The sequence below is a fragment of the Mesosutterella faecium genome (genome assembly GCF_022809315.2).
Lineage (GTDB): Bacteria > Pseudomonadota > Gammaproteobacteria > Burkholderiales > Burkholderiaceae_F > Mesosutterella > Mesosutterella faecium.
Genome location: NZ_JAKZJU020000001.1, coordinates 1,413,075 through 1,470,005 on the forward strand (window position 1 = coordinate 1,413,075; position 56,931 = coordinate 1,470,005).

At 60.0% G+C, this 56,931-nt stretch carries 51 protein-coding genes and 3 rRNA genes (2 of these 54 running past the window's edge); 38 read left to right on the plus strand and 16 right to left on the minus strand.

The features are described 5' to 3' along the window. Nucleotides 1-63: the 3' portion of a Rossmann-fold NAD(P)-binding domain-containing protein gene (locus tag MUN46_RS06585; protein WP_243377112.1), read on the plus strand. The gene continues 594 nt to the left of window position 1, outside the view; only the last 63 of its 657 coding nucleotides appear in the window; the start codon falls outside the window, past its left edge; the stop codon is at nt 61-63. Between the two features lie 73 nt (nt 64-136). After that, nucleotides 137-769 (plus strand): fructose-6-phosphate aldolase, encoded by a 633-nt coding sequence (fsa, locus tag MUN46_RS06590; RefSeq protein ID WP_243377113.1) that lies wholly within the window; start codon nt 137-139, stop codon nt 767-769. Between the two features lie 154 nt (nt 770-923). Here the strand turns inward: fsa and MUN46_RS06595 are convergent, their stop codons facing one another. Next, a complete protein-coding gene (locus MUN46_RS06595; RefSeq protein ID WP_243377114.1) occupies nt 924-1,682 on the minus strand; it encodes a mechanosensitive ion channel family protein in 759 nt (252 codons plus the stop codon). 250 nt (nt 1,683-1,932) lie between these two features. On the opposite strand from MUN46_RS06595, the gene MUN46_RS06600 reads away from it, so the two are divergent. The 5 genes from MUN46_RS06600 to rrf all read left to right on the plus strand — a co-directional run bounded on the left by MUN46_RS06600 (nt 1,933) and on the right by rrf (nt 8,747). Next, nucleotides 1,933-2,244 (plus strand): UxaA family hydrolase, encoded by a 312-nt coding sequence (locus MUN46_RS06600; RefSeq protein WP_237979207.1) that lies wholly within the window; start codon nt 1,933-1,935, stop codon nt 2,242-2,244. 2 nt (nt 2,245-2,246) lie between these two features. After that, entirely contained in the window at nt 2,247-3,407 is a 1,161-nt protein-coding gene (locus tag MUN46_RS06605) for a UxaA family hydrolase (RefSeq protein WP_243377115.1), read from the plus strand. Between the two features lie 377 nt (nt 3,408-3,784). Next, nucleotides 3,785-5,317: ribosomal RNA gene (locus MUN46_RS06610) — 16S ribosomal RNA — on the plus strand. A gap of 267 nt (nt 5,318-5,584) precedes the next feature. Beyond that, nucleotides 5,585-8,469: ribosomal RNA gene (locus MUN46_RS06615) — 23S ribosomal RNA — on the plus strand. Nucleotides 8,470-8,632: 163 nt separating this feature from the next. After that, nucleotides 8,633-8,747 (plus strand): 5S ribosomal RNA (rrf, locus tag MUN46_RS06620). The 16S, 23S and 5S rRNA genes sit together here, the layout of an rRNA operon. Before the next feature lie 218 nt (nt 8,748-8,965). Here rrf and MUN46_RS06625 read toward each other — a convergent pair. After that, complete coding sequence (locus tag MUN46_RS06625) at nt 8,966-10,123, minus strand: DUF4143 domain-containing protein (protein ID WP_243377749.1); 1,158 nt, start codon at nt 10,121-10,123, stop codon at nt 8,966-8,968. A 130-nt stretch (nt 10,124-10,253) separates the two neighbouring features. On the opposite strand from MUN46_RS06625, the gene MUN46_RS06630 reads away from it, so the two are divergent. Continuing rightward, nucleotides 10,254-11,513, plus strand: coding sequence for an MFS transporter (locus MUN46_RS06630; RefSeq protein WP_243377750.1), 1,260 nt, complete (start codon nt 10,254-10,256; stop codon nt 11,511-11,513). Between the two features lie 18 nt (nt 11,514-11,531). On the opposite strand, the gene MUN46_RS06635 is transcribed toward MUN46_RS06630, so the two are convergent. The 3 genes from MUN46_RS06635 to MUN46_RS06645 all read right to left on the minus strand — a co-directional run bounded on the left by MUN46_RS06635 (nt 11,532) and on the right by MUN46_RS06645 (nt 13,982). Beyond that, complete coding sequence (locus tag MUN46_RS06635; protein ID WP_237980655.1) at nt 11,532-12,125, minus strand: Rrf2 family transcriptional regulator; 594 nt, start codon at nt 12,123-12,125, stop codon at nt 11,532-11,534. Nucleotides 12,126-12,241: 116 nt separating this feature from the next. Then, nucleotides 12,242-12,952, minus strand: coding sequence for an orotate phosphoribosyltransferase (locus MUN46_RS06640; RefSeq protein WP_237980657.1), 711 nt, complete (start codon nt 12,950-12,952; stop codon nt 12,242-12,244). Between the two features lie 19 nt (nt 12,953-12,971). Further along, nucleotides 12,972-13,982 (minus strand): amidohydrolase family protein, encoded by a 1,011-nt coding sequence (locus MUN46_RS06645; protein WP_237980660.1) that lies wholly within the window; start codon nt 13,980-13,982, stop codon nt 12,972-12,974. Nucleotides 13,983-14,445: 463 nt separating this feature from the next. On the opposite strand from MUN46_RS06645, the gene MUN46_RS06650 reads away from it, so the two are divergent. The 5 genes from MUN46_RS06650 to MUN46_RS06670 all read left to right on the plus strand — a co-directional run bounded on the left by MUN46_RS06650 (nt 14,446) and on the right by MUN46_RS06670 (nt 21,647). Further along, a complete protein-coding gene (locus MUN46_RS06650) occupies nt 14,446-15,846 on the plus strand; it encodes an ISNCY family transposase (RefSeq protein ID WP_285230533.1) in 1,401 nt (466 codons plus the stop codon). Nucleotides 15,847-16,206: 360 nt separating this feature from the next. Continuing rightward, complete coding sequence (locus MUN46_RS06655) at nt 16,207-17,370, plus strand: iron-containing alcohol dehydrogenase (protein WP_237980662.1); 1,164 nt, start codon at nt 16,207-16,209, stop codon at nt 17,368-17,370. Nucleotides 17,371-17,387: 17 nt separating this feature from the next. Further along, the gene (locus MUN46_RS06660) at nt 17,388-18,506 is read left to right on the plus strand and encodes an amidohydrolase family protein (protein WP_285230575.1); all 1,119 of its coding nucleotides are present in this window, start codon (nt 17,388-17,390) and stop codon (nt 18,504-18,506) included. A gap of 212 nt (nt 18,507-18,718) precedes the next feature. Then, on the plus strand, nt 18,719-20,530 hold the full coding sequence (locus MUN46_RS06665; RefSeq protein WP_285230546.1) for an IS1634 family transposase: 1,812 nt from the start codon (nt 18,719-18,721) through the stop codon (nt 20,528-20,530). A 274-nt stretch (nt 20,531-20,804) separates the two neighbouring features. Then, nucleotides 20,805-21,647, plus strand: a complete 843-nt coding sequence (locus MUN46_RS06670; protein WP_237980666.1) for a formate/nitrite transporter family protein — start codon at nt 20,805-20,807, stop codon at nt 21,645-21,647. A gap of 81 nt (nt 21,648-21,728) precedes the next feature. Here MUN46_RS06670 and MUN46_RS11775 read toward each other — a convergent pair whose 3' ends face one another. The 4 genes from MUN46_RS11775 to MUN46_RS06685 form a co-directional block, all read right to left on the minus strand. Beyond that, a complete protein-coding gene (locus tag MUN46_RS11775; protein ID WP_370659321.1) occupies nt 21,729-21,923 on the minus strand; it encodes an IS3 family transposase in 195 nt (64 codons plus the stop codon). A gap of 108 nt (nt 21,924-22,031) precedes the next feature. After that, nucleotides 22,032-22,661 (minus strand): IS3 family transposase, encoded by a 630-nt coding sequence (locus tag MUN46_RS06675; protein ID WP_285230576.1) that lies wholly within the window; start codon nt 22,659-22,661, stop codon nt 22,032-22,034. A gap of 12 nt (nt 22,662-22,673) precedes the next feature. Further along, nucleotides 22,674-24,098, minus strand: a complete 1,425-nt coding sequence (locus MUN46_RS06680; RefSeq protein ID WP_285230577.1) for a transposase — start codon at nt 24,096-24,098, stop codon at nt 22,674-22,676. Between the two features lie 235 nt (nt 24,099-24,333). Continuing rightward, complete coding sequence (locus tag MUN46_RS06685) at nt 24,334-24,594, minus strand: hypothetical protein (protein WP_285230578.1); 261 nt, start codon at nt 24,592-24,594, stop codon at nt 24,334-24,336. 115 nt (nt 24,595-24,709) lie between these two features. Here MUN46_RS06685 and istA point away from each other — a divergent pair, with 115 nt between their 5' ends. From istA to MUN46_RS06705, 4 genes are all read left to right on the plus strand, one after another. Further along, a complete protein-coding gene (istA, locus tag MUN46_RS06690; RefSeq protein ID WP_243377768.1) occupies nt 24,710-26,044 on the plus strand; it encodes an IS21 family transposase in 1,335 nt (444 codons plus the stop codon). Beyond that, entirely contained in the window at nt 26,041-26,607 is a 567-nt protein-coding gene (locus MUN46_RS06695; RefSeq protein WP_243377767.1) for an ATP-binding protein, read from the plus strand. The genes istA and MUN46_RS06695 overlap by 4 nt, the downstream gene beginning before the upstream one ends. A 139-nt stretch (nt 26,608-26,746) precedes the next feature. Continuing rightward, nucleotides 26,747-28,549, plus strand: a complete 1,803-nt coding sequence (locus MUN46_RS06700) for an IS1634 family transposase (protein ID WP_285230561.1) — start codon at nt 26,747-26,749, stop codon at nt 28,547-28,549. An 82-nt stretch (nt 28,550-28,631) separates the two neighbouring features. Beyond that, a complete protein-coding gene (locus MUN46_RS06705; RefSeq protein WP_285230628.1) occupies nt 28,632-29,150 on the plus strand; it encodes an ATP-binding protein in 519 nt (172 codons plus the stop codon). A gap of 398 nt (nt 29,151-29,548) precedes the next feature. On the opposite strand, the gene map is transcribed toward MUN46_RS06705, so the two are convergent. After that, complete coding sequence (map, locus tag MUN46_RS06710; RefSeq protein ID WP_243376511.1) at nt 29,549-30,394, minus strand: type I methionyl aminopeptidase; 846 nt, start codon at nt 30,392-30,394, stop codon at nt 29,549-29,551. Between the two features lie 320 nt (nt 30,395-30,714). Here map and rpsB point away from each other — a divergent pair, with 320 nt between their 5' ends. From rpsB to MUN46_RS06745, 7 genes are all read left to right on the plus strand, one after another. Then, nucleotides 30,715-31,482: a 30S ribosomal protein S2 gene (gene rpsB, locus MUN46_RS06715; RefSeq protein WP_243376512.1), complete on the plus strand. Its 768-nt coding sequence runs from the start codon at nt 30,715-30,717 to the stop codon at nt 31,480-31,482. 103 nt (nt 31,483-31,585) lie between these two features. Beyond that, nucleotides 31,586-32,476: a translation elongation factor Ts gene (gene tsf / locus MUN46_RS06720; protein ID WP_243376513.1), complete on the plus strand. Its 891-nt coding sequence runs from the start codon at nt 31,586-31,588 to the stop codon at nt 32,474-32,476. A gap of 236 nt (nt 32,477-32,712) precedes the next feature. Then, the gene (gene pyrH, locus MUN46_RS06725) at nt 32,713-33,447 is read left to right on the plus strand and encodes a UMP kinase (RefSeq protein ID WP_237978557.1); all 735 of its coding nucleotides are present in this window, start codon (nt 32,713-32,715) and stop codon (nt 33,445-33,447) included. A gap of 42 nt (nt 33,448-33,489) precedes the next feature. Beyond that, a complete protein-coding gene (frr, locus tag MUN46_RS06730) occupies nt 33,490-34,053 on the plus strand; it encodes a ribosome recycling factor (protein WP_243376514.1) in 564 nt (187 codons plus the stop codon). 26 nt (nt 34,054-34,079) lie between these two features. Further along, nucleotides 34,080-34,847, plus strand: a complete 768-nt coding sequence (gene uppS / locus MUN46_RS06735) for a polyprenyl diphosphate synthase (protein ID WP_243376515.1) — start codon at nt 34,080-34,082, stop codon at nt 34,845-34,847. A gap of 53 nt (nt 34,848-34,900) precedes the next feature. Beyond that, complete coding sequence (locus MUN46_RS06740; protein WP_243376516.1) at nt 34,901-35,731, plus strand: phosphatidate cytidylyltransferase; 831 nt, start codon at nt 34,901-34,903, stop codon at nt 35,729-35,731. A gap of 306 nt (nt 35,732-36,037) precedes the next feature. Continuing rightward, nucleotides 36,038-37,063, plus strand: coding sequence for a branched-chain amino acid aminotransferase (locus tag MUN46_RS06745; protein ID WP_243376517.1), 1,026 nt, complete (start codon nt 36,038-36,040; stop codon nt 37,061-37,063). A 203-nt stretch (nt 37,064-37,266) separates the two neighbouring features. On the opposite strand, the gene MUN46_RS06750 is transcribed toward MUN46_RS06745, so the two are convergent. After that, on the minus strand, nt 37,267-37,686 hold the full coding sequence (locus tag MUN46_RS06750) for a DUF805 domain-containing protein (RefSeq protein WP_243376518.1): 420 nt from the start codon (nt 37,684-37,686) through the stop codon (nt 37,267-37,269). Nucleotides 37,687-37,749: 63 nt separating this feature from the next. Further along, a complete protein-coding gene (locus MUN46_RS06755) occupies nt 37,750-38,691 on the minus strand; it encodes an SDR family NAD(P)-dependent oxidoreductase (RefSeq protein WP_243376519.1) in 942 nt (313 codons plus the stop codon). A gap of 187 nt (nt 38,692-38,878) precedes the next feature. Between MUN46_RS06755 and MUN46_RS06760 the strand changes: the two genes are divergently transcribed. From MUN46_RS06760 to MUN46_RS06815, 12 genes are all read left to right on the plus strand, one after another. Beyond that, nucleotides 38,879-39,835, plus strand: coding sequence for a hypothetical protein (locus MUN46_RS06760; RefSeq protein ID WP_243376520.1), 957 nt, complete (start codon nt 38,879-38,881; stop codon nt 39,833-39,835). Nucleotides 39,836-39,900: 65 nt separating this feature from the next. Continuing rightward, the gene (dxr, locus tag MUN46_RS06765; protein ID WP_243376521.1) at nt 39,901-41,070 is read left to right on the plus strand and encodes a 1-deoxy-D-xylulose-5-phosphate reductoisomerase; all 1,170 of its coding nucleotides are present in this window, start codon (nt 39,901-39,903) and stop codon (nt 41,068-41,070) included. 33 nt (nt 41,071-41,103) lie between these two features. Then, nucleotides 41,104-42,474, plus strand: a complete 1,371-nt coding sequence (gene rseP / locus MUN46_RS06770) for an RIP metalloprotease RseP (protein WP_243376522.1) — start codon at nt 41,104-41,106, stop codon at nt 42,472-42,474. A gap of 101 nt (nt 42,475-42,575) precedes the next feature. Continuing rightward, the gene (bamA, locus tag MUN46_RS06775; RefSeq protein WP_243376523.1) at nt 42,576-44,924 is read left to right on the plus strand and encodes an outer membrane protein assembly factor BamA; all 2,349 of its coding nucleotides are present in this window, start codon (nt 42,576-42,578) and stop codon (nt 44,922-44,924) included. 84 nt (nt 44,925-45,008) lie between these two features. Next, the gene (locus tag MUN46_RS06780; protein WP_243376524.1) at nt 45,009-45,530 is read left to right on the plus strand and encodes an OmpH/Skp family outer membrane protein; all 522 of its coding nucleotides are present in this window, start codon (nt 45,009-45,011) and stop codon (nt 45,528-45,530) included. Between the two features lie 114 nt (nt 45,531-45,644). After that, on the plus strand, nt 45,645-46,745 hold the full coding sequence (gene lpxD / locus MUN46_RS06785) for a UDP-3-O-(3-hydroxymyristoyl)glucosamine N-acyltransferase (protein WP_243376525.1): 1,101 nt from the start codon (nt 45,645-45,647) through the stop codon (nt 46,743-46,745). Between the two features lie 84 nt (nt 46,746-46,829). After that, nucleotides 46,830-47,282, plus strand: coding sequence for a 3-hydroxyacyl-ACP dehydratase FabZ (gene fabZ / locus MUN46_RS06790; protein WP_243376526.1), 453 nt, complete (start codon nt 46,830-46,832; stop codon nt 47,280-47,282). 111 nt (nt 47,283-47,393) lie between these two features. Then, nucleotides 47,394-48,182 (plus strand): acyl-ACP--UDP-N-acetylglucosamine O-acyltransferase, encoded by a 789-nt coding sequence (gene lpxA, locus MUN46_RS06795; RefSeq protein WP_281069860.1) that lies wholly within the window; start codon nt 47,394-47,396, stop codon nt 48,180-48,182. Between the two features lie 57 nt (nt 48,183-48,239). Next, complete coding sequence (gene lpxB / locus MUN46_RS06800) at nt 48,240-49,442, plus strand: lipid-A-disaccharide synthase (protein WP_243376527.1); 1,203 nt, start codon at nt 48,240-48,242, stop codon at nt 49,440-49,442. Further along, nucleotides 49,439-50,101 carry a ribonuclease HII gene (gene rnhB, locus MUN46_RS06805; protein WP_243376528.1) on the plus strand — a complete coding sequence of 221 codons (663 nt, stop codon included), beginning with the start codon at nt 49,439-49,441 and terminating at the stop codon, nt 50,099-50,101. The genes lpxB and rnhB overlap by 4 nt, the downstream gene beginning before the upstream one ends. Beyond that, entirely contained in the window at nt 50,098-50,949 is an 852-nt protein-coding gene (locus MUN46_RS06810) for a TrmH family RNA methyltransferase (RefSeq protein WP_243376529.1), read from the plus strand. Before rnhB ends, MUN46_RS06810 begins: the two co-directional genes overlap by 4 nt. 43 nt (nt 50,950-50,992) lie before the next feature. After that, nucleotides 50,993-51,244: a hypothetical protein gene (locus MUN46_RS06815; protein ID WP_237978575.1), complete on the plus strand. Its 252-nt coding sequence runs from the start codon at nt 50,993-50,995 to the stop codon at nt 51,242-51,244. A gap of 103 nt (nt 51,245-51,347) precedes the next feature. Here MUN46_RS06815 and MUN46_RS06820 read toward each other — a convergent pair whose 3' ends face one another. The 4 genes from MUN46_RS06820 to MUN46_RS06835 all read right to left on the minus strand — a co-directional run bounded on the left by MUN46_RS06820 (nt 51,348) and on the right by MUN46_RS06835 (nt 54,604). Continuing rightward, entirely contained in the window at nt 51,348-52,076 is a 729-nt protein-coding gene (locus tag MUN46_RS06820) for an amino acid ABC transporter ATP-binding protein (RefSeq protein ID WP_243376572.1), read from the minus strand. A 57-nt stretch (nt 52,077-52,133) separates the two neighbouring features. Then, the gene (locus MUN46_RS06825) at nt 52,134-52,811 is read right to left on the minus strand and encodes an amino acid ABC transporter permease (RefSeq protein ID WP_237978576.1); all 678 of its coding nucleotides are present in this window, start codon (nt 52,809-52,811) and stop codon (nt 52,134-52,136) included. Between the two features lie 17 nt (nt 52,812-52,828). After that, complete coding sequence (locus tag MUN46_RS06830; RefSeq protein ID WP_243376530.1) at nt 52,829-53,560, minus strand: amino acid ABC transporter permease; 732 nt, start codon at nt 53,558-53,560, stop codon at nt 52,829-52,831. 159 nt (nt 53,561-53,719) lie between these two features. After that, the gene (locus tag MUN46_RS06835) at nt 53,720-54,604 is read right to left on the minus strand and encodes a transporter substrate-binding domain-containing protein (RefSeq protein WP_243376531.1); all 885 of its coding nucleotides are present in this window, start codon (nt 54,602-54,604) and stop codon (nt 53,720-53,722) included. 367 nt (nt 54,605-54,971) lie between these two features. Here MUN46_RS06835 and MUN46_RS06840 point away from each other — a divergent pair, with 367 nt between their 5' ends. Both MUN46_RS06840 and MUN46_RS06845 read left to right on the plus strand, forming a co-directional pair. Further along, complete coding sequence (locus MUN46_RS06840; RefSeq protein ID WP_243376532.1) at nt 54,972-56,249, plus strand: exonuclease SbcCD subunit D C-terminal domain-containing protein; 1,278 nt, start codon at nt 54,972-54,974, stop codon at nt 56,247-56,249. Beyond that, nucleotides 56,246-56,931: the 5' end (the start) of an SbcC/MukB-like Walker B domain-containing protein gene (locus tag MUN46_RS06845; protein WP_243376533.1), read on the plus strand. It continues 2,803 nt past the right edge of the window; the window shows 686 of its 3,489 coding nt (coding positions 1-686); the start codon lies at nt 56,246-56,248; its stop codon lies beyond the right edge, outside the window. Before MUN46_RS06840 ends, MUN46_RS06845 begins: the two co-directional genes overlap by 4 nt.

The window sequence follows — 56,931 nt, forward strand, 5'->3', positions numbered from 1 at the left end:
CGGATTGCTCTGAGGCCCTGGCCCGGCGTGGGGGTCGTGGGTTCTGAAGACATGTCTGTGTGAGCTCTCAGGCGCCTCCTTGCTGTAAACTTCCGCAGAGTTTCTTGCTCGGAGAATGCAGGTTATGAAGATTTTTATGGATACCGCGAATGTAGATGAAATCAGAGAATTCGCGGACATGGGCATTGTTTACGGCGTCACGACCAACCCGACGCTGGTCGCGAAGTCAGGACGCACGCAGGCCGAGGTTATACCGGACATCTGCAGACTGATCCCTGGGCCGGTTTCCGCAGAAGTGATCAGCACCGACTGCGAAGGCATGGTTCGCGAAGCGCGGGAACTTGCAAAGATCGCCGATAACGTCGTCGTCAAGATTCCGTGCATCGCCGAAGGCCTGAAAGCGGTCAAGATCCTTTCCTCTGAGCACATCAAGACCAATGTGACTCTTGTTTTCAGCCTTGGACAGGCCATGCTTGCCGCCCGGGCCGGCGCGACTTATGTTTCGCCGTTCATCGGACGTCTGGACGATATCGGCGAGGACGGCGTGGGACTAGTGGCCGACATGGTTCAGGTCTTCAGGACCTACGGGCTTAAGACGCAGATCATCGCAGCAAGCATCCGCTCCGTGGGACATGTGAACGCCGTGATGAAGGCAGGCGCGGATATAGCGACGATTCCGACGAAGGTGCTGCGGGCGCTGCTGGTTCACCAGCTCACTGATAAGGGACTGGCCAAGTTCCTTGAGGACTACCGCGCGAGCCTGAAGTAACGGACGCTTCGCCGCCTTTCGGCTTCGCCCGCAGCAGGCGGCGTTTTTTTGAGGGATAAAGTAAAGGAGACAGGCCTCAGCGCCAGGCAATGGCGCAGCGGCTGTCTCCTTTTTTCATCGGGGCCCGCAGCGGCCGGGACCCCGGCTGACTTTCCTAGTCCTGAATCATGCGGACCGCAGGAGCCTTGACGCCTTTGCTGCCCAGGGCTTCCGTGATGTTCTGGTTCAGATCAAAGTAAACGTCCCAGTAGTCGGCGCTGTTGCACCAGGCGCGGGCCGTGAAGGTCATCTGCTTGTCGTTGCCGCCGCTCAGGCGCGCAAACGGGGCAGGGTCGGAAAGAACCTTCTTGGTGTCCCGAATGGCATCGAGGATGATCGCCTGTATCTCGGCGGGCTTTTCAGACTTGGCGACTCCGAAGTCGAGATCAACGCGGCGCAGTTTCTCGGAGGAGAAATTGGTGATCGTCGCGTTCATGATCTGAGAGTTGGGGACGACAAGACGCTTGTTGTCCACAGTGACGAGCGTGGTGTAGAAAAGGGAGATGCCCTGAACGGTGCCCTCGGATCCCGCCACGGCCACATAATCGCCGGCATTGAAAGGACGGAAGACCATCAGCATGACGCCGCCGGCAATGTTGGACAGCGCGCCCTGAAGTGCGAGGTCGATGGCCAGGCCGCAGGATGCGAGGACGGTGATGACCGAGGCCATAGGCACGCCCAGAATCTGGATGACTGCGATCAGCAGCACGACCCAGAGCAATATCTGCACGAATGACATCAGGTATTGTCTGGCCGTTGAATCCAGGCTGCGGCTGATCCTCAGGCGGCCGATGCCATTAAGGATGGCGCTGATGATAAACTTTCCCACGATGAGGACGACAATCGCGAGAATGATTTTTTCGCTGTAGCCCACGATGAGGTCGACGGCTCGCGGTGAAAAAAGTGAGGCTTAAAGATTCATGGCTTATTCCTTCGCTTCACGGTTGCGGAACCAGCCGCAAGGGCCTCGGGATGCTGAAACAATAGAAACGAGGGGATTTTAACCTTCGGGGGCGAAATTTTCGTCTCTCGATCCCCGGAAGAGTCGGCGCGGCAGGGCGCCGGCGACCCGGCGGCCTCAGCGGGCTTTCCCCTTTGCCATTCGGCGATCAACAGGAGAGATCATGCCAAAGGCTTTGCATATTCATGCTTCGGACAATGTAGCCGTCTGCACTTCGGCGGTTAAGAAAGGCGATGAGGTTGAGATCCTTGAACCGGGCGGAGGGCGACGGAAGGTGCGGGCCGCATCGGACATCGCATTCTGCAACAAGATCGCCTTGGAAGATATTCCTGCGGGTTCCGGAGTGGTGAAATACGGTGAGGTCATCGGCCGCGCCACTGCTCTGATCAGACGAGGCGAACTCGCGAATGACTCGAACATCGCGAGTCAGCCAAGGAAGTATGAAGACGAATACCTTCTGAAGCAGAGGAGATGAGCATGGAATTTATAGGTTACAGGCGCTCCGATGGCCAGGTCGGAGTCCGCAACTACGTACTGATCCTTCCGGGCTGCGCTTGCGCCTCCGAGACCTGCCGGCTTGCAGCAGCCCAGGTCCAGGGGGCTAGAAACGTCGTCCTCAATGTCGGCTGTTCGGACGTCAAGGCCAACACAGAAATGAACCTGCGAGTTCTGACGGGCTTTGCCCTGAACCCAAACGTTTTCGGCGTGGTTGTCGTCGGGCTGGGCTGTGAGACTGTGGGGCACAGGGAGCTTGCCGCGATGATTCGCCGGCAGACCCATAAAAAGGTAGTCTCCTTCGGCATTCAGGAAGAAGGCGGTACGGTGGCGACGACGGCTCTGGTCGTGAAGGCAGCCCGGGAAATGGCCGCTGAGGCGAGTCTCGCGCAGCGCACGCCCTGTCCCTTGTCGGATCTTTTTGTCGCGATTGAGTGCGGAGGCTCCGATGCAACAAGCGGCATCGCTGCCAATCCTGCCGTTGGCAACATGTCGGATCGGCTGGTCGATGCGGGAGCGAGCACTGTCATGTCCGAGACGGTCGAGTTCATCGGGGCAGAGCACATCCTTGCGCGCCGCGGAGCAACGCCGGAAATCCATGACCAGATCATCCGCATCTGCGAGGAGTATGAAAAGCACCTGGCCGGCGTGGGTCAGGACTGCCGGACGGGGCAGCCTACGACCGGCAACAAGGCCGGCGGCTTGTCCACCATTGAGGAAAAGTCTCTGGGCTGCATCTACAAGGGAGGAACCAGGCCGGTCGTAGAAGTTTTGCGTGAGGCTCAGAGGCCGACAAAAAAGGGTGCGCTCATAATGGATACTCCGGGCTATGACATAGCCTCCGTCACCAGCATGGTGGCGGGAGGTGCAACCCTGGTCGTCTTTACCACCGGGCGAGGAACGCCGACCGGACATGCTCTGGCTCCGGTGATTAAAGTGACAGGCAATCGCGAGACAGCGCACCGGATGGCGGACAATATGGACATAGATGTCTCGGGCATTCTCGAGGGCGATCTCACCATTGAACAGGCGGGAAGCAGGATTCTTGAAGAAGTGGTGAAGGTTGCCGGCGGAAAAACAACGAAGGCTGAGTCTTTCGGTTTTTCGGATATCGCAGTGGATCACATCTGCCGGTTCATTTGAAGACGTGCTTAACGCATTGAATATGAGTGACAAAAAATTTATTTCTCGCAGTTTTTAATGCTGGTTAAGTTTTTTGGTTCAAAAAATATTTGCTTTTTTAAAATTGAACGTGTAAGATGACAATCCTGTCGCGATTGATGCGGATCTGTTCCAAATCAAAAGCGCAGTGATCTTTAAAAACTGAACAACGAACCGATAAGCGTGGGCATCTGGTTTTTGAGAGCCTCAGGGATTCCTTCGGGAGTTCCGCTCAAAAGAAATCAGGTGCTCGAAAAAACGAATGGAAGATAGAAGGCTTCGCAAGAAGCTTTCGCATCACCAGTCGATGATTTTGAGCGCGACGCCCTGGAAACAGGGTAGCAGTAACAGCAGTGATTGAACTCAAGAGTTTGATCCTGGCTCAGATTGAACGCTGGCGGCATGCCTTACACATGCAAGTCGAACGGCAGCGGGGGAGCTTGCTCCTGCCGGCGAGTGGCGAACGGGTGAGTAATGTATCGGAACGTGTCCTGTTGTGGGGGATAACTGGTCGAAAGATCAGCTAATACCGCATAAGACCCGAGGGTGAAAGTGGGGGACCGCAAGGCCTCACGCGACAGGAGCGGCTGATATCTGATTAGCTGGTTGGTGGGGTAAAAGCTTACCAAGGCGACGATCAGTAGCTGGTCTGAGAGGACGACCAGCCACATTGGGACTGAGACACGGCCCAGACTCCTACGGGAGGCAGCAGTGGGGAATTTTGGACAATGGGGGCAACCCTGATCCAGCAATGCCGCGTGCGGGATGAAGGTCTTCGGATTGTAAACCGCTTTTGTCAGGGACGAAAAGGAACCGGCGAACAACCGGTTTTGATGACGGTACCTGAAGAATAAGCACCGGCTAACTACGTGCCAGCAGCCGCGGTAATACGCAGGGTGCGAGCGTTAATCGGAATTACTGGGCGTAAAGGGTGCGCAGGCGGCTGTGCAAGACAGATGTGAAATCCCCGGGCTTAACCTGGGAACTGCATTTGTGACTGCACGGCTGGAGTCTGTCAGAGGAGGGTGGAATTCCGCGTGTAGCAGTGAAATGCGTAGATATGCGGAAGAACACCGATGGCGAAGGCAGCCCTCTGGGACATGACTGACGCTCATGCACGAAAGCGTGGGGAGCAAACAGGATTAGATACCCTGGTAGTCCACGCCCTAAACGATGTCAGCTGATTGTTCGGAAAGCAATTTCTGGGTAACCAAGCCAACGCGTGAAGCTGACCGCCTGGGAAGTACGGTCGCAAGATTAAAACTCAAAGGAATTGACGGGGACCCGCACAAGCGGTGGATGATGTGGATTAATCCGACGCAACGCGTAAAACCTTACCTAGCCTTGACATGTCAGGAACCTGGATGAAAGTCCGGGGTGCCCGCAAGGGAGCCTGAACACAGGTGCTGCATGGCTGTCGTCAGCTCGTGTCGTGAGATGTTGGGTCAAGTCCCGCAACGAGCGCAACCCTTGTCATCAGTTGCTACGCAAGAGCACTCTGATGAGACCGCCGGTGACAAACCGGAGGAGGATGGGGATGACGTCAAGTCGTCATGGCCCTTACGGCTAGGGCCTCACACGTCATACAATGGTCGGAACAGAGGGCAGCTAAGCCAGGAGGCGGAGCAAATCCCAGAAAACCGATCGTAGTCCGGACTGCAGTCTGCAACTCGACTGCACGAAGTCGGAATCGCTAGTAATCGCGGATCAGCATGCCGCGGTGAATACGTTCCCGGGTCTTGTACACACCGCCCGTCACACCATGGGAGTGGGGTTCGCCAGAAGGCGTTTGTCCAACCGCAAGGAGGACGACGACCACGGTGGGTTCCATGACTGGGGTGAAGTCGTAACAAGGTAGCAGTACCGGAAGGTGCGGCTGGATCACCTCCTTTTAAGAGAGCAAGGCTTTCAGAAGTCAGAGCCCACGCTTATCGTTCGTTGCAAGACGAAGGATCAGTTCTTTAACAATTAGGAAGGAATGAGAAAGTTTCAAACAGCTGGAGATTGATGAGGTTTCCAGCGGCAGTTTGGAACATGGGTTGTGATTGCATTCACGAATTGCAAGTTTCTCCAAGTAGAAACCGAAGCAGATTCAAGAGAACAGCGACACGTTACAGGTCACTTGAAGCCCGTGCCGGCAAAAGGCGGCAGGGTTATAGGATCAAGCGACTAAGTGCATGTGGTGGATGCCTTGGCGATCACAGGCGATGAAGGACGCGGCAGTCTGCGAAAAGCTCAGGGGAGCTGACAACGAGCATTGATCCTGAGATGTCCGAATGAGGGAACTCCAGGCTTTAGCCTGATCCGCGGGTGAATACATAGCCTGCGGAGGCGAACGAGGCGAACTGAAACATCTCAGTAGCTTCAGGAAAAGAAATCAACCGAGATTGCGCCAGTAGCGGCGAGCGAAAGCGCAGCAGCCTGAATTCGATATTGAAGACGACACCGGAAGGACCTGGAAAGGTCCGCCGCAGAGGGTGACAGCCCCGTACGGGAACCGTCGACAAGGTACTAAGGATTCGAAAAGTAGGTCGGGGCACGTGAAACCCTGGCTGAAGACGGGGGGACCATCCTCCAAGGCTAAATACTAGTGATCGACCGATAGCGAACAAGTACTGTGAAGGAAAGGCGAAAAGAACCCCGGGAGGGGAGTGAAACAGATTCTGAAACCGCATGCATACAAACAGTAGGAGCTCCGCAAGGAGTGACTGCGTACCTTTTGCATAATGGGTCAGCGACTTATGTTGTGTGGCAAGCTTAACCGGATAGGGAAGGCGCAGCGAAAGCGAGTCCGAACAGGGCGATTGAGTCGCACGGCATAGACCCGAAACCAGATGAGCTAACCATGGCCAGGCTGAAGGTGTGGTAACACACACTGGAGGGCCGAACCTACTGGTGTTGCAAAACCAGAGGATGAGCTGTGGTTAGGGGTGAAAGGCTTAACAAATCTGGAGATAGCTGGTTCTCCCCGAAAACTATTGAGGTAGTGCCTCGTGCACGAGCTCGCGGGGGTAGAGCACTGTTATAGCTAGGGGGACATGGCGTCTTACCAAACTATGGCAAACTCCGAATACCGCGAAGCTTCGCACGGGAGACAGAGCACCGGGTGCTAACGTCCGGACTCAAAAGGGAATCAACCCAGACCGCCAGCTAAGGTCCCTAATACCGGCTAAGTGGAAAACGAAGTGGAAAGGCTAAAACAGTCAGGAAGTTGGCTTAGAAGCAGCCATCCTTCAAAGAAAGCGTAATAGCTCACTGATCGAGTCCTTCCGCGCGGAAGATGTAACGGGGCTAAGCCGATAACCGAAGCTGCGGATTTCGCGCGTCAGGCGCGGAGTGGTAGGGGAGCGTTCTGTAAGCCCGTGAAGGCGGTTCGAGAGGACTGCTGGAGGTATCAGAAGTGCGAATGCTGACATGAGTAACGATAAAGCGGGTGAAAAGCCCGCTCGCCGCAAACCCAAGGTTTCCTGCTCTACGTTCATCGGAGCAGGGTGAGTCGGTCCCTAAGGCCAGGCTGAGAAGCGTAGCTGATGGGAATCAGGTCAATATTCCTGAACCGGCGTTGAATGCGATGGGGTGACGGAGCAGCCAGAGTGGACCGGGTGTTGGATGTCCCGGCTTTCGAGCGATGGATGGCAGCAGGCAAATCCGCTGTCGGATATCCAGGACGAAGAATCGGGCCTTCTTATGAAGGCGAAGCCACTTGAAGCGCTTCCAGGAAAACCCTCTAAGCTTCAGTTCAACGTTGACCGTACCGTAAACCGACACAGGTGGGTGAGCTGAATATGCTCAGGCGCTTGAGAGAACTCGGGAGAAGGAACTCGGCAAATTGACACCGTAACTTCGGAATAAGGTGTGCCCTGGTAGCTTGAAGGGAGAAAAACCCTGAGGGCGAAGGGGCCTCAGAGAATCGGTGGCTGCAACTGTTTACTAAAAACACAGCGCTCTGCAAAGATGAAAGTCGACGTATAGGGCGTGATGCCTGCCCGGTGCTGGAAGATTAATTGATGAGGTGCAAGCCTCTGATCGAAGTCCCAGTAAACGGCGGCCGTAACTATAACGGTCCTAAGGTAGCGAAATTCCTTGTCGGGCAAGTTCCGACCTGCACGAATGGCATAATGATGGCCACACTGTCTCCTCCCGAGACTCAGTGAAATTGAAATGTTTGTGATGATGCAATCTCCCCGCGGCTAGACGGAAAGACCCCATGAACCTTAACTGCAGCTTTGCATTGGACTTTGAACCGATCTGTGTAGGATAGGCGGGAGGCTGTGAAAAGCGGATGCTAGTCCGCTTGGAGCCGACGTTGAAATACCGCCCTGATTTGTTTGAGGTTCTAACCTAAGCCAGTAAACCTGGCCGGGGACCGTGCATGGTGGGCAGTTTGACTGGGGCGGTCTCCTCCTAAAGGGTAACGGAGGAGTGCGAAGGTACGCTAAGCACGGTCGGAAATCGTGCGGATACTGCAATGGGAGAAGCGTGCCTGACTGCGAGACCTACAAGTCGAGCAGATGCGAAAGCAGGTCATAGTGATCCGGTGGCACTGAATGGAAGGGCCATCGCTCAACGGATAAAAGGTACTCTGGGGATAACAGGCTGATACCGCCCAAGAGTTCATATCGACGGCGGTGTTTGGCACCTCGATGTCGGCTCATCTCATCCTGGGGCTGTAGCCGGTCCCAAGGGTATGGCTGTTCGCCATTTAAAGAGGTACGTGAGCTGGGTTTAAAACGTCGTGAGACAGTTTGGTCCCTATCTACCGCGGGCGCTGGAAGATTGACAGGGGCTGCTCCTAGTACGAGAGGACCGGAGTGGACGCACCTCTGGTGTACCGGTTGTGACGCCAGTCGCATTGCCGGGTAGCTACGTGCGGAAGAGATAACCGCTGAAAGCATCTAAGCGGGAAACTTGCCTGAAGATGAGTCTTCCCTGAGGCTGGACCTCACTGAAGGGTCGTTCTAGACCAGGACGTTGATAGGCTGGGTGTGGAAGCGCCGCGAGGCGTGGAGCTAACCAGTACTAATTGCCCGTGCGGCTTGATCCTATAACCGTGCTGCTTGAAGAAAAGAAGCTGCAGAGGTTTTGAAAGGGAAAAGCAAGGCGTGGAAAAAAAGCGATCGCGCCCTTGAAAGTTCTCATTCCTTCCGAAAGCCATTCGGTTCGTGTCGCGGAAGAAGAAGTCCCGCGGACAGGAACCAAAGCCTTTGCCTGACGGCCATAGCAGGGCGGCCCCACTCCTTCCCATTCCGAACAGGACAGTGAAACGCCTTTGCGCCGATGATAGTCAGTTGTATTTCTGGTGAAAGTAGGTCACCGTCAGGCTTCTCCATCAAGCCCCTCCGGACATTCGTCCGGAGGGGCTTTTCCTTTTCCCGTTCGGAAAAGCGAGCCATTTCAATTGAAGTCTCGAACCGCCCTGCGTGCGCCTCAAGGCACGTCGCATGAGATTGGTGGACGCTCCTAGGAGCCTGTTTTACCCTGGGCAGCGAGGCGGCAGAGCTCAGGAAACGGAGGTGTTTCTTTTTTGAGAGACGGCTTTGTCAGTCCGCCCGGAACAAGATTGAACTCACGCCGCACTTTGTACAGATTCTCTGCAGCTCTGGCTCACTCACGAGCATGAGGCCTGCGGAGCGGTTTTCACCTAATTTTTCAAGAACGCCGAAATGCTTTATCTTGAGTCTGAGCTGCTCTTCCGTGCTGGCGGCAGATATTGGGTGAAGGATTCCCTGCCGGCTGTAGATCAGGTCTATGCCGACGTTGTTCGAGTCTCTGTAGTAGCTGATGCGCTCCGTGTCTCCCCAAATCCCACCGGACAGCCCGCAGGCCGCCTCATTGATCATAAGTCCGGGCAGGAACGGGCTCCTGCTGAGAATACCCGGCTCAGCGGCATCGAGGAGATAGGCCGCAAGTCCTGGGTCTGCGAAAAGTGATTTTGAGCGCTTGATCGGGCGGCGGTGCTCTGTTTTGAGCGGCCGCAGCTCATGGATGACGCATGCATCGCTCAGCGCCTGAAGCCAGGAAGCGACCGTCATGGAGGTTTTGCCGCAGCCTCGGGCGATCTCACTCATGTTTATCTCTCGCCCCGAGGCGGCAGCGGTTGACTTCATGAAGCGGTAGAACGATTCCGGATCATTGACCCTCAAAAGGCTTTCGGCCGTTTCCTCCATGAAGGCCGCGGTCCAGTCAGACCAAAAGTCGGACTCATGGCCTGGCGGCGTACCGTTTAGCGAGGGAAGAGCGCCGCAGGCCAGCCCTGCGATCTCTATCTCTGCTTCCTGCGGCTTGCTTCCGGCAATAAGTTCCTCAAACGCCTCATGTTTCTCCGGGACAGGCATTAGTTCTATTTTCATAAAGGGCGAGCGGCTTCCGCTCCTGAGCTTTTGAAGCTCTTTGTGTCCGGGGTTGCCTACCAGAACGAGCTTCCGGCTTTCAGCTCCGGCTGCCTCATGTTCGATCAGGCGGGGGGCTTTTTCACAGTCGTCAATTATGAGCGGGCTCCCGTAGACCGAGTGGAACGCTTCAGGAGCGTTCTGCGCCAGGTTTCTCGTTTTGACCGAACGGCAGGAAACGTATCTGAAATCCGGGAACAGGCGTTTCACGAGTCTTGTTTTCCCCGTGCCCCGGATCCCTCGCACCAGAATGATGAACGACTGTGCGTGCTCTGCGAGCCTCTTCGCCTCCTCAAGCTCTCTGTCCATTCGGTCCGTCATCCTGCTGTCCTTTGCTCCGCGCTCCCGGCCGGCCTGCAGCCGTCCTTCCGATTCGCTCTATTGTGGCGGCAGAGACTTTCTTTTTCAAGGGATTCCCTTTTGGTGGTACAGTGGTTCCATGACTGAAAATACAAATCCTGAAGAGCGCTTTCCGATGAATTGGAAGGTGCTTCTTGGCATTCTGACAATCACCGCGATGATGATGTCGGCGAGCTATACGATGCTCGTGCCGTTCCTCCCACTGTACTTGACGCAGGAGCTCGGCGTTTCTGACCATGTCAATCTGTGGTCAGGGGCTATTTTTTCAGTTACCTTCGTTTTCAGCGCCATCATGGCCCCGATCTGGGGCGCTATGTCCGACCGAGGCAGCCGCAAGATGATGGCGATCCGCTCGGCGGTGCTGCTGGCCCTGACTTACACGCTGGGCGGCCTTGTTCAGACGCCGTTTCAGCTTTTCCTGGTGCGCGTTCTGCAAGGCTTTGCCGCCGGACTCTGGCCCGCATTGCTGTCGCTCATGTCATCGAACTGCCCTCAGCGTAAGATCGGCTTTGCCATGGGCATCATGCAGGGGGCGCTTACGGCTGGACATGTCATCGGGCCGCTGGCGGGCGGCGTCCTTGCCCAGTATCTAGGCATGAGATTTTCCTTTTTCACGGGCGGTGCGGCGCTTTTTACCATCACTCTCGTCATTCTTTTTGCCGTTCGGGAGAAGCCCCGCGACAGGAAGGCTGCCCCCGCGTCAATCCCGCTTTCAGGCCCCAGGCGCTCTTCGCTTTTCAAGATTCCGGTCATCTCCGCGCTTCTTGTGGCGGCGGCGCTCACCCAGACTTCAATCACCGTGTCGATGCCGATTTTTACCTATTACGTGGGCGAGCTGCTGGGGACGACAGATCATCTCGTGGCCATTTCGGGGTACGTGTTTGCAGTGCTGGGCATCGCAGGCGTAATCGCCTCGCCGATCTGGGGCTGGGTCGGACAGTCGATCGGATTCAAGCCCGTTCTTCTTGTCTCGATGCTTGGGGCCGGCATATTTGCCATAGTCTCAGCGCTTCCCGGCGTTCTCGAGCCCTTTGTGTTGCTGCGTTTTATCGGCGGTCTGGCCTTCGCGGGGATTTTTCCGGCGATTAACGCCATGCTGACCCGTTACTCCCCGGTTACAGATCGCGGCCGCGTGTTCGGGGTTTCGTTTTCCGTTCAGCAGGCGGGCTCCATCGTCGGGCCGCTGCTGGGCGGAGCCGTTGCCTCTTTCATGACGCTGCAGTCCGTCATGATCTTTTCAGGGATTGTGCAGCTAGCTGCCTTCACCCATATCTGGCTTGTTCGTTCTCGGTTTTCGAAACCTGAGGCCGAGCAGACCCTGGGGGTGCCGCGCAACTGACTCCCCCGCCTTTCAGGCTCAGGATTTCCCGGTCTTGGAAGGTTCGGCTTTTTCAGTTCTGAAGCGGATATTCTCAGGAAGGATGACAGGCTGGGCGCGGCACCTTTTCGCCTTTGCCGGCGCGCCGCAGGGCGTGAAGCGCATTTCCTTGAGCATCGTGCGCCTGTGCTGCAGCATTTCCAGAGTCGGATGGATGGCGAGGACTGCGTTTTCAGTGTCCGGATCGAGCGCATCAGCCAGCGTATACCGGTTAAGCTCCTCATAGAACTTGCGCATGGTTCTCCAGAGTACGCCGGCGAGGCTGCAGTGGCCGGTGAGCACGCAGTCCACCTTGTGGCAGTCGATCACCGAGCTGCCTTCGAGCTCCTGAAGGATGTCGCCTATCCGGTACTCGGCCGGGTCCCGAGCGAGGCGGATGCCGCCGCCCCTGCCGCGCAACGTCACAATGTAGCCGAGCTGTCCCATGTTGTGCACGATCTTCACCAGATGATTCCGGCTGATCGCAAACTGTGAGGAAAGCTCCTCAACTGTGACCGGCGGATTGCGGTCCCTGTCAACGCTCAGGTAGAGCAGAACCCGCAGGCTGTAGTCTGTGAATCTTGTGAGCTGCATGAAGTTCTTCCTAAAGGATTATTTCTGATACAGCTTTCATTTTAGCTATAGAAGAAGGCGAAGTCCCGGGAAATGGGGGCTTCGCCCATAGCGTTTTCAGGCGGTGCGCTGAAGGCTCAGTTCTCGGCTCCAGTGACTGCCGCTCCCCGGCGCATGACCCAGGTCCAGGGCGTGGTGAGCCAGTCCGTGAGATCCTTGAGCTGGTCGGAGTTTATCATCTTCATTTCCTCGGCCTTTGCGAGGATGAAGGAGAAGGGAAGCATGGAGTAGGTGACGACGTTGGCTTTCTCGAACAGTCTTGCGGTTTCCGGCATGTCGAAGTTCGTGATGGCCAGGCAGTCGGTGACCGTTGCTCCTTCGGCTCGCAGAGCTTCGATCGCGTCGAGGCAGGACAAGCCGGTGGAAATGTGATCCTCGATCAGCAGGATTTTCTTGCCTTTGACCGAGCCGCCCTCAAACCTCGAGCGGTCGCCGTAGGTCTTGGCCGAGCGGCGCACGTAGATGGCGGGCTTGTTCATTCGATAGGCGAGGGCTGCTGCGTGGCAGACTCCCGCGGACTCGACTCCCGCGATGCAGTCGAAGTCCAGCTTGAGCTCCTCCACGAAGGAGGCCATGGTCTCGATGACGTCATGCCACTCCTCGGGATGCGAGATCAGTTGCCGGTTGTCGACGTAAATCGGGGTGACCAGGCCTGACTTCAAGCGGATCGGTTCTTCGTCCAGGAAGTTGATCGCCCCGATGCTCAGGAGGTTTTCAGCGGTGATGTCCCGCGCAAGCGGCGAAGAGGCCATCAGGCGGCGGTTGCTTTTGTTTTCATTTCTCTGCATTTCAGGTGTTCCTCCGGCTTCAGGCGGCAGCTTTCTTGTCATAGGGGATGAGGCCCAGAACCTTGCGGCCGTTGACCGTTGCGATTCTGACCAGGTTGTCGAAGTCATCGAACCGGCAGCCTGTGGCAAGCAGCTGCAGTTCGTGCCACATGTCTCCTGAACACCACGGCACCATGGCGTCGCAGACATTGTCGGTGCCGAGGGCGACCGTGACGCCTGCGGGGATCAGCTCGTCAACCGGAGTCATGGAGTTGTGCGACAGGCCGATCGTGTTGCTGCGCCGGGTGTCGATCCAGGCTGTCGGGCAGGTCACCATCATGACCTTCGCTTCCTTCATGAGCTTGTAGAGGCGGCTGCGGTATTTCTGTGAATGAGCGGCGATCGAGATGCCGTGAATGCCGACGACGCGTCCCTGCATGCCGTGCTCGATCGTTTTGGAGCAAAGCATCTCGGATTCGTACTCATCGGAGGTGTTGAACTGGTCGACGTGCGCGTGCACCATCTTCCCGTACTTCTTGGCCGTTTCCATGATGATGTCGAAGGCCTCTTCGCCGCGCCCGTAATCCCTCTCGTCGCGCTTCGGGAGCGCCCCGATGATGTCGACGACCTGTGCGCCGCGGTCAAACCATGCGCGGGCCTCCGGGTCGATCACACCCTTGAGAGTCTGGTTGGCAAACTTCACCGTAATCTGATCCTGATAGTGCTCTCTCGCGCGCAGGCCCGCCTTGATCGCCCGGTCTTCAGACTGCGGGTCGATGTCCACGAAGGTTCCCATTGCGGTCACGCCCTGGCTGATCATCAGCTCGAAGAACTGGCAGAACCTCCGATAGTAATCTTCCTCGGTAGAGTTGCGCTTGAGCTGGTCGAGGACGTCCCATTTCTGCTGCAGCGAGTAAGTTCTGCGGATTTCAAGCACCTTTTCAGACAGCGTGAAGGCTCTGTCCGCGTGGGCGTGCGTGTTGACCCAGCCGCCGGCCTTCATGATGGCCGGTTCAATGAGGTCGCGTACCGTCAAGGGTTTGTCAGTCATGCTTTTTAGCCTCGAGCAAATATATTGTGTGGGGATTCGGATTGCTGCGGCCACAGGGTCGGCGGCTCCGGTATTGAGATAAAAGCGGGCGGCGGGAGGAATGCGGCCCGCAGGAATGCAAAAAAAATCTTCCCGCAAAGGGAAGATTCTTCAGGAAACAGTTCTGCAGGCTTCGATGAGTACGAAGCCAGTTCAACGAATTCCGGACAACAGGCACAAAAAGATCCCTGCCGGAAAAAAGGACTGTCATCGGCATGGCAGGAAAGATAGACTTTAAGAAAGACAAAGTCAAGCGAAGCCGGGGTAATGTTAGAGCAACGCGATAATGTCACGGAAAACTACGGGACTATGTCATGGTCCGGCAACGCGACTCTGTCATAAGCCGGCAATCTGCATGACAGCCCCCGGCAAAGCGATTTTGTCACACAATCACTTCAGAGAGCCTGTTTTTTAGGAGTCGCACATGAAAAACTCGCTTCCTGAAAGAGCCCCGAAGTCCCAGACCGGCACAGAGGAGATTTTCGAACAGGTCGCCTACGGCCTGCTCTCGGTGCCGGAGGCAGCCAAAGCGATGAAGCTGAGCATTCGCCAGTTCTATCGCAGGCTGGCCGCCTGGAAAAGGGGCGAAGCCGCAGATCCGCCCCATGGCAACAAAGGGCGGCCCCCGAGCAACCGCCTGCCAGACGATATTCGTTTAAAAATCATAGAACTGGCAGTTACAAAATATCAGGATTTCCCTCCGACGCTCCTGACTCAGTACCTTGTGAAAAACGAAGGGATCAAAGTGTCGAAGGAAACTGTTCGAAAGATTCTGAGAGAACTCAGCCCTCAGGCCTCAGAGCAGGGGCTCAGAAGAGCCGGTCATTTTCTGAGGCGCAGAAGGTCAAGGTTCGGCGAGCTGGTTCAGATCGACGGCAGCCCGCACAGATGGTTCGGCCCCGGTCAGAAAGAGTGCTCATTAATCGCGTTCATTGACGATGCGACCGGCAGAATCGCCGCTGCCGGGTTCTTTCCCTCGGAGACCGCGGCGGGCTATATGACCGTGCTGCTCCAATACATCAGGGCGCACGGAATCCCCCTTGCGCTATACAGCGATCGGCACGGCACTTTCCGCGCGTTGGCTCAGGGCCGGTCCAAAAATGTAGAGGGCACACAGTTTCAGAGAGTCTGCGACAAGCTTCAGATCGAGCAGATATTCGCTCAGAGCCCGCAGGCAAAAGGCCGGATAGAACGCCTGTTCAAGACGCTGCAGGGGCGCTGGCCGCATGAGTTCAGGGTCATGGGAATCGAAGACATGGCCACCGCCAATCAGCGCATGGACGAACTGATCAGGGATTTCAATCAGCGGTTTGGAATCGACCCAAGAGAACCCCTGAGCGCAAACTGTGCGGTGGCTGAAGAAAGTATGCCCGAGATTGAACGCATATGCGCCTGGTGGCACGAACGCGTTCTGAGCAAATCTCTGAGCGTCTCCTTCGGGGGGTCGATCCTGCAGCTCAAGAATGCGAGCGCTCGGAAGTTTGAGCTGATGGGCAAGAAAGTCAGCGTCATCGAGTACCCGGATGGCCGTGCGCCGGAAATGGTCTACCGGGATGCACGGGGCAAAGAACATCTGCTCTGCTTTGAAGCCCGGAAAAGAAAAACGCTCGAGCGCACGGAATACCTTGAGTCATCGAAGACCATAGACGCATGCCTGGATCGAATCATTGAGAAGGAAGATTTGCGACCCAACGGCTTCGTCATGAAGCTGGAATGCGAAATGGCTGAAGCGAAGCAACGGCAGGCCCAGAGAAAAGAGCGTGACCAAAAGGCCCGTGAACTCGAAGAAAAGCTGAAGCAGCGGAAAAACAGATCTGGCAAATAATGAAATCAACACAGGCTCTCAGAAGATCTTTTTTCCCAACCTGCCCACAGCCCGCACGGGCTTCAGCCCATTTGAGGCGAGCGCCCGACAGAGCGTGGGCAGGGTGTTCTCCATGAAGACGATAAAGGGCCCCAGGGGGCTCTCAATTTCTGTCTTTGGCGGAGAATTTTTGGTGTCATAATCGCTTTGCTAGGGTGTGACATAGTCCCGTTGTGCTGGCATGTGACATTTTCCCTTTGCTCTAACAAAGCGAAGCCGGGGTAAAAAGCTCGGTTCGCTTTTCCATTAAGGAGCCCGCGGCGAGGCTGCGCCCGATCCCGGACGCCAGGCGCCGGTTGGCTGATCGCAAGGAGCCTAAAGATGCAAAACTTTAATTTTTGTTCCCCCACGCAGCTTGTCTTTGGCAAGGGCTGTGAATGCGAGATCGGGAACAGGCTGGCCGAGCGCTTCCCTGGCGGCCGCGTGATGATGGTCTACGGCGGGGGATCCATCCGCCGCAGCGGACTCTATGACCGCGTCATGGCCTCGCTGCGCCAGGCGGGGCTGCAGGTGAGGGAAAAGGGCGGAGTGCATCCCAACCCTGACATCGGCTTTGTCCGCGACCTGATTGCGGAGTGCAGAAACTGGCAGCCTGATGTGCTTCTTGCCGTGGGCGGAGGTTCCGTGATCGACACCGCTAAGGCCGCCGCTATGGGGGTGCCCTACGAGGGTGACGTCTGGGACTTTTTCTGCGGAAAAGCCGTCTGCACGAAGGCTCTGCCGATCGCTGTCGTTCTAACCATACCTGCGGCCGGCTCCGAGCTGTCCATGCGCGTTGTCATCACCAATGAAGGCAGGAAATGGGGGACGGCCAGCCAGGCGATCCGCTCTTACCTCTCCGTGATTGACCCTGAGCTCTTCTTCACGCTGCCGGCCTGGCAGGCTGCAGCCGGCGTTGTCGACATGATGAGCCACATCATGGAGCGCTACCTCACCAATACGACAGGGACGGGCTTTGTGGACGCGCAGGCCGAGGCCGCCATGAAAACGATCATGAAGTACGGCCGCTTCGTGCACAAGTTCCCCCAGGATTATGACGCCTGGAGCCAGATCGGCCTGGCGGGCACCTTCGCTCACAACGGATTTTTCGGGCTGGGGCAGGAAGAGGACTGGGCCTGCCACGGCATCGAGCATGAGCTCTCGGCCTGGAAGCCGGAGATCACTCACGGAGCCGGGCTTGCCGTGGTGACGCCTGGATATCTGTCTTATGTAGCGCGCCGCAATCCCGCCCGCATCCTGCAGTGGGCGCGCAACGTGATGGAGGTAGACCCCGAGCTGGACGAAAGCAAGGCCGTGGCCGGCGCTGTAGCCAGCCTTCGCGATTTCTACAAGAGCCTTGGCATGCCTCTGACGCTTCGCGAGCTGGGGGCGGGCGACGCGCCGATCGAGCAGCTGGCCGAGCGCGCCGTTGCCAAGGGGCCGCTGGGGCACTACGTTCCGCTCAAGGCCGCAGATGTCGCAGCAATTCTTAGAAGCGTATTGTAAGGAAACATATACATAAAATGTCTAGTTTTCTAATCAAAAACGCTCTTTTATATGACCCTGTAAAGGTTGGCATCAGAGATATTCTTGTCTCAGAAGGAAGAATTGCCGCAATTGCTCCTGATCTCGATCTCTCCTGGCTCGGCCTCGAAACGTTCGACGCCGGCGGGGCAAGTCTTGTCCCTGGCTTCATTGACGAGCATGTCCACGTGACGGGCGGGGGCGGCGAGGGCGGGCAGCAGACGCGGGCCCCCGAGCTGCGGGTCGAAGAGGCGGTGAGCTGCGGCGACACGACCGTGGTGGGCGTTCTCGGCGCCGATACCGTTTCGCGCTCGGTCGTTTCGCTGCTAGCAAAGGTGCGCGCCCTGCAGAACGAGGGCATCTCGGCCTGGATGTGGACTTCCAACTATGCCTATCCGCCCACTTCGCTTACGGGATGCGTGAAGCTGGACCTTTACTCAATTCCGGAGTGCCTGGGCGTCAAGATCGCCATGGCCGAATGCCGCGCCTCCTTCATTTCACTCGAGGAGATGATGAGGCTTGCGGCTGAGGCCTGGGAGGGCGGACGGCTTGCCGGCAAGCGCGGGATCCTGCACGTGCACGTTGGCACTCTGGGGGGAGCTTTCGGGATGTTCGAGCAGGCCGTGAAGCGCGGACTGCCCATCGAGCATTTTCTGCCCACCCACTGCGCGAGGGATTTCGACGCGGCAGTGGCCTTCGCAAAGGCGGGCGGAAGGGTGGACTTTACGACGGACCGCCCGACGGAAGCTGCACAGGCTGTGCTCCGGGCCCTGGACAGGGGAGTGAAGGGTGACCGGATCTCTCTTTCGACGGACGGCCACGGGGCGCTGCCCGTGTATGACGAAAGGGGGGCCCTCAAGGCGCTTGACACTCTCGACATCGGCAACAACCTCAGGGCGTTCAAGCTGCTCGCGCGGGAACTCGGGCTGGAGCGGGCGCTGCCCTTCATCACCTCGAATGTCTCCGATACGCTCATGATCCCCAAGGGCCGCGTGCGCGTCGGCTGGGATGCAGATTTCTGCATCCTAGACGATTCGTATGAGCCGGTGAGCGTGGTGGCGCGCGGCCGCTTCGTCAAAAAAGACGGCGTAGTCACTGTGAAGGGGCTATACTCCTGAGGCCCTAGTCTTGAAGGACAGGGTTCTACCAACCCTGTCCCTTTGCATTTAGGATTTGATCCGGGCTCATACCCGTCTTTTTCAGCTAAAAATTGAGTAAAGCCCCGTCGGCATTGGGTCGGCGGGGCAAAAATTTTACACTCTACGTAGTTACAATGTAGTCCATTGGTGGTATAATGCTGGTATCCAGAGTCAGTTACCGGGAGCTCTCCATGTCCAAACACGTTGCCATCGTCACGACCCAGGGGCGCAAGTACGTCCGCGTTGTCGAGAGCTACCGCAATGCGGACGGCAAGCCCCGGTCGCGGCTCTTGGAGAATCACGGCAACCTCGACGTCCTTGAGCAAGAAGATCCCGACTATCTCAAGAACCTGCGTGCCCGCGTGGCAGCCGAGAACGAGGCGGTCAGGAAGGCCAGGCTGGAGGAGCTAGACAACTCGGTCCAGACAAGAATCCGCAAGCTCGAGCAGTCCCAAAAAGGCGCTGACTATTCGTGCGCCGCAAGGCTGAAGCTCGGCGCTGCCGTCATTCGGCAGGTATGGAAGGACGATCTGAATCTGCCGCAGGTGTTCCGCTATCTGCAGAGCAAGCGCAAAATCGAGTATTCGTACGACAAGGCAGCGTTCCTGCTGTGCTCGCAAAGGATCGTCAGTCCGGGCAGCAAGAAAAAAGCCTTCGAGGAGCGCGGCTCAAGCATCGTGCCGTTCGACGGCATCGCAGACAACAATGTCGTGTACCGGGTGCTCGACCGGCTTGCGGAGGACAAGGAAGCGATTGTCAAACACCTTAACCGCGAGATCAGCAGCAGGCTGAACCGCACGGTCTCAGCCGCCTTTTATGACGTGACGACATATGCCTTTGAGAGCCGGAAAGAAGGCGAGCTGCGCCAGTTCGGGCTGAGCAAGGACCACAAGGTCAACGAGGTCCAGGTAGTTCTCGGACTCGTGATGGATGCGTTCGGCATCCCCATTGATTACGAGCTTTTCCCCGGCAGCACCTCAGAGTTCGGCACGATGCTCCCCATGATCAGGCGGATCAAAACGGCTTATGACCTGCAGACGCTCATTGTCGTTGCCGACAGGGGGCTCAATTCAAACGAGAACCTGCTCGGGCTCAAGGACATCGGCTGCGACTTTGTCCTCGCGCAGAAGGTTAAGAACAGCACGAAGGAGCTGCGCAAACAGATCCTTGACGACGTAAATTGGGATGAGACCGTCATGGACGGCGACGAGATTGTCTGCCGCTACAAGACAATGGATCTGTCAAAGACGGTTTTCGTAACCAAAATCAGCAAAACCACAGGGCGCAAGTATCAGTCGTCGAAGAAAGTGGATTCTCTGGATGTCCGCTGGATCGTCTCGCATTCGCAGTCCCGGGCCAACAAGGACAATAGCGACATCGACCGTGCCGTTGAGAAGGCGAAAAAAGCCCTGCGCAGCAGGGGATCGCTGACCTCCAGCCGCGGATACAGGTCTTTGATCAAGGTGCCGAAAGGCGAAGGCGAGCCGTCACTGGATATGAAGAAAATCGAAGAGGCGAGGCGGTGGGCCGGCTATTACGCCGTCTGCACGAATCTGAAGACGAAGTCCTCTCAGGACATCATGAAGATTTACCGCAATCTCTGGCGCATCGAGGATTGCTTCCGGGTAAGCAAGACCACGCTCGAAGCCCGCCCCTGCTTTGTCTGGACAGACAGTCATGTCAGAGGACATTTTGCGAGTTGCTTCATCAGCCTCGTGATCGAAAAGTACATGCAGCATGTCCTCAAACAGAAGATCAGGGACATCACCTGTGACGAAATCAACGCGGCGCTGCGCGGTGCCGAAGTTGCCCTCGATGACGGCAATCCCCAAATGCCCCTGTACCTGAGGCTTTATCCAAAGGAGGGCCGCTTTGACTCGATCCTCAGGGCATTCAGCCTGGAGCCGCCCTGCCACTATGAGACGGCACAGTCACTATGCAAGAAGCTGCGGCTCAAAGACATTGCCCGACCGAAAAGTTGTACTACCAGAGATGAAAAATAATTAATGAATAAGCCCTTGCAATACAAGGGTTTATTCATTTTTAAGCTGATAAACTCGGGTGCGCGTCGGCTGGGATGCAGATTTCTGCATCCTAGACGATTCGTATGAGCCGGTGAGCGTGGTGGCGCGCGGCCGCTTCGTCAAAAAAGACGGCGTAGTCACTGTGAAGGGGCTATACTCCTGAGGCCCTAGTCTTGAAGGACAGGGTTCTACCAACCCTGTCCCTTTGCATTTAGGATTTGATCCGGGCTCATATATTTTTGGGAGGGTTCTGATGGAGAAGGCGAATTCACCAACCGGAGGCGCTGCGCCTTCCCCTGAGGCTCTCGCTCCGGCGGCCATAGAGGCAAAGGCTGAGGCGGTGGGTGTCTCGAAGGCCGCCATGAGGCTTTCCCAACTCGCGCCCCTTGCGGTCGCGGCAGGTTTTTTCATTGGGTTGGGGGGGCTTTATTTCACGCTGTTCATGGCCGATGACACGCTGTCCTTTGCCGTTCAGCGCTTTGCGGGCGCCGTTGTCTTCAGCCTGGGCCTTGCCCTGGTCATCATCTGCGGAGCAGAGCTCTTCACGGGCAACTCCCTCATGGTGGCGGCGCGGCTCTCAGGCCGGATCGGCACGGCACCGATGCTTGCCAACTGGGCCTGGGTCTGGGTTTTCAATTTCATCGGGGCGCTCGCTCTGGTCGCCCTCGTCTACCTCTCGCAGACCTACGCTCTCGGGAAAATGGGTGCGGCCATGCTGAAAATCGCCTCGGGAAAAGTCTCGATGCCCTGGGCGGTTCTCTTTTTCAAGGGCATTTTGTGCAATGTTCTTGTCTGCCTTGCGGTATGGATCGGCTTTGCGAGCCGTACGGTCATTGACCGTCTGTTCGCCGTGGTGCTTCCGATATCGGCTTTTGTCGCCCTGGGGTTTGAACACTGCGTGGCCAATATGTATTTCCTGCCGCTGGGCCTGCTGCTGCTCGCAAGCGGTTTCCCGGTTCCCCCGGGCGTTGATGCTTCCGCCCTGACGTTCACGGGCGTCGCTTACAACCTGTCGGCGGTCACGCTGGGCAATATCGTGGGCGGGGTGCTGGTCGGAATGGTGTACTGGGCTGCTTATGGAAGAAAGAGGGCTTGAAAAGAGAGCAGGCCCGGCGCTTTTGCCGCCGCTGTAGAAAAAAGCCGGGACCTTGAACTGTCCCTACTTTGTGAGACAGAATTAATTGAGCGTCGGAGTGGTTTTACCTGTTACCGCTTCCCTGAATTGCCTGGGGGAGCGGTAACTTAATTTCGCTTGAATGCGTTTCTCATTGTAATAGGCGCAATAGGCTTCAATTTCCCGCCGGGCCTGGTTAAAAGTCAACAGATTTTTGTCAAAGCGCTTGTCCGGGTGGTACAGCCACTCCGTCTTCAGCGTTCCGTTTCAGCCCTCCATGACGGCGTTGTCCCAACAGTTCCCTTTGCGTGAATAGTTCTGCTTAAAGCCGTAATCCCGAGCTTGTTTCCTGAACATCGGGCTGGTTTACAGCACTCCTTGGTCGCTGTGCAGCACAGCCGGTCCGCTGGCCACCGCCTTAAGCGAGTGGAGCGTCTGCATCGCAAGCGCCATATTTTGGCAGGGGCTCATTTCACAGACGACGATTTCGCGAGTGCAAAGATCCATAACGAGCGAAAGATAGAGCCAGCCAGTTTTAGTTGGAATATAGGTCACATCCGTCACAAATACCTTGCCCGGCTCCTGTTGAGTAAATTTGCGATTCAGCGTGTTCTCGAGAACAGTCCCGTCGGCCAGCCGCCCCTTTGTGAGGCTGACTCTGTATGTGTTCTTCCTTCGAATCACGGCCTGGCATCCAAGTTCCTTCATGGTGCGTGCGACTTGGTTGTGTCCGGGTTTTCGTTTATGGCCATCCATGCGAAGGACTGCCGTCATCCTTCTGACGCCATATCGTCCTTCGTGGCGTTTTTGGAGCACTTTGATGCGATCGCCAAGAGCCTTAGCCGCGAGCACTCTTTTACCAGGATTTCCAATACGGCGGTAAAAGGTGCTCCGGCTGGCACCTGCAATTTCGCAAGCTCGGGCAACGGGTACCCCGCTGCGATGTGCGCTCTTAATTGCCGAATCAAGGATGGCACATTGTTTTTTTTGACACAAGTTCCGCGGTGTTTAGGTAGGATCCTTCGAAAGAGCCGGGGCAAGTTCATTCCCGACAGAGATGCCAATTGCTCCAAAAAGCTCTCTTTCCCGTTTCGAACAGTTCTCAACAGCCCAGGTTAAGTTCCGCTTTATTGCCTTGATCGATGAAGCAATGAGCAACACTTCCGGCATGGAGGTAGGAAACGAGGCCTGCTTCAATTTTTCCTGAATGGAACCTCGGATCAACGTGGCCAGCAGCATCATGAAGGCAAGCCCCTGCAGCTTTGCCCAGTCCTGAACGCCAAGCGCATTGAAGTCCATCTGATGCTTGAGGTAATCGAAATAGGTTTCAACGCCCCAGCGTTTCTTGTACAGGCTGTAGATTTCCTCCGGGGTTGCATTGAAGGTGGTTTCCATAACAACTACTCCAAAGGACTTCTCCGCTTCCGGCAGATTTTCCGCTGTATAGCCAGGAATTTGCTTTTCAATGCACGCGAGATAATTCGCCTGTTCGTCGGCCGCTTCCTGCAGGTTGTGGAAATAGATAACCCGTGTTCCATCCTCGTCCGATGAGACCCGGTATTCGACTGCGCACCTGACGGAACGGATTTCTTCCCGGCGCAAGTAGACAAAGCTCTTCAGGCGGCCGCGTCCCCGGTTCATGGCTTCCCGGTACTTGTTCATGTTGGAGCTGACCGGCATGATGTACGTGTCGTTCCTTGCAGCAAGCGCCTCCTTGAGTTCCGGTGAGTGGAACCCCCGGTCCATCAGGAACAGGCAGCCCTCGGAGGAAATGTCCCGGATCATCTCCTTTGCCGCTGACCTGTCGTTCTTGCTGCCGTCAAACATTTTCATGGAGACTGGGCGGTTTCTTGCGACATCGTAGGCAGTTAGCAGGTTGACCTGCATGCTTTCGAACTTCCGGTACTTGTAGCCGAATTCCGTCATGCCATCCAGCATCGAATATCGGGGAATGGCATGGCCATCAAGAGCTATCTGAGTTGTTTCGGCCTGCAGGAGTCTTTGGAATTCCAAGGATTCCGTATCCCTTCTTCCAAGGAAATCAAGCAGATTGGCAACGGCGGTTTCTCCCATCTTCAGGTCCGGGAAGACCACTGCAAGCGCGCTCTTGCGGTAAAGCGTTGAGATGGAGGAAATGGCACGAAAGCCGTTGACTGCGTAAATCAGGGCCAGGGCCCAGATCTTCCGGGCGGTTTCGCCCTTGCCGAACGCCTGGCTGAACTGCGACCTGATGCCGGCGGCACACTCCTCGGCCAGGTGATATGCGCCGTATTCCAAAACCGTGTATCTGGCGTCTTCATTGGGAACGTAGCCGTCCTCAAGAGTGATTTTCCCAAGGATCCCTGTTGTGACGGTCTTCCACTTGCCCGTCGTGGGATCTTTCGTGTTCTTCATCCCGTAGACGTAGAAATGACCGTTGATCTTCTTGACCATGGTTCCCCGGGGCTTGAGCCTGCGGATTTCCTCGGGGACGGAATATTTGCCTGATGTATTGGCCATGACGGTGCTTTTTGATATACCTGTCGTATACCTAAATTATAGCAGACTCCGACCTGTTCCGCAAGAGAAAATTCCAAAAAAATAGGGCCTGAAGGGCCGGATTTCTGGAGGAAAAGCGAATTTGAGGAGTAAAAATGACCGTCTCAGGTCAGAGAATCGGAGTTCTTACCTAAACTCCGAGGAGGTTGTGTTTTGAGCCCAGATGCTCGTCTATGGACTTCAGCAGGCAGTCCAGGACAATCCGCTGTTCCTCAATGGTCCTCCGGGCTGTCTTAAGTTCTTTGGCCACATTTTCTTTGCCGCGGGATGCAGTTGTTTTATCAGGCATGTTCTTGATCTCCGGGGCTTGGCAACGGACCCCTCTTTTGAGGATGGGAGCGCCGAACTTTTCAACGTTTTGCACATACCGACGTACATCGCTGGCGCTCATCCCCAAAGCACAGCCCGCCGCATTGTGTTGCGAAGCGAAATAAGTGACCCACCCAATTATTCAAAATGAAGTGACCACCCTCCCATAGTTTTTTACAACAAGAGGGGGTTACGCTGTGAATCGTAATTCATTAAAACAGAGCATAAAGTTTCACTATGAAGGGTCCGGCTTTATGCTCACACAATCAATTCAGCAGAGCATTCTGGCTCTGCATCAGCAGGGGCAGAGCATCAGGTACATTCACCGTGCGCTGCACGTATCCCGCAAAGCCATCAGGCGCTACATCAACGGCGTCGTTCCGCAGAAAGCCGGCCGGCATCCAGGCCCCGGCCTTGCCTTCCTGCAGAGCAAAACGGAGAAAGTCAGAGAACTTTTTCTCAAGGCGGAATGCAGCGCTCCGGTGACCATCCGCTTGATCCGGAAGACATACGGAGTGGAGGTGCGTCAGGACACTTTCAACCGTTTCATCAAAAACTTCCGGCATCAGGTCAAGCTTCAGAACATGCCCTCTCCCGGCAGGTTTGAGACCCAGCCGGGCGATCAGATGCAGATTGACTTCGGTGAAAAAGACGTTGAGATAGCGGGTCAGCTGACGCGTGTGCACGTTTTTGTTGCTGTCTTAGGTTACTCGAGGCGCATTTTCGCCATGGCGTTCGAGAAAGAAACCCAGGAGGCCTGGCTGCAGGGGATAGAGCAGGTGTTCATGTATTTTGAAGGTGTTCCGCGGCAGGTGGTCAGCGACAATGCCGCCTCGCTGGTGGCCTGCCACAAACGCCGGGGCGAGGTTCGCTTTACCGACCGGTACCAGTTCCTGGCAGACCAGTACGATTTCACCCCTGTGGCCGCCGCCGTCCGCAAGCCCCGGTCCAAAGGCAAGGTCGAGCGCAGCGTCGGTTACGTCAAGCACAACGCGCTGGCAGGCGTTCGCTTCGAGTCTTTCGAGCAGCTCAACATGAACCTGCGGGCCTGGTGCGGCCTGACGGCCGACCAGCGTGTGCTGGCCAGCTTTCAGAGCAAGCCCCTGGAACGCTGGCCCGAAGAAAAGAAAGCGCTTCGTCCGCTGCCCTGCGGGCCTTTGTTTTCAACGATCTGGGTGACGAGAAAGGCAGATAAAAGCGGTTTTATCCGTTTGGAAAACCGCCTCTATCGACTCCCCGATGCCTGTCGGCTGCAAGAGGTCCGGCTCCGTGTAAGCTCACAAACCCTCGAGGTGTTCTGTGGACAGAAGCCAATCATCCGCTTGAATAAAACCGCAGATGTATATTCGCCTCGCCAGCAGCCGATGTCAACCCCGAGAGATGCCTCAAAGACCTTCGAGGAAGAAAAAAAAATCCTTCAGCAGGACCCCGTTTATCAGGAGTATCAAAAGGCTGGCCCGGGCATTCCGGGAAACTCTGCGCAGTACAACGCGCTGTTTATTGGGGCTGAACCCGAAGGAGTTCGGCCATGAGGGAAACCGACAAAGAGCTTAAGGCCTGCGCGGCCCGTCTGAAACTGACATTCATTCGGGACAATCTGGAAGACCTGCTCAAGACCGCGACTGACAACAAAATGACGGTCCGGGAGGCCCTTGCGTTTCTGTTCGGTGAGGAAATCCGGCGGCGCAATGCCAACCGCTGCTCTATCTGGATGCGCGGCGCCCATTTCCCGGTGATTAAGGAGCTGGGGGACTTTGACCTCACTTTCCAGCCCTCCATTGATCCGGGGCTTTTCCGAGAAATGTGCAGCCTGGAGTGGATCGGCAACGGAGAAAATGTCGTCCTGGTCGGGCCTCCGGGGGTTGGGAAGACGCATCTGGCCATCGGGCTGGGAGTCAGAGCCGTCCGCTCCGGCATGACGGTGCGGTTTTTCAATGCCAAGGATTTAATTGAGTCCCTTTCCAAAGCCTACAGTGAAGGCGCTTTCGAAAACAAACTCAAGGAAATCAACAAGGCCAGGCTTCTGATCATCGACGAGCTCGGCTATACGCCGCTGTCGCCGGTGCAGACGCAGCTGCTCCTGACTTTTACCTAAAAAGCCGTCCTCAACAAGGATAAATATCAATACAAACATAAATTTGTGAGGCGTTGATGTTTATCAAGCTTTGTCGTAATTATGTAGTTAGATTAGTGTTAATCATGATATGATGTAAATGTCTGACAGGAGCTTTCCCATGGCCATCTCCGTTTCAATCAAGAAGTTCAAGGGTGTGGAATACGTTTACATTTGCGAAAGCTTCCGAGACCCGCTTACCCGCAAACCCACCAGCCGTGTGCTGGCCAGCTACGGGAACAAAAAGAAGCTGCTTGAAAAAGACCCGGACGCCATGGAGAAGATCCAGAAACACGCCGAGCAGCTCAGGGCGGATTCTTCGCTGTACAGCCAGACGATCCAGGAAACAGTATTGTCGCGGGTCGCTGCGCCAAGCGCGGCAGACCGGCGGCCCGACTGCAGGACCTGTACGCCGGCACCCTACAGGCTTCTGTGGGAGCAGCTGGGAATTTCAAATTATTTTCAGAACTATCGTCACAACTACCGGATCGGCTGGGACGTGGACAAGACGATTTTCTTTTCTGTCGTTTCACGGCTGATCGCCCCTTCCTCGAAGCGCTCCTCCTGGCTCAACAAGGAAAGATTCGTCTTCGACTTCAGCGACCTGCGCCTCGATCAGATTTACGACAGCCTGGACATTTTGGCCGACCGCAAGGAAGCTATCATCAAAAAGCTCAATGACGGCATTGGGCGGCTCTACAAGCGCGACCTGACAATTGCGCTTTATGACGTGACCACACTGTATTTCGAGAGTTTTATTGAAGACGGCCTGCGCCGCCGGGGGATGAGCAAGGAGCATCGGACCCAGGAGACCCAGGTGGTGCTGGGGCTTCTGGTGGATGCAGACGGCATTCCGTTCAATTACGAAATCTTCCCCGGAAACACAGCCGAAGTTCACACCCTGATGGAGGTCGTGAAGAAATTCAGCCGGGATTACGGAGTCCAGAATGTCACGGTGGTTGCTGACAGCGGGCTGAACCAGTACATCAATCTCGAGGCGCTGCAGGAATCCAATTTCAACTTCATTGTGGGCTTCCCTCCCTACATCAAGCTGTCTGTGTCGGACCAGCAGAAATTACTGGACTGCGACGGCTGGCACTGGAGTTCCAGTCCGGATGACCCTCGGTGGGGAATCAAGGAAATGCCTTTGTCCATTGAGCGCACGGTCGTGGACAAAAGCACCGGCCAGCGAAGACCGGTCAGCCTCAAGGCCACCTGCATAGCCACCTATTCCGCCAAACGCTTTGAACACGACAGCCAGGAGCTTGAACTCAAGTGGCAGCGTGCTTCCGACCTTGTGGCAAGAGGCCCCGCCGCTGTGAAAGCGGCGGGGCGAAGCGGCTACAAAGCTTTTATCAAGCCGGGGACCACTAAAGTTGAGCTGAACTCAGCCCTTTACGACAAACGCCGCAAGTGGTGTGGATACATGGCGCTGCTCACCAATCTTGATTTGCAGAAGCACAAGCCCGCCGAAATCTACGGCCTTCTGCGGCAGCTCTGGCGCATTGAGAACAACTTTCGGATGCTCAAGACCGATCTTAGGGCCAGACCTGTGTTCGTTTGGACAGACCAGCATATCCGTGGGCATTTCGTCCTCAACTACATCGGCCTGGTTCTCCAGCGGCTTTTAATGAAGAAGCTGCGCGAGTCCGGTCTTGATGTTTCAGGCGCGGAACTCATTCGGGCGCTGGAATCAATGAAGATCAGCAGGCTGAAGGGGCTGAAGAAGGCTCAGTCTTTCCTCTACTGCTGCAGCAATGAGAACGCGGAGTCGCTCAGCGTCAGGAATGAAAAAGGAGATCTTCTCTCTTTACAGGAACTTTGCGACAAGATCCTTAACGCCTGCGGGATCGAGCCTCTGAAAGACCTTGAGACGGCTGAAAGCATCCGCAGGAAATTCCATTCTCGCCTGCCTATGGCTTAAAAATTTACCTACATCGCTGGATAGTTTTAAAAACAGCCGAAAGCCTTGAGTACCAGGCTTCCGCACAAGGTTTGATAAAGAAATCACGGAAAAGTCAGGAGAAAATGTCGTCCTGGTCGGGCCTCCGGGGGTTGGGAAGACGCATCTGGCCATCGGGCTGGGAGTCAGAGCCGTCCGCTCCGGCATGACGGTGCGGTTTTTCAATGCCAAGGATTTAATTGAGTCCCTTTCCAAAGCCTACAGTGAAGGCGCTTTCGAAAACAAACTCAAGGAAATCAACAAGGCCAGGCTTCTGATCATCGACGAGCTCGGCTATACGCCGCTGTCGCCGGTGCAGACGCAGCTGCTGTACCACCTGGTTGCGCTGAGGTATGAGAAGAAAAGCCTCATTGTGACGAGCAACCGTCCGGCAGGACAGTGGGAGCTGTTTATGGGCGATAAAGCGGCTTCCAATGCGATTTTGGACCGGCTGCTCCATCACTGCACTGCCCTTGCGATTAAAGGCGAGAGCTACCGAATCCATGAGAGCAGGATGAGAAAGTTAAAGAGAAAGGCCAAAGAGAAGAAGGAGGAGGCTGCAGAGAGCACCCAGGCCAATTGATTTTCGGTATCGTTACGTACGATGGGGTGGTTACCTAATTGTGAATTTTTGGCGGGTAACTCATTTTGCACAATGACAGCATTGTACGATTGACAAACAGCGTACACCCTGACAGCCTGCCACGCCATGGCTTCAGTTCTTTTCCGCCAGCTGTTATCCAGGCTCCATGAAACATCACCACGATCAAATGCCGCTTGCCAGTTTTCTACGCTAATGCGGGCCAATCCCAGCTGTTTTGGGATCGTAAAGGATCGAGCTCCCAGCCTCAGTAACGTCAATACTTTTTGACGAATTTCAATCGAGATCTTTTTGGACATGAAAATCCCCAGAAAGTGTCTCACCTTCTGGGGACAGTTCACCTCCTCAGAGGCTCCGGCTTTTTCCATCAGCAGGGGCGCTCACCACTGCTGCAAGGCCCATTCCGGCGGCTTGGGGCAGCCCGAGGAGTGCGTGAGGACCTCGTAGCCGGTTTCTGTCACGTAGAGCGTGTGCTCCCATTGGGCCGACAGCGACCGGTCTGTCGTCACCACGGTCCAGCCGTCTCCCAGATTGGAAATCCGGTGGCGGCCCGCGTTCACCATCGGCTCGATCGTGAACATCATGCCGGGTTCGAGGACGATGCCCGAGGGCGGATAATCGGCGGGCGGAATCGGATAGTGCGACACCCAGGGCTCGCCGTGGAAGACGCCTTTGCCGATGCCGTGTCCGCCGTACTCGCGCACCATGGAGCAGCCGGCGTCAACCGCGACCTTGTTGCAGGCCAGTGCAATGTCGAGGAAAGTATTGCCTGGCTTGACCGCTTCGATCCCCCGCCACATGCTCTCGTAAGTGACCCTGCACAGGCGCGAGCCGGCGATGGTGGGCTTGCCGACGATGAACATGCGGGAGGTGTCGCCGTAGAAGTCATTCCATATGCTCGTGACGTCTATGTTGACGATGTCGCCGTTCTTCAGCTTCTTTTCCGAAGGGATCCCGTGGCAGACCACGTTATTCACGGAGATGCAGCTCGAGGCGGGGAAGGGCACGCCGCGGTCATTCTTGACGCCGAGGTCGGCCGGTCGGCATTTCTGCACGTCGACCGTGTAGTCGTGGATCAGGCGGTCGAGCTCGATGGTGGCCACGCCTGGCTTCACGAAGGGCGTGATGTAGTCGAGCAGTTCCGAGGCGAGCCGGCAGGCCGTCCTCTGCCCCTCGATTTCCTCCGGCGTGCAGATGTGGATTTCAGGTAATTTCTTTTCGCTCATGATTTTCGCTTGCAGGGAAAGCCGCCCGGGCCGCGCGGCCTGCGCCGCCGCGGGGAGCTTTTCAAACAGGATGATTTGCGGCACATGGTACACGAAGTGGCGCGGGGCGGGCGGCTCTCGCGCGGTTGAGGCCGCGCCGCGTTTGTAATATAATGCCGCGTCCGTCGTTTTATCGGCAGACGAAAGACGAAACTTAAATCCTGTTCTTTCTGAAGAACGTTTTCTATTTTTTAAATAGCCACTTCGCTTGACCGAGGTGCGGACGGCGGCGCCGGACGCATAAAGCGGAGTGTCAGACAACAACCTTGGAGAAAAAAATCATGGTTAGCATGCGCGAAATGCTCGAAGCCGGTTGCCACTTTGGTCACCAGACCCGCTTCTGGAACCCCAAGATGGCCCAGTACATCTTCGGTTCCCGCAACCACATTCACATCATCAACCTCGAGCAGACCGTTGCCAAGCTGGCTGAGGCTGAGAAGTTCGCCCACGATCTCGCCGCGAAGGGCGGCAAGATCCTGTTCGTCGACACGAAGCGCGGCGGCCGCGAGATCATCGCCGCCGAGGCGCAGCGCGCCGGCATGAGCTACGTGGACCGCCGCTGGCTCGGCGGCACCCTCACGAACTTCAAGACCGTGAAGAACACCATCAAGCATCTCAAGGACATGGAAGACAACGTCGCCAACGGCGGCCTTGAGAAGATGACCAAGAAGGAAGCGCTGGACTACACCCGCGAGATCGAGTCCCTCAATCGCTCCATCGGCGGCATCAAGAACATGTTCTCCCTGCCTGATGCCCTGTTCATCATCGATGTCGGCTATCACAAGATCGCCATTCAGGAAGCCAAGAAGCTCGGCATCCCGGTGATCGGCGTCGTGGATACGAACAGCTCCCCCGACAATGTCGACTACGTGATCCCGGGCAACGACGACGCCGGCAAGGCCGTCGCCATCTACGCCTCCCAGATCGCTGATGCCATCATCGCCGGCACCGCCGAGCACAAGGAAGGCGCCGACAAGGCCGATGCGGACGAAGAGTTCGTTGAGGTCGCCGAAGAGCCGGCTGCCGCTGAAGAAGCCCCCAAGGCCTGAGCTTAGAGCGCTTTCAGCCGCATGAACGAAAAGGGGCGCCCGTTGCAAAGAGCGTCCCTTTTTATGTTTTTCATCCAATCTGATTATTAGTCAGGAGAAATAAATGGCCGTTATTACTGCCGCTCTTGTGAAAGAACTCCGCCAGAAAACGGACGCTCCGATGATGGAGTGCAAGAAGGCTCTTGTGGCTGCCGAAGGCGATTTCGCCAAAGCCGAGGAAATCCTTCGCGTGAAGCTTGGCAATAAGGCCAACAAGGCTTCCGCCCGCGTCGCCGCCGAGGGCGTTGTGGCTGTCTATATTTCCGAGGACCGCAAGCTCGGCGCCATGTTCGAAGTGAACTCCGAGACCGACTTCGTTGCGAAGAACCCCGAGTTCCTCGCGATGGCCAACGCCGGCGCCCGGCTCGTGGCCGAGAAGAATCCGGCCGACGTCGCCGCTTTGTCCGCCCTGACGGTGGACGGCAAGACCCTTGAGGAAATCCGCAAGGGCCTGGTCGGCAAGATCGGCGAGAACATGTCCTTCCGCCGCTTCGTGCGCATGGAGGCTCAGGGCCGTCTCGACGCCTACGTCCATGCCGGCTCCAAGATCGGCGCCATGGTGGACATCGTCGGCGGGGACGACGAGCTCGCGCACGACGTGGCCATGCACGTGGCCGCCTCCCGTCCGAAGGCTCTTGACGAGTCCGGCGTGGACCAGGCCTCCATCGAGTCCGAGCGCCGCGTCGCCATCGAGAAGGCCCGCGAGTCCGGCAAGCCTGAAAATCTGATCGAGCGCATCGCCGAGGGTTCCGTGAAGAAGTTCCTGAAGGAAGTGACGCTGCTCAATCAGCCGTTCGTGAAGAACGACAAGGTGACCGTCGGCCAGCTTCTGAAGAGCAAGGGCGCGAAGTGCGTCGCCTTCAACCTCTTCGTGGTCGGCGAGGGCATCGAGAAGCGCAGTGACGACTTCGCCGCTGAAGTGGCCGCCCAGGTGGCCGCCTCCAAGAAGGCCTGACGAGTCTTTCGGCTGAGGTCCTGAGGCCCGCCCGCCGCCACCGGCTGCGGCGGCCTCGGGGCAGATGAGCCCGCAGGGAAAAAACTCTCTGCGGGCTTTTCTTGGCCTTATTTCGGCCTTTCCGCGCATCTTCATGGCGCACGGGAGCGGCTTTGCAGTATCATGCCTTTTGGCTCGAAATAAGCGTTAATGGCTAATTCACCGCCTGCCGCCGCGGCAACTGGAGAATCGTTCAAATGAAAGAGACAAAAAAGAAACCTCAGCCGATCTATAAGCGAGTTCTGCTCAAGCTCTCCGGTGAGGCTCTGATGGGGCACGACCAGTTCGGCATCAACCGGGATACGCTGCACTACATGGTCTCTGAAATCAAGAAGATTCTGGACATCGGCGTCCAGGTCGGCATCGTGGTGGGAGGCGGCAACATCTTCCGCGGCGTTGCCCTCGGTGCAAGCGGCATGGATCGGGCGACCGGAGACTACATGGGAATGCTCGCCACCGTGATGAACGCCATGGCTCTGCAGGACGCCTTCACCAAGGCGGGCATACCGGTGCGCATCCAGTCGGCCCTTCACCTTGAGCAGGTGGTGCAGCCCTACATCCGCGGCAAGGCCCTGCGTTATCTCGACCAGGGGCGCGTCGTGATCTTCGCCGCCGGCACCGGCAATCCGTTCTTCACCACCGACACCACGGCGGCCCTGCGCGGCGCCGAAATGGGCGCCGAGGTGGTGCTCAAGGCGACGAAGGTCGACGGGATCTACACCGCCGACCCGATGAAGGATCCGACGGCGACCCGCTTCTCCGACATCACGTTCGATGAGGCGATGAAGCGCGACCTCAAGGTGATGGACGGGACGGCTTTCGCCCTGTGCCGCACCAACGGCCTGCCGATTCGAGTCTTCAATATCGGCCGTCCTGATGCCCTGCTGCGCGTTTGCACGGGCCATGAGGAAGGCACGCTGGTTCATCTTTGAACCGTTCACCTGTTTTAACTGTCACAAAGGAAAGAGTTTCAAATGGCAACCATTCAGGAAATCCGCACCCAGGCGGAACACAAGATGCAGCGCAGCGTCGAGGGCCTCCGCGAGGAATTCCGCAAGATCCGCACCGGCCGCGCCTCCACCGGGCTGCTTGACTCTATTTCAGTGGATTACTACGGAGTGCGCACGCCCCTGAACCAATGCGCCACGGTGAACGTGGCCGACGCCCGCACGCTCACGGTCCAGCCGTTCGACCGCAGCCTGGTCAAGGCCATTGAAAAGGCCATCCTTGAAAGCGACCTGGGGCTCAACCCTGCCACGACCGGCACGATGATCCGCATTCCGCTGCCGCCGCTCACCGAGGAGCGCCGCCGCGAGATCACGAAGGTGGTCCGCCGCATCGCCGAGGAGGGGAAGATCGCCGTCCGCAACGTCCGCCGCGATGCGAACGAGGCGGTCAAGAAGCTGCTCAAGGACAAGGAGATTTCGGAGGACGAGGCGCGCGGCTCTGACAACGACATTCAGAAGCTGACCGACAAGTACATCGCTCTCGTCGACACGGCCACAGAGGAGAAGGAAAAGGAGGTCATGACCGTCTGACCGGCCAGGAAGGCGGTTTTTCCTTCATGAATTTTTCCAAGATCTCCGAACAGAGCCTGCCCGGGCACGTGGCCGTCATCATGGACGGCAACGGGCGCTGGGCGAAGCAGCGCCGCCTGCCGCGCGTGGAGGGGCACCGCCGCGGCGTGCGCGCGGTGAACGCCTGCACGGAGGCCGCGAGGCGGGCCGGGATCCGTTCGCTCACGCTCTTTGCCTTCAGCAGCGAGAACTGGAAGCGCCCGGCCGATGAGGTGAGAGCCCTGATGTCACTTTTCGTGCAGGTTCTGCGCGTTCAGCAGCCGCGGCTGCTCAAGTACGACATCAGGCTGCGCGTGGCGGGCGACACCTCGGTTTTCAATCCGGAGCTGCGGAACCTCATTGCTGAAACCGAACAGGCGACGAGCGGCTGCCGAGGCATGACTCTCACCATCTGCGCGAATTACGGCGGCCGCTGGGACATCGCCCAGGCGGTGCGCCGTCTCCTTCGGGAGGAGCCCCTTGCGGCCTCTCACCCGGAGATGATCGATGAGGAGTCCATCGGCCGGCACCTTGCGCTCGACTGGGCGGGCGACGTCGATCTGCTCATCCGCACCGGGGGCGAGTCGAGGCTGTCCAATTTCCTGCTCTGGCAGTCGGCTTATGCCGAGCTTTATTTCACTCCCGAGCTCTGGCCCGATTTCACCGAGAAGAGTTTCCTCGCCGCGCTGCGCTGGTATGCGGGGCGTGAAAGGCGCTTCGGGCTGACCAGCGAGCAGGTGGCGAGCGGAGCTCTGCCCCCCGGCCGCGGCTTTTAATTTCTCTTTTTACTGCTGAGGCGTGCGGCGACGGAAGGCCGCACCGGATCCAAATGCTCAAACAACGCGTGCTTACCGCCATCGTCATGCTTGCCGTGCTGGTGGCCTCCATCCTCATTTCCCCGCTCGCCTTCTGCGCCGTCATGACCTTCTGCGTTTCCGCGGCTCTCTGGGAGTGGCTGCGGATGCTTCATGTGCGCGCGGCGCTTCCTGTGGCGGCGGTCATTGGCGCGGCCCTTTACTTTTCCTGGCTGGCGGGGCTGCGCATTCCCGACGGGGCGCTGCTCGCGCTCACCGCGCTCGACAGCCTGGTCTGGCTCGTGATTGCCGCGGGGCTCTTCCGGCACCGCGGCAGCGGCTACCGGCTGCCCGTCCCCCTGCAGGCCGTTTTTGCGCTCACCATGCTGCCCCTGGCCTGGTGCAGCCTCATGCGGCTGTTTGAGTCGGGCTCCTGGCAGCTCGTCCTCTCCGTGCTCGTGATCGTCTGGACGGCGGACATCGCCGCCTATTTCTGCGGACGGGCCTTTGGCCGGCACCGCATGGCGCCCGCCATTTCCCCGAAGAAGACCTGGGAGGGGGCAGCGGGCGCCTACCTGTTCGGGGTGGCCGTGGCGGCCGCCCTCGCCGCAGTGTTTTCCGGCCGCTCCGATGTCTTCCAGGTTCTCATCTTCAGGCGGGTCGGGTTCGCTGCGGCTTTCCTCATCATCGTCTTTCTCACGTTCTTCTCGATGGCGGGCGACCTCCTCGAGTCCGCCGCCAAGCGCCAGGCGGGCATCAAGGACTCAAGCAATCTCCTTCCGGGGCACGGCGGCTACTTCGACCGGCTCGACGCCTGCATTCCTGTGATGCCCGCGGCGGTTCTGATCCTGCTGCTCACCGCCTGAGGCATGAACCGGCCGCCTCCGCGGGGGCGTGAGGGACGGGTTTCAGCGGCTTTTGTGAAGATGCACTTAACAGAGGCACTTCCATAGGAGTAGGATTAACAGAATCAGCTGACGGCTAATCGAGACGCCAGCCGCCCTTCCTGAGACCCGGCGACCGCCGGGCGGCGGGGAGAACTCTGCGGGCCACAAGCTGCAGATGCGTTTCCGATCAGGAACGGACTCCGGCCCCGGCGGGCCGGTTCAGGGACAAAAAAGGTTTGCAGGATTTTTTATTAAATCCTGAGTTTTTGGTTTAAAGGTATGAAGATGGAAAAGAAAAACATAGACTGGAGCAGCCTCGGCTTCGGTTACACCCCTACGGATTATCGCTGGGAGACCCGCTGGCACGACGGGGCGTGGGAAAAGGGCGGCCTGACCACGGACAGCACGATTACGCTGTCGGAAGCGGCCTGCGTTTTCCATTACTCTCAGTCCTGCTTTGAGGGACTCAAGGCTTATACGACCCGCGACGGCCACATCGTGACCTTCCGCCCTGATCAGAACGCGAAGCGCATGCAGGACTCCTGCCGCCGCCTTGAGATGCCTGTGCTGCCTGTCGAGACTTTCCTCGAAGCCCTCGACGCCACCGTGAAGGCCAATGCGGCCTGGGTGCCTCCGTTCGGCACCGGCGCGACCCTCTACATCCGTCCTCTGATGATCGGCTCGGGCCCGCAGATCGGCGTGGCCCCCGCTCACGAATTCCTCTTCCGCCTGTTCTGCATGCCGGTGGGGTCCTACTTCAAGGGCGGCGTGAAGCCGATCAGCCTTCAGGTCTCCAAGTACGACCGCGCCGCCCCGCGCGGCACCGGCCACATCAAGGCCGGGCTCAACTACGCCATGAGCCTGTATCCGACCATGGAAGCTCACCGCGCGGGCTTTGCCGAGAACATGTATCTCGATCCTGCGACCCGCACTTACGTCGAGGAGACGGGCGGTGCGAACATCCTCTTCGTCGATAAGGACAACAACCTCATCGTTCCGAAGAGCGACTCCATCCTGCCGTCCGTCACCCGCCGCTCGCTCGTGTATGTGGGCGAGCATTACCTCGGTCTCAAGGTGATCGAGCGCAAGGTGAAGTTCTCCGAAGTGAAGGACATGAAGGAGTGCGCCCTTTGCGGCACGGCCGCCGTTTTGGCGCCTGTGGGCCGCATCCACAGCGACGAGGGCGACATTTACCTGCCCTCCGGCATGGACAAGATCGGCGAGATCTCCGGCAAGATCCGCGAGACCCTGCTCAAGATCCAGTCCTGCGAAATCGAGGCTCCGGAAGGCTGGATCCGCCGCATCCTCTGATTTTCAGAGCATGCCTCCCGCCGCATGCGGGAGGCGGATGCCCCGCGGCGTCCGCTTTCCTCCTGCGGCGCACTGCGAAAGCCGCTGATTCCCCCTCAAGGGAGCCAGCGGCTGTTTTTTTATCCTGGAAAAGCCGGGATGCGGTGAAGCGAAGGCGAGCAGGATCCTGCCGGGCCCGTCAGACAGCCCGCGCAGATCCCGCCTCAGGACAGAGGCCGTGGCCCGTAGGCGTTGTCCTGCCTGCTGCCGGGAAACATCGCGGCCACGAAGAGAATGAGAAAGGCTGCCGTCGAAATCCACCGCAGCCAGGCGTACTGCTCGTAAGCCGCCAGGGCTGAGGTCGCGAGGCTCAGCAGGAAGACGGCAGCGACCCACCGGCCTGACAGCCCGACATCATGCAGCCGCCGCACGAGGGCGGCGGCGTAAGGACAGATCGAAACCAGGGCGAAGCCGCCGATTGCGGCGCTTCCCAGCGACGGGACGAGCGCTGCGAAGACGATCAGCAGGGCGTTGCAGGCGAAATACGCAAGAAAAAACCACCAGAACTCGGAGCGGCTTGAGCGGCCCTTGAACCGGGCGTATTTGTAATAGGCGCAGTTTTTAACCGCCTCTGTGAAGCGCATGGATGAAGTGTCCCTTTCAAATCGGAGTTCTTAAAAATCCAAAGCGGTCTGTCCGGCCGGATTTTATTTAGAGGCTTCGGAGCCGGGGCCTGTCCCCTGGCCGGCCGGGCCGCTGCCGCGCTCCGGCTGCTGCGCGGGCCCGGGCTTTGCGGCGGAAGCCTCGGAGTCGTCCGGCTGCGCGGCCCGGCCCCGCTTCAGAGCGCCGAAGGAGAAGCGCCCGGCGCGTCCGGAAGCCTTGCCGCCGGAAGGCGTGAGGAACGGATAAAAGCCGATCGGGAGGTTTTCCCAGAGCACTCCCGGCAGCGCCGCCCAGGCCCAGGAGAGGAGCATGTAGCGCCAGTCGATCCAGGCGACGCGCTTTTTGGCCAGGATCGCCTTGAGGATCCGGTCGGCCGCGTAAGGCAGCGGCATCGTGAGAGGATAGCGGTGTCCGGCAATCAGCGGCGTGTCAATGAAACCGGGCCTGATGTCGGTGACGTAGATGTCCAGCCCGCGGGCCGCGCAGCGCTGCCGCAGGGCCTCGAGGTAGTTTTTCTGCAGAGCCTTGGTGGCCGAGTAGGCCGGCGCGATGCCCAGTCCGCGGGTGGAGGCGACCGAGGAGATCGCGGCGATCTGAGCCCCGTAGGGCTGGCTTCTCATGATGGTGAAGACCGCATCGATGCAGCGCACGAAGCCGTCGGCGTTCGTGGCCACGGTATTGAGCTCGATCTCCGGGGTGAGGTCGGGATTATCGGAGCCCACGCCCGAGGCGTGGATGTAGAGGTCAACGCCTCCCAGCTCCCGGACGAGATGCGACAGCCCGAGCGGCGCCTCGTCCGAGCGGACGTCGATCTTCTCCCAAATGACTTTTGCGCCCGTTTCGGCCTGGAGCTTTTCCGAGATCTGCCGCAGCCTATCCTCGCGCCTGCCGGCGATCGCAAGGTCGCAGCCCAGGGCCGCGAAACGGCGGGCGAGTTCTTCTCCGATGCCAGATGTGGCGCCCATGATGACGACGTTTTTTGCCATGGCTCTAGTCCCATTAAGAGAGCGGCGGCCGCGTCCGAGGAGCAGACATCTCGGCAGCCCGTTTCGGTTGTTATGATAGACAAAGATTTTAAGGCCTCAGATCCGGATTATGACAAGCTCTGCTCGCGCACGCGCTTCATCGCTCCGGCGCCGGAAATTTGCGGACGGCGCACGCGCCCTCGCCGCTGTGTGCGCTGCGCTGGCGGCCGCGCAGGCCGCCCTGGCCGACCCGTCCGAGGACCCCGTCGAGGCCTTCCTGCTGTCGGCCGCTGCGGCAAAGGGCAGGCCCGGCGCCGCCCCGAAGCTTTCAGATCTCCAGGCCCGAGGGGATGAGCCTCTGCCTTTTTCGCTGCTTCCTCCGGCCGGCGCCGCCCGAAGCGCCGCTCCGGGCGAGTCCCTGCTCTATACCTGGAGCCGGGCGGGCTTCCTGCAGGACGAGCCCGACCCGGCCCCGGCCGCGGCGCCGGGCATCGCGGTGGCCCTGCGCGAGAAGAACTCCTCGATTGTGAGGGAATCCGACGGCGGGCTTCAGCTCGCGGGGCTCGGCCCCCTGAGCCTGGTGGGCTTCTACGGCTTTGGCGGCATCACCCGCGACAACGGCTACCACTTCACCGGTACGGGCTACTCAAGCATCGGCGGCACCTCCCGGGTGCTTCCCGCGTCGCTGTCGCTTGCCGGCTTTACGGCTGATCCGAGGCAGAACATTTATTCGGCCGAGATGCGCGCGGAGGCCCCGATGCAGCTCTCCGGCCAGACGCAGGTGGTGCCGTTCATAGGCTACAGGGCCGTTCTCACGCAGCAGTCCGATGCGGGGCTGTTCAACGCGCTCGGAGGAGAGGGCTCCACGGACTCGGGCCAGAAGAGCGCCCGGCAGATTCCCCTCGGCGTGGGGCTCGTCCACACGAGGCAGGTCGATGCGAAAACGCGCTACCGCTTCAAGAGCGTCCTCGGGGCGGTGACGAGCGTTCCCGAGGGCTCCGGGGCCTCGGGCGATGAAATGGGGAACTCGGTCACCGGCATCGGGTCGCTTGGCGTCGAGCTGCAGCGTGGCACCTGGAGCCTGGAGGCGGGGGCGGATCTCGGAGTTTCAAGCGAGAGCCGAAGCGAGACCGGGCTTTCGATCAATTTCAAGCGGGCTTTTTGAAGGCGCGAGCCCGGGGCAGGGTTTTCCCACACGGGCCGAAGGAACACCGTTACAATCACACCACTATGACTAAAACCGTGAATATTCTCGGAGCGACGGGATCCATCGGCCGCTCTGCGCTGGACGTGCTCTCGCGGCACCGCGGCGAGTGGCGCGTGCGCGCGATAGCCTCGGGCAGCCGCGTTCGGGAGCTGGCCGAGGCTGCGGCCGCCTGCGGCGCCGAGGCTGCTGCCGTGGCCGACCCCGCCCTGAAGGATGCGCTCGCCGCGGAACTGCGTGCGAGGGGGCTTGCCACCGAGGCCCTGGCCGGCCCTGAGGCGCTCTGCACGATTGCCGGCGACCGGGGCGCAGATGCCGTGGTTCTTGCGGCAAGCGGCGCGGCGGGCCTGCCCCAGGCTTTTGCCGCGGCGCGTGCGGGCAGAAGGATGCTTCTCGCGAACAAGGAAAGCGTCGTGTGCGGTGGAGCGCTTCTGCAGTCCGAAATCAGGCGCCATGGCGCGTCCGTTTTCCCGGTGGACTCCGAGCACTCCGCCATTTTCCAGTGCCTCGCGGCGGCTACGCCCGGGCAGCGCGCTTCGGCCGTGATCTGGCTCACCTGTTCGGGCGGTCCCTTCCGGACCCGCCTCGACCTCTCGAACGTCACGATTGAGGAGGCGAGCACGCATCCGCGCTGGAAGATGGGGCGGAAAATCACGGTGGATTCCGCCACGCTCATGAACAAGGGGCTGGAGGTGATCGAGGCTCGGTGGCTTTTCGACATCCCCGCCGAGCGCATCCGCGTCGTGGTGCACCCGGAAAGCGTCATCCATTCGGCCGTGGCTTACTGCGACGGGGCGGTGATGGCCGAGCTCGGGGTCCCGGACATGAGAACCCCGATCGCGGTGGCGCTCGCCTGGCCGCAAAGAATTGAATCGGGAGCTCAGCCGCTTGACCTCCTGCACATGAAGCCGCTCACCTTCGAGGCTCCGGACACGCAGCGTTTCCCGCTGCTGGCCATGGCCTACGAAGCCCTCCGCGAGGGCGGCGGCGCCCCCATCGTGCTCAACGCCGCCAATGAGGTGGCCGTGGAAGCTTTTCTCGGCGGCAGGATCCCCTTTCTGTCCATTGCGGAGGTCTGCCGCAGGACCCTCGAGCAGGTGCATTTCGGTTCCCCGGATTCGCCCGAGGAGATTCTTGAGGACGACCGCAGGGCCCGCGAGGCTGCCCGCGGCCTGATCGACTCATCCCTGCGATAGGCGGATGGTCCCCTTCCCGGAGGAAACGCTTTCGTGAGCCTGCTCATTACCCTCGTTGCCTTTTCCGTGGCGCTCGAGCTTCTCGTCGTCGTTCACGAAGGAGGGCATTTCGCCGCTGCGCGGCTCTGCGGCGTGCGCGTTCTTCGCTTTTCCGTGGGCTTCGGGCCTGTCCTTTTCAAGCTCACCGGCAGGAAGAGCGGCACGGAATACGCCCTGTCGCTGCTGCCTCTGGGCGGCTACGTGAAGATGCTCGACGGCCGCGATCCCTCGATGCGCGGGCTGTCGGCGCAGCACCCGCAGGAAGACTTCAACCGCAAGCGGCTCTGGCAGCGCGCCCTGATCGTTTTTGCGGGCCCTTTCATGAATCTTGTGCTTGCCGTGCTGATCTTCTGGGGCATCGGCATGGCGGGAACCTATGAGCTGTCGTCCCGAATCGCCCAGCCTGCGGCGGGCACGCCTGCCGCTGCGGCGGGACTCCGGGGCGGACAGTACGTGACCGAAGTGGGGGGCCTCGAAGTGCGCAGCTTCGAAGACCTGCAGATGAAGCTGCTGCGCGCCTCGGGCGGTCCTTCGACGATTACGGTGAGGGACAGCGGCGACGAAAAGGGCGAGAACGCCACGCGCTACCCCATAGATCTCAGCTCCATCGGCTTTGAGGAGGATCCCGCCAAGTCCCGCCCCATGGAGAAGGCGGGGCTGCTGCCCTGGCAGGGGCCGCTCACCGTGGTGGAGGTTCTGCCCGGGTCGGCCGCTCAGCGCGCGGGCTTGGCCGCGAAGGACCGGATCCTCGAAGTGAACGGCGAGCGCATGGGCGGAGCCCTCGACTTCATGAAGGCGGTTTCCGCCCTGGGCGGCCGGCAGGCTGACATCAGGATCGAGCGGGCGGGATCCGAGCAGACGATCCGCCTGGAAGTGCCGGAAGAGACGGACTCGAAGACCGGGCGGAAGGTCGGCCGCATCGGCGTGAGAATCAGCGGCCTGCCCGATGTGGTGCGGGTGCAGCTCGGGCCCCTGGAGGCTTTCACAACCGGCGTATCCAAGCTCTGGGACACGACGGTGCTGTCCATGCAGGTGATGGGCAGGATGCTGATCGGGCAGGCCTCGGTGAAGAACCTTTCCGGGCCCGTGGCCATTGCGGACTACGCGGGTCAGGCGATGCAGGTGGGACTGCTGCCTTACCTCACTTTCCTTGCCGTCATGTCGGTGAGCCTCGGCATCCTCAATCTGCTGCCGGTCCCGGTCCTCGACGGCGGGTACCTTGCCATTTACGCGGTCGAGTTCGTCATCCGGCGCAGGCCTTCCGAGCGCGTCATAGGGGCCGCCCAGCGCATCGGGCTCGCCCTCATTCTGCTGCTGACGCTGGTCGCCCTCACCAATGACCTCACCAGGCTGATGGGCGGTTAAAATAGGACAACTTTTTGACTTCTTCCAATGCCCGGCACTGGTTCGCGGATCCGAAAGAGCCTTTTCTCGGGGGACTGCGATTCATTCTGCGGAATTAACTCATGACATTGAAGACTTTTACCATTAAGGCTGCAGCGGCTGGCGTCATCGCGGCCCTCTCGCTTTCTGTTTTCGCCCAGCAGTTCAAGATCAAGGACATCCGGGTCGAGGGCATTTCCCGAACCGAACCGGGCACGGTGTTCTCTCACCTGCCTTTCCGCGTGGGCGACGACTACACGCCTGAGAAGGGCGCGCAGGCGATCCGCTCGCTCTACCAGTCCGGGCTGTTCCGCGATGTGAACCTGACCCAGGACGGCGACGTGATCGTCGTGAACCTGACCGAGCGTCCCGCGGTGGCCACGATCCAGACCAACGGCATCAAGGCCTTCGACAAGGACGAGGTGGAGAAGTCTCTGAAGGGAGCGGGGCTTGCCGAAGGGCGCATATTCAACTCGGCCACTCTTGACAAGGCGACGCAGGAGCTGCGCCGCCAGTACCTCGCCAAGGGCTTCTACGGGGTTGAGGTTTCGACCAACGTGACGCCTCTTGAGCGAAACCGCGTGCGGGTGACGATTTCAGTCGACGAGGGCTCTTCCTCCTCCATCAAGCAGATCCGCTTCACGGGCCTGCACGCCGCAGACGAAGATGATCTGCGCGACGTGATGCAGCTGGGCACCCCCAACTGGTTCTCCTGGTACACGAAGCGCGACCAGTACTCGCGCGAGAAGCTCGCCGGAGACCTTGAGGCGATCCGCTCCTGGTACCTGAACCGGGGCTATCTCGACTACAGGCTCGACTCCGTGCAGGTGACGATCGCTCCGAACAAGGAGGACGTGTACATCACGATCAACATCGATGAAGGCAAGCCCTACAAAGTCGCCTCGGTCAAGATCGAGGGCGAGGAGCTCGGTCTCGACAAAGAGCTGCAGGGACTGCTCAAGCCGGTGAAGATCGGCAGCACCTACAGCGCCGAAACCGTGAACGCCGTGGGCGAAAGCCTGAAGGAGAAGTTCTCGACCCTCGGCTACGCTTTCGCCAAGACGACGCCCAATCCCGTGACCGACCGGCAGAAGGGCACGGTGGACGTGATCTACACCATCGACCCGGGCCGCCGGGCCTATGTGAGGAACGTGATCGTCACGGGCAACACCCGCACGCGCGACGAGGTGGTGCGCCGCGAGGTGCGACAGTACGAAGCCTCCTGGTTCGACTCCGACAAAGTGAAGATTTCGAAGGACCGCATCAACAGGCTCGGCTTCTTCGATGACGTGACGGTGGAGCCCACGCAGGTCGCGGGCACCCGCGACGAGGTGGACCTGAACATCCACGTGAAGGAGCGCCCGACGGGCAACATCACGCTCGGCGCGGGCCTGTCCTCCTCCGACGGCATCATCCTGTCGGCCGGCATTTCGCAGACAAATATTTTCGGCACGGGCAATTCCGCGAGCGTCGAGGTGAGCAATTCGGACTCCACCCGCACTTACGCGCTTTCTCTTACCCAGCCGTACGTCACCCCCGAGGGCGTCTCCCGCACGATTGACATTTACGACAGGCGGGTGGACCTTGATGAGCTCGACGTCTCCAACGTCATGTACGAGACGCTCGGCGCGAGCCTGAGCTACGGCGTGCCGGTGACCGAGCTGGACCGCATCTACCTCGGCGCGAAGATTGAGCAGACCAAGGTGACGCTGCGAGGCTCCCGGGACGCCAGCGGCGAGCCGATCGGCGACTCCTCGCCGCGGCGCTACTGGGACTACGTCGATAATTTCGGCAAAGATCCGAAGTCGGCGGCGCTCACCTTCGGCTGGTCGAGGGACTCGCGCGACAACGCGCTTGCGCCTAACAAGGGCCGCTACCAGCGCCTGAGCGGCGAGGTGACGCTGCCGGTGCTCGACCTGCGCTACTACAAGGCGAGCTACCAGTTCCAGCAGTACTGGCCGGTGGCGAAGTACGTGACGGCCGCCTTCAACACGGAGATCGGCTACGCCGACTCCTACGGCGACAAGGAGTACCCGTTCTTCAAGAACTTCTACGCGGGCGGCATCGGCTCGGTGCGCGGCTTTGACAGCTCGTCTCTCGGACCGCGCGACAGCAACGGCGACAACCTGGGCGGCCAGAAGATGTTCAACTTCTCGGCCGAGCTCTACGTGCCGCTGCCGGGCGCCGACCGCACGCTGCGCGCCTTCGGCTTCTTCGACGGCGGCTGGGTCTGGGGCAAGGGCGGCTCCAACCGCTACGAGGGCACGGACACGAGCAATGTCAGCCTCTCCGACCTGCGCTACTCCGTGGGCGTGGGCGTGGCCTGGATCTCTCCGCTCGGGCCGCTCAAGTTCTCGATCGCCTTCCCGCTCAACGACAAGAAGGGCGACGACGTGCAGCGCTTCCAGTTCCAGATCGGCACCGGTTTCTAAGGGTCGAAAGGGCGTAGAATCGGGCTGTTTCCTGCGGCGGGCGCGGAGCCTGCCGGAGGCTTTCGTTTAGAAGGTTTTGACAAAATGACAAGAAAGTTAGTTTCTACGGCTGTTCTCGCGGCTGCCGCCTGCGCGGCCATCGCTTTGGCGGGTTCGGCGCCGGCCTTCGCCGCAGAGACGGCGCAGAAGATCGGCGTTGTGAGCCTCGACCGCGTCCTGCACGAATCGGCCCCGGCCAAGGCCGCCGCGGACAAGCTCCAGAAGGAGTTCGCCCGCCGCAAGGCCGAGATCGACAAGATGTCGGCGGACTTTAAGGCCAAGGCCCAGGATTTCCAGAAAAACGGTCCGACGCTCACCCAGAGCCAGCGCATCAACGAGCAGCGCGACCTCGCCGAGGCTGAGCGCGCGCTCAACCGCGCTCAGCGCGAGTTCCGCGAGGAGCGCGGCCAGCGCGAAAACGAGGAGATCCAGATCGTGATCGCCCGCGCCAACCAGGTGATTCAGGACCTCGCTCGCCGCGAAAACTACGACCTGATCTTCCAGGACGCCGTTTATGCGAGCCCGCGGGCCGATATCACCGACAAGGTTCTCAAAGCCATGAAGTGAGGGCCGGAAGCCCTTTGCGGGCTTCGGAGGTCCTGCGGAAAGCCTGATCCGGCAAGCGCCCGGGCCAGGCTTTCTCCGTGAATGAACGCAGCCGTTTGATTTGAAGAGGTGCCCATGAAAGAAGCTGGCCAGTCGTTTTCGGTGTCCCGCCTGATCGAGGAGGTGAGCCGCCTGTCGGGCGGCCGCCTCGCTTCGGAAGCGAAGGCGGGAGCCGGGTCATGCGGGGTCGAGGGCTTTGCTCCGCTCGAGGAGGCGCAGCCGCGCCACATTGCCTTCGTGGCCGGACCGAAGGCGCTGAAGGCTGCGGCCGCGTCGAAGGCGGGCGTGCTTGTGCTGCGCGAGGAAGAGGCGAGGGCAGGCGGCGAAGCTTTTGCGGCGCGGCCCCTCGTGCTCACCGCCAACCCTTACGCCTGGTTTGCCTGGGCCTCCCAGGCCATGGAGGGAGGCATCCTGCCGCCGCCTGAGGCCGGCATCCGTCCGGGCGCCTTCGTGGATCCGTCGGCCCAGGTCGACCCGAGCGCGAGGGTCGAGGCCGGAGCCGTGGTGGAGGCCGGCGCGAAGATCGGCCCGAGGGCCTGGATCGGAGCCGGGGCCTATGTGGGTGAAAAGGCCGAGATCGGCGAGTCGGCGAGGCTCTATCCGCGCGCTCTCGTGGGCAGCCGCTGCCGCATCGGCGCGCGCACCATCCTCAACATGGGCTGCGCGATCGGAGGCGACGGCTTCGGCTTTGCGCCTTTTGGCGGGGAATGGGTGAAAATCCCGCAGGTGGGCGCGGTCACAGTCGGCTGCGACGTCGAGATCGGGGCCAACACGACGATAGACCGCGGAGCGCTTGACGACACCGTGATCGGCGACGGCACGAAGATCGACAATCAGGTGCAGATCGGGCACAACTGCCGCATCGGGCGGCACTGCGTGATCTGCGGCTGCGTGGGCATCGCCGGCTCCACGACGGTGGGAGACCACTGCGTGCTGGGCGGCGCGGCGATGATCAACGGCCATATTTCCATTCCCGCGGGCTCGATGGTCGGGCCCGCCACCCCCGTGATGAGCTGGGGCGAAAAACCCGAGGTGATGACGGGGATCTTCCCGTCGCAGCCTCACAAGGACTGGGAGCGCACGGCGGTCATGATTCGCCGCCTGCCGCAGATGCGCCAGTCCCTCAAGACGCTTGCCCGGGACGTTGAGCAGCTCAAGTCCGGGCAGGCTCGTTAACCCGCGCCCGGGTTTTCTTCCGGGCCTTATGGAGCGGACAACCCCGAAGAGAGGGCCTATTTCCCCCGGGGATCCGATGAAAAAATGATAAAGATCTACGAGATCATGGATCTGCTTCCCCACAGATTCCCTTTCCTGCTGGTCGACCGGGTTGAGGAGGTGAGCGAAGACCTCACGACGATTACGGCCTACAAGAACGTGACCGCCAACGAGCCGCAGTTCACCGGGCACTTCCCCGGGGCCCCGGTGATGCCGGGGGTGCTCATCATCGAGGCGATGGCGCAGACCTGCGGCATTCTCGCCATGATGCGGCTGGGCGAGGAGGCCCGCAAGGACAAGGACTCGCTTTATTATTTCGCAGGCATCGACAAGGCCCGCTTCAAGCGCGTGGTGCTGCCCGGCGACAGGCTCGTGATGAAAGGGCACTACCTGAAGGACCGGCTGGGCATCGGCTGGTTCGAGTGCGAGGCCTCGGTCGACGGCAATCTGGTGTGCAAGGCGACGCTCATGTGCGCCCGGCGCAAAATCCACGAGTAAGGCCCGCCCGGGGCTCACACGGCGCGGACGCTTCCTTCAGGCGGGAAAAGGCCTTTTGAGGAAAAGGCTTTTCCCGCTCCGTCCGCATGAAATCAAGATTAAGAGGTGCTCATGGCAAAAATCCATCCGATGTCAGTGGTCGATCCGGCCGCCGAGATTGACGAGGGTGTGGAGATCGGTCCCTTCTGCGTGGTCGGACCCCATGTGAAAATCGCTTCAGGCACGGTCCTGATGAGCCATGTTTCGGTGCTCAACCGGACCACGATAGGCCGCAACAACAAGATTTTCGCGGGAGCCTGCATCGGCTGCCTGCCGCAGGACAAGAAGTACGCGGGCGAGGATACGAGCCTCGAGGTGGGCGATGACAACGTGATCCGCGAGAACTGCACGATGTCGATCGGCACCGTCCAGGACGAGGGCGTCACGCGCGTCGGCTCCCGGGGCCTGTACATGGCGAACGTGCATGTCGCGCATGACTGCCGCGTAGGCAATGACGTGATTCTTGCAAACAACGTGGGGCTTGCCGGCCACGTGCATGTGAAGGACTTCGCGATCATCGGCGGGCAGGCGGGCGTGCACCAGTTTGTGCACATCGGCGAGCACGCGATGGTGGGCGGCGGCTCCATGGTGGTGCGCGACGTGCCTCCTTTCGTCATCTGCTCGGGCTATCCGGCCGAGCCCCACGGGCTCAATTCGATCGGACTGCGCCGGCGCGGCTTTACGGCCGACCAGCTCTCCGCCCTCAAGCACTGCTACCGCATCATTTACCGGGAAAACCTCACGGTGGCGGAAGCGAACGTGAAGCTGCAGGCGCTGGAGGCCGAAGAGCCGCAGTTCCGCGACCTGATTGAACTTATTCGGGTCGCAGTGGCCGACAGCCCCCGCGGCATCATCCGCTGAAGCGCGGGCGGCGCCCCTTCGGGGCCGCCGCCCGCGCCAACACAGGAAGCAGCAGACATGGAAGGATCGCCTTCGAAGACAAATCCAGAGGAGACGCTCGCGCCCGACCTGGCGCACCGCAACGGCGCGATGTGGCTCGCCGGGGAGAAAAGCGGCGACGCGCTGGCCGCTCTCGTCCTTCCGGCCGTGAAAGAGCGCATGGGCGGGGCGCTTCAGTACGGGATCGGGGGCGAAGCGATGGTGCGCGCGGGGCTCTCGGCCTGGAAGGGCATTGAGGCGCTTTCCGTGCGAGGCTACGTCGAGGTGCTCCGAAAGCTTCCCTCCCTGCTGAAGCTGCGCTCCGAGGTGATCGAGCGCGCCCGCGCGGCCTCGCCGCGCGTCTTCGTGGGGGTCGATGCGCCGGACTTCAACCTCGGGGTCGAGGCGGAGCTGCGCCGCAGCGGCATCCCCACGGTTCACTTCGTGAGCCCCTCGATCTGGGCCTGGAGGCCCGAGCGGATTGAAAAGGTCCGCGCGGCCGCCGACCTTGTGCTTCTCGTCTTCCCGTTCGAGCAGGCAATCTACGACCGGGCCGGCATTCCCGCCGTCTACGTCGGCCACCCGATGGCCTCTCAGATTCCCGAAAAGCCGGATTCCTGGGCCGCCCGGAAGCGCCTCGCGATCGATCCGCAGGGACCGGTTTTTGCGCTTCTGCCGGGGTCGCGCTACGACGAGATCCGCTGGAACGGGCCGTGCTTTTTAGAGACCGCCCGCAGGGTGCTCCGCAGCGAGCCCGAGTCCCTTTTCCTTGTCCCGGCCGCAGATGAGCCCCGGCGCCTGCAGATCGTGAACCAGCTCTCCGGGTTTCCGGATGTCGCAGCGAGGGTTCGGATTTTCCTCGGGCGCAGCCATGACGTGCTGGAGGCCTGCGACGCGGCGCTCATCGCCTCCGGCACGGCCACGCTCGAGGCGGCGCTTTACAAAAAGCCCATGGTCGTGAGCTACCGGATGCCCGCCCTCTCCTCGATCATCATGCAGAGCAAGGGCACCACCTCGTGCGTGAGCCTGCCCAACATCCTCGCGGGCCGGAACGTCGTCCCGGAGTTCCTGCAGTATTACGCGCAGCCCCAGTTCATGGCGGTGAGCCTGCTCGAGCAGCTGAGGCCCGAGCGGCGCGAGGCCCTGCGCCCGGTTTTCGAGCGGATGCATGAGTCGCTGCGGCGCGACACTGCGGCGCTCGCCTCCGAGGCCGTGGCCGGAGCCGCCCGGCGGGCGCCATGAGGCGGCGCGCGGCAGCGCCGGACGCCTCCGCCTTCACGGGGGACCTTTTCGGCGCAGAGGACTGGTCGGGGGAGGTCGTGGCCGGAGTCGATGAAGCAGGGCGCGGGCCGCTTTGCGGAAACGTCGTTGCCGCCGCAGTGATCCTCGACCCCCGCAGGCCGATCGAGGGCCTGCGGGACTCCAAGAAGCTCACCGAGGCGCGGCGCGAGCAGCTCGCGCCCGTGATCCGCGAGAAGGCGGCGGCCTGGGGCGTGGGCGAGGCGACGCCTCAGGAAATCGATGAACTCAACATCCTGCAGGCGACGATGCTCGCCATGCGGCGGGCGGTCGAGGCTCTGCCGGAGGGCGCGCGGCCGACCCTGGTGCTGGTTGACGGCAACCGCACGCCGAAACTCGGCATTCCCTGCCGCGCGATCGTGAAGGGCGATGACCGGGTGAAGGCGATCTCGGCCGCCTCAATCCTCGCAAAGACCTGTCGGGACGCCGAGCTGCGGCGGCTTGATCAGGCTTATCCTCAGTACGGCTTCGCCCGCCACAAGGGCTACGGCACGAGCCAGCACCTCGAGGCGATCCGCCGCTACGGCCTGATCGAGGGCGTGTACCGCAGGAGCTTTGCGCCGATCAGCGCCCTCACGGGCTGGAAAAGGGAGAAAAAATGATCAGGGAGAGCGCCGTTTCAATCACAAGCGAGGCCAACGAACGCGTGAAGGGCTGGAAAAAGCTGGCCTCTCAGCCGCGGCAGATCCGCCGCGAAAGACTCTGCCTCGCCGAGGGGCTTCACATCGCCATGTCGGCGCGCGACGCCTCGTACCCTGTGAATGCCTTGATCCTGAGGGACGGGGAGGCCTCGCCGGAGGCCGAAGCGCTCGTGCGCGAGATCACCGGCGCGGCCCGCCGCTCCGGCCGCAGGCCGCCCCGGCTCTACCTCCTTGCGCCCGCGGTCTACGAGTCCATCGCCCCGGTTGAAAAGGGCTGCGGGCTCATGATGGAGCTGCCGCTGCCGCCGGAGCCTGCGGCTGACGCGCTGCGCGGTCTTGACGCTCTTTTTCTCGACGGCGTCCAGGATCCGGGCAACGCCGGCACGCTGATTCGGACGGCCGTCGCTTCGGGCGTGCGCGTGATCGCCGCAAGCCCGGGCACGGTCGAGCTCTGGTCTCCCAAGGTGCTTCGAAGCGCCATGGGGGCGCATTTCGGGGCCCATATTCTGGAAAACGTGAAGGCCTCCGAGCTCGCGCTCCGGTTTGCCGGCCGCAGAATCGCAGCCGACGCCCGCGGCGGCCGCGACCTCTACGACACTAAGGGCTGGGAGTCCGGCCCCGTGGTCTGGCTCATGGGCGCCGAGGGCCCGGGGCTCTCGCAGCAGGCGCTTGCGGCGGCCGAGCTGCGGCTTTACATCCCGATCGAACCGGCGACGGAAAGCCTCAACGTGGCCGCGGCAGCCGCCGTCTGCCTTTTCGAGCAGCGGCGCCGCAGGCGCTTTGGCGCGGACGGCGCCCGCCGGGGCTGATGCCTTTTTTTTGACAACTCCTCACACTTCAGGCGACAACGCTATGCATCCCTGGCTGGATTTCAAGAATTACCGCAACCCCCTGCAGTTTTTCATCCGCGAAGCGCTCCTTGCGGCCGCCTTCGTGGTGCTTGTCATTCTGAAGCCTTTCCTCAACTCGCTGGTGAATTCGGGCATGTCGGAGGGTTTTGCCTCGATCATCGTGGGCGTGGTGGGCTTCCTGATCCTGCTGCTCATGGAAAGGGTCTGGAAGCAGTTCGGCCCGGCCGGGGACGGCGGGAAGAAGCGCCCCTGAGGCTCCCGCCCGTAAAAAAACGGGCCCCCGCGCGCATGAGCGCGGGGGCCTGCGGGGGGGGGTAAGCGCAGCCCGGGCTTCCTGCCCGGGGCGGCGCCGCCTCTCAGTGCGAGAGGATCTTCGAGAGGAAGTGCTTCGCGCGGTCCGACTTCGGGTTGCTGAAGAATTCGTCCTTCGGAGAGTCCTCGAGGATCTCGCCCGCCTCGAGAAAGATCACGCGGTCGGCCACGTTCTTCGCAAAGCCCATCTCGTGGGTGACCACCATCATCGTCATGCCTTCGTGCGCGAGCTCGACCATGACGTCGAGCACCTCGTTGATCATTTCCGGGTCGAGCGCCGACGTCGGCTCGTCAAACAGCATGCATATCGGATCCATGGCGAGGGCCCGGGCGATGGCGACTCGCTGCTGCTGGCCGCCGGAGAGCTGCCCGGGGAACTTGTCCGCCTGCTTGCCGAGCCCGACGCGCTCGAGCAGCTTCAGTCCCTTCGCGGTGGCTTCATCGCGGCTGCGCTTGAGGACCTTCATCTGGGCGAGCACCAGGTTCTCGCGGATCGACAGGTGGGGAAAAAGCTCGAAGTGCTGGAAAACCATGCCCACGTGGCTGCGAAGCTTCGTGAGGTTCGTTTTCGGGTTGGTCACCTCGACGCCGTTGACGAAAATCTTCCCCTCCTGGACGCTTTCGAGTCCGTTCACGGTCTTGATGAGGGTGGACTTTCCGGAACCCGACGGGCCGCAGACCACCACGACCTCGCCCTGGCGGACCTGGCAGCTGCAGTGCTTGAGAACCTGAAAGCTGCCGTACCATTTTGAAACGTTCTGGATGTCAATCATCAGGGCGTTTTTGTCTTCAGAGGACATGTTCAATTTCCTAAGCGGTTAAAGGCTTTTTCAGCGGATGATAGCGAGTTTTTTCTGCATGTGCTTCACGCCCGAGGACAGGGTGAAGGACACGACGAAGTAGCACACGGCGGCAAAGCAGTACATCAGCGTGAGCTGGCTGTCGCGCTGCGCGATTTTCGAGACCGCTCCCATGAAGTCGGTGGCCGAGAGCACGTACACGAGCGAGGTGTCCTGGAAGAGCACGATCGTCTGCGTGAGCAGCACCGGGCCCATGTTGCGGAAAGCCTGCGGCAGGATCACGTGCCTCATCGACTGCCAGAAAGTGAGTCCGAGGGCCTGGCAGGCGTAGAGCTGGCCTCTCGAGATGGACTGGATGCCCGCGCGGATGATCTCGGCGTAGTAGGCCGCCTCAAAGAGAATGAAGGTGATGAGAGCCGTCTTTTCCGGCCCCACGGGCACGGGGATCGGCGAGCCGGTGAACCAGGCGATGAACACCGGCACGAGGAAGAAGAACCAGAAGAGGATCAGCACGAGCGGCACGGCGCGCATGAGGTTCACGTAGGCCGAGACCGTCAGGGAGAGCAGGCGGTTTTTCGCCATCTTGCCCAGGGCGAGGAACGTGCCGAGGATGATGGCCCCGAGGGCGGCCGAGGCCGTGAGCTCAAGCGTGTAGGCGGCCCCGCGCAGAATGAAGGGAATGGAGCCCGTGATTGAAGTGAAGTCCATGTTCTCTCTCCCCTGCTTCAGCGGTGGATGTATCCGGGAATCGCCACGGCGCGCTCGAGGGCGGCCATGCTGCGGTTGATCGTCATCGAGATCACGATGTAGACGATCGTGGCGAAGCAGAACGCGACGAAGAACTGGAAGGTCATTTCGCCCATTTCGTGCGAGCGCAGCGTGAGGTCGGCCAGTCCGATCGTGAGGGAGGTCGCCGTGTTCTTCATGAGGTTCATCGCCTCGGAGTTAAGAGGCGGCAGCGTGATCCGGAAAGCGACCGGCAGCAGCACGTAGCGGTAGGCCTGGGCCGTGGTCATGCCCAGCGCGTAGGCTGCGGAGAGCTGCCCGCGCGGCAGCGACCGGATGCCCGACTTCACGTTTTCCGCCACGCGCACGGAGGTGAAGATCCCGAGGCACATGAAGGCGCAGAAAAACTCCCCGTAGACCGGGTCCGTGCTGATCATCCAGCTTTTAAGCGGCGGGACGAACTCCGGCAGCACAAAGTACCAGAGAAAGAGCTGGACGAGCAGCGGGACGTTGCGGAAGACCTCGACCCAGGTTTCTCCGAACCAGTTGAGGAAGCGGTTCGGCACCGCGCGGATCACGCCGATCAGAGTTCCAATCGCGAGCGCGAGAGCTCCGGCCGAGAGCGTAAGGGCAATCGTGATCCCCGCGCCGCCCAGCATGTACTCCCACCAGGGTTCGTCTGCGAGGTCGCTCATCGCCAGCAGCGTGGACCAGTCCATGTCGAGACCCATAGCGCCTGACTCCTTTATCTGTGTTTTTATCATCTGCCTTTCGCCGGGTCCCGGGACGGGAGGGCGAAGGCCGTTTCAGGGATTGCAAAAGGGCCTCGCCTCGGACCGTTCAATCCGGGGCGAAGCCTGAAGGGGCGGCAGCGGCACGCAGCCCCGCGCTCAGATGCCCTCCGAGTTCGGGCTGGCGAAGGCGCGCTTCGTCGGCTCGTTCATCGGGAAGTTGAGATTCACGTTATGCGGCTTGATCGGCTTGGTGAACCAGGTGTCGTAGAGCTTCTTCATCTCGCCGCTCTTGATCATGCCGGTGATCGTCTTGTCAACGAGCGCCTTGAACTGCGGATCCTTGCGCAGCATCGGCCCGTAGGGCTCCTCGGAGATCGACTCCTTCAGCAGCCTGAAGTCGCCCGGCTTCTTGGAGTTCGCAATCTGGCCGGCAAGCAGGATGTCGTCCATCACGTTGGCCACAACGCGGTCCTGGGCGAGCAGCTGGAAGGCCTCGGCGTGATCCTTGGCCGGGGTGACGCGCGTGACGATGCCTTTCTTCCTCAGGTCGCGCAGCAGCGTGACGGAAGTGGTGCCGGCCGTGGTCGACACGTTCTTGCCGTTGAGGTCCTTGAAGGAGTTGATGGAGGAGTTCTTCTTCACCGCGGCCGTGACGCCGATGCGGAAGTAAGTCGTGCCGAAGTCGACCTGCTTCTGGCGCTCCTTCGAGTTGGTGGTCGAGCCGCATTCGAGGTCGTAGGTGCCGTTGAGCAGCAGCGGGATGCGGTTTCCGGAGGTGATGGGCTGCCACTTGATCGTGAGCTTGCGGCCCACGGCCTTGCCCACTTCGGCGGCAACCCGCTTGCAGATCTCCATGCCGTAGCCGATGGGCTTGCCGTCGGCGTCGAGGTAGGAGAAGGGCACCGAAGAGTCGCGGTAGCCGATCGTGAAGATGCCGGTGTCCTTCGCCTTCTTGAGCGTGCCGGTGAGGGCGGGGGCGGCGACCGCTGTGCCGGCGACGGCGAGGCTGGCGAGGGCAACCATGACAGTGCTGAGCTTCATAACAATCTCCTTCGAATGGAATCGGTTCTGGTTGAATAGAACGGCTTGGTGTCATGCTTTGTTCAGCAAGTAGCGTGCCAGATCCGGACCGAATCCCGGGTATTGCCTGCAACTTATTGAGTTTGAATATCAAAATCAAAATATCTAGTTCTTGAGGATAATCGCAAAATTGCGATAACAAGCACAAAGAAAATCTTGTAATCACAAGAATGGTGCAATTTATCACCACCTTTGTGCAGATAGGCCTGTTTTGCACCGAATCGGTGATCGGCCCGACGAAAGGCTCGAATCGTGTTAGCCTCACCGCAGGAGCCGTCCCTCATGCGCGGGCGGCCAGTTGTTGGGTTACAGGCAGGACTCGCTTCAATTGTTCAAACTTCTTCACACATCGGACTGGCATCTCGGCAAGGAGCTGCTGGGGGAAAGCACCATCGGGGTCAGCCGCTCCATGCTCGAGTGGCTTCTCGGAGTGTGCAGGGAGCGCGCAGTGGACGGCCTGGTCGTCGCGGGCGACGTCTTCGATGTCTCCACGCCTTCGAACCAGGCCCAGAAGCTCTACTACGGTTTTCTCGCCCGGCTGCAGCGCACGGGCTGTCGCCATGTGGTCATTACGCCGGGCAACCATGACTCTGCCAATTTCCTGCGCGCGCCGGCCGAGATGCTCTCCCGGCAGGGCATCATCGTCTCCGGCCCGGATCCGGAAAGCGAGGCCGTGGTGCTGTGCGACGCCGCAGGCCGCCCGGAGCTGGGCGTGGCCGCGGTGCCGTTTCTGCGCGAGAGCGACATGCGCGCGAGCGTTGAGGAAATCACGGAGGGGGAGCGCTGGGCGCTTTACGCCCGGGGAGTGGCCGCGCATTACGGCAGGGTGCGTGCGGCGCTGGAGCGCAAGATGGGGGAAAGCGCCGCGCCCAGGATTGCGACCGGGCATTTCTTCGCCACCGGCGCGGCCGTCACTCCCGACCCTGAAACCGGCGAGGCGCCTGTCACCGTCGGGACTCTCGGGGCTGTGCCGGTTTCCGTGACGGGCGGGGGCTGGGACTACGTGGGCCTCGGGCACATCCACCGTCCGCAGAAGGTCGGGGGCGATGCCGTGCGCTACTGCGGCTCGCCTTACCCGCTGTCCTTCCGCGAGGTGGAGAACAGCAGCCAGGTGGTGCTTGTCACGCTGCGCGGTCACGGCGAACCGCCTGAAATCGAGCCGATCCCCGTGCCGCGCTTCCAGCCCATGGTGCGCCTGGAGGGCGACGCGGATGCGCTTCGGGCGGCCATGGACCGTGTCTCGCGCGAACAGCCCGGGGCCTGGGTGGAGGCGAACTACACGGGGGTGAGCGAGCAGCTCGCTCTCAATGAAGAGCTCGGCAGCCTCGCCGGGCGGCTCGGCGTGAGGCTGCTTGCGGTGCGCAACCAGCTCGCCTTCCGAAAGGCGCTCGAAGCCACCGCGGGAGCGGTGTCCCTGCACGATTTCACCCCCGAGCAGGTTTTTCTCCAGTTCCTGAAGGACGCGCACGCCGACGAAGCCTCGACGCGCAGGATGCTCGGAACTTTTCGCGAGGCTGCGGCCCTGGTCGAAGCCGAGCGGGCCGCCCGGCGCGCGTCCTCCAGAGACGACGCCCCCGCGCAGCCGCAGCCCAAGGAAAGCAAATGAAGCTGCTCTCGATCGCCTTTGAAAACATCAACTCCCTGGCCGGCGCCTGGAAGATCGACTTTACCGACCCGGCCTACCGCGACGGGATTTTTCTCATCACAGGGCGCACCGGCTCGGGCAAGACTTCGATTTTCGATGCGGTGACGCTCGCGCTTTTCGGCAAGACCGCCCGGCAGTGCGCCGAGCGGGTGAGCCGCGAGGAGCGCCGCACCGACTCCTGCCCCTTCATGACCAAGGGGTCGCAGCGCTGCTGGGCCGAGGCCGTGTTTGAGTCCTCCGGCAGCTGCTGGAAGTCGCGCTTCAGGATTGATCGCTCCGAGCGGCGCGGAACGCTCGCGAAAGCCTGCGAGCTTGCGGTGAAGGACGGCTCCGGGGCCTGGAAGCCCGTGGCGACTTCGCTCGACGAATGGAAGCAGAAGACCGCCGAGGCGGTCGGGCTGCATTTCCAGGAGTTTCTGCGCTGCGTGCTGCTCGCGCAGGGCAGCTTCGCCGAGTTCCTCCACGCCAAGGGCAACGAGCGGGCCGTGATCCTCGAGGGCATCACGGGAACGGATATCTATAAGGATATTTCGCGCCAGATCCATGCCTGCGCGCGCGACAGGCAGCTCGCGCTGGAGGCCTGCCGGGCCCGTGAGGAGGGCATCCGGCTGCTCGCGCCCGAGCGGCTGCGGGAGCTGCGGGA

What these genes read in the sequence shown, in the direction of transcription:
- fsa (WP_243377113.1), top strand. Translation starts at nt 137, where the DNA reads ATGGATACCGCGAATGTAGATGAAATCAGAGAATTCGCGGACATGGGC.
- MUN46_RS06600 (WP_237979207.1), top strand. Translation starts at nt 1,933, where the DNA reads ATGCCAAAGGCTTTGCATATTCATGCTTCGGACAATGTAGCCGTCTGC.
- MUN46_RS06605 (WP_243377115.1), top strand. Translation starts at nt 2,247, where the DNA reads ATGGAATTTATAGGTTACAGGCGCTCCGATGGCCAGGTCGGAGTCCGC.
- MUN46_RS06625 (WP_243377749.1), bottom strand. Translation starts at nt 10,123, where the DNA reads ATGGACAGAGAGCTTGAGGAGGCGAAGAGGCTCGCAGAGCACGCACAG.
- MUN46_RS06630 (WP_243377750.1), top strand. Translation starts at nt 10,254, where the DNA reads ATGACTGAAAATACAAATCCTGAAGAGCGCTTTCCGATGAATTGGAAG.
- MUN46_RS06635 (WP_237980655.1), bottom strand. Translation starts at nt 12,125, where the DNA reads ATGCAGCTCACAAGATTCACAGACTACAGCCTGCGGGTTCTGCTCTAC.
- MUN46_RS06640 (WP_237980657.1), bottom strand. Translation starts at nt 12,952, where the DNA reads ATGCAGAGAAATGAAAACAAAAGCAACCGCCGCCTGATGGCCTCTTCG.
- MUN46_RS06645 (WP_237980660.1), bottom strand. Translation starts at nt 13,982, where the DNA reads ATGACTGACAAACCCTTGACGGTACGCGACCTCATTGAACCGGCCATC.
- MUN46_RS06650 (WP_285230533.1), top strand. Translation starts at nt 14,446, where the DNA reads ATGAAAAACTCGCTTCCTGAAAGAGCCCCGAAGTCCCAGACCGGCACA.
- MUN46_RS06655 (WP_237980662.1), top strand. Translation starts at nt 16,207, where the DNA reads ATGCAAAACTTTAATTTTTGTTCCCCCACGCAGCTTGTCTTTGGCAAG.
- MUN46_RS06660 (WP_285230575.1), top strand. Translation starts at nt 17,388, where the DNA reads ATGTCTAGTTTTCTAATCAAAAACGCTCTTTTATATGACCCTGTAAAG.
- MUN46_RS06665 (WP_285230546.1), top strand. Translation starts at nt 18,719, where the DNA reads ATGTCCAAACACGTTGCCATCGTCACGACCCAGGGGCGCAAGTACGTC.
- MUN46_RS06670 (WP_237980666.1), top strand. Translation starts at nt 20,805, where the DNA reads ATGGAGAAGGCGAATTCACCAACCGGAGGCGCTGCGCCTTCCCCTGAG.
- MUN46_RS06680 (WP_285230577.1), bottom strand. Translation starts at nt 24,098, where the DNA reads ATGGTCAAGAAGATCAACGGTCATTTCTACGTCTACGGGATGAAGAAC.
- MUN46_RS06685 (WP_285230578.1), bottom strand. Translation starts at nt 24,594, where the DNA reads ATGAGCGCCAGCGATGTACGTCGGTATGTGCAAAACGTTGAAAAGTTC.
- MUN46_RS06695 (WP_243377767.1), top strand. Translation starts at nt 26,041, where the DNA reads ATGAGGGAAACCGACAAAGAGCTTAAGGCCTGCGCGGCCCGTCTGAAA.
- MUN46_RS06700 (WP_285230561.1), top strand. Translation starts at nt 26,747, where the DNA reads ATGGCCATCTCCGTTTCAATCAAGAAGTTCAAGGGTGTGGAATACGTT.
- map (WP_243376511.1), bottom strand. Translation starts at nt 30,394, where the DNA reads ATGAGCGAAAAGAAATTACCTGAAATCCACATCTGCACGCCGGAGGAA.
- rpsB (WP_243376512.1), top strand. Translation starts at nt 30,715, where the DNA reads ATGGTTAGCATGCGCGAAATGCTCGAAGCCGGTTGCCACTTTGGTCAC.
- tsf (WP_243376513.1), top strand. Translation starts at nt 31,586, where the DNA reads ATGGCCGTTATTACTGCCGCTCTTGTGAAAGAACTCCGCCAGAAAACG.
- pyrH (WP_237978557.1), top strand. Translation starts at nt 32,713, where the DNA reads ATGAAAGAGACAAAAAAGAAACCTCAGCCGATCTATAAGCGAGTTCTG.
- frr (WP_243376514.1), top strand. Translation starts at nt 33,490, where the DNA reads ATGGCAACCATTCAGGAAATCCGCACCCAGGCGGAACACAAGATGCAG.
- uppS (WP_243376515.1), top strand. Translation starts at nt 34,080, where the DNA reads ATGAATTTTTCCAAGATCTCCGAACAGAGCCTGCCCGGGCACGTGGCC.
- MUN46_RS06740 (WP_243376516.1), top strand. Translation starts at nt 34,901, where the DNA reads ATGCTCAAACAACGCGTGCTTACCGCCATCGTCATGCTTGCCGTGCTG.
- MUN46_RS06745 (WP_243376517.1), top strand. Translation starts at nt 36,038, where the DNA reads ATGGAAAAGAAAAACATAGACTGGAGCAGCCTCGGCTTCGGTTACACC.
- MUN46_RS06750 (WP_243376518.1), bottom strand. Translation starts at nt 37,686, where the DNA reads ATGCGCTTCACAGAGGCGGTTAAAAACTGCGCCTATTACAAATACGCC.
- MUN46_RS06755 (WP_243376519.1), bottom strand. Translation starts at nt 38,691, where the DNA reads ATGGCAAAAAACGTCGTCATCATGGGCGCCACATCTGGCATCGGAGAA.
- dxr (WP_243376521.1), top strand. Translation starts at nt 39,901, where the DNA reads ATGACTAAAACCGTGAATATTCTCGGAGCGACGGGATCCATCGGCCGC.
- bamA (WP_243376523.1), top strand. Translation starts at nt 42,576, where the DNA reads ATGACATTGAAGACTTTTACCATTAAGGCTGCAGCGGCTGGCGTCATC.
- MUN46_RS06780 (WP_243376524.1), top strand. Translation starts at nt 45,009, where the DNA reads ATGACAAGAAAGTTAGTTTCTACGGCTGTTCTCGCGGCTGCCGCCTGC.
- lpxD (WP_243376525.1), top strand. Translation starts at nt 45,645, where the DNA reads ATGAAAGAAGCTGGCCAGTCGTTTTCGGTGTCCCGCCTGATCGAGGAG.
- fabZ (WP_243376526.1), top strand. Translation starts at nt 46,830, where the DNA reads ATGATAAAGATCTACGAGATCATGGATCTGCTTCCCCACAGATTCCCT.
- lpxA (WP_281069860.1), top strand. Translation starts at nt 47,394, where the DNA reads ATGGCAAAAATCCATCCGATGTCAGTGGTCGATCCGGCCGCCGAGATT.
- lpxB (WP_243376527.1), top strand. Translation starts at nt 48,240, where the DNA reads ATGGAAGGATCGCCTTCGAAGACAAATCCAGAGGAGACGCTCGCGCCC.
- rnhB (WP_243376528.1), top strand. Translation starts at nt 49,439, where the DNA reads ATGAGGCGGCGCGCGGCAGCGCCGGACGCCTCCGCCTTCACGGGGGAC.
- MUN46_RS06810 (WP_243376529.1), top strand. Translation starts at nt 50,098, where the DNA reads ATGATCAGGGAGAGCGCCGTTTCAATCACAAGCGAGGCCAACGAACGC.
- MUN46_RS06815 (WP_237978575.1), top strand. Translation starts at nt 50,993, where the DNA reads ATGCATCCCTGGCTGGATTTCAAGAATTACCGCAACCCCCTGCAGTTT.
- MUN46_RS06820 (WP_243376572.1), bottom strand. Translation starts at nt 52,076, where the DNA reads ATGATTGACATCCAGAACGTTTCAAAATGGTACGGCAGCTTTCAGGTT.
- MUN46_RS06825 (WP_237978576.1), bottom strand. Translation starts at nt 52,811, where the DNA reads ATGGACTTCACTTCAATCACGGGCTCCATTCCCTTCATTCTGCGCGGG.
- MUN46_RS06830 (WP_243376530.1), bottom strand. Translation starts at nt 53,560, where the DNA reads ATGGGTCTCGACATGGACTGGTCCACGCTGCTGGCGATGAGCGACCTC.
- MUN46_RS06835 (WP_243376531.1), bottom strand. Translation starts at nt 54,604, where the DNA reads ATGAAGCTCAGCACTGTCATGGTTGCCCTCGCCAGCCTCGCCGTCGCC.